This window comes from Rhodanobacter denitrificans, assembly GCF_003335105.1.
GTDB lineage: Bacteria > Pseudomonadota > Gammaproteobacteria > Xanthomonadales > Rhodanobacteraceae > Rhodanobacter > Rhodanobacter denitrificans_A.
Window position 1 is genome coordinate 389751 of the sequence record NZ_QFWQ01000005.1, and the last position, 57671, is coordinate 447421.

Annotated in this window: 46 protein-coding genes and 2 tRNA genes (1 of these 48 only partly in view); 37 read left to right on the plus strand and 11 right to left on the minus strand. The window is 64.0% G+C overall.

All coding sequences use genetic code 11. The features are described from left to right. Nucleotides 1–101: 101 nt before the first annotated feature. Nucleotides 102–175, plus strand: a tRNA-Cys gene (locus DEO45_RS09080). A gap of 265 nt (nucleotides 176–440) precedes the next feature. Then, a complete protein-coding gene (locus DEO45_RS09085; protein ID WP_114342761.1) occupies nucleotides 441–827 on the plus strand; it encodes an HU family DNA-binding protein in 387 nt (128 codons plus the stop codon). 88 nt (nucleotides 828–915) lie between these two features. Here DEO45_RS09085 and DEO45_RS09090 read toward each other — a convergent pair. From DEO45_RS09090 to DEO45_RS09110, 5 genes are all read right to left on the minus strand, one after another. Then, nucleotides 916–1002, minus strand: a tRNA-Leu gene (locus tag DEO45_RS09090). Nucleotides 1003–1077: 75 nt separating this feature from the next. Next, nucleotides 1078–2313: a TraB/GumN family protein gene (locus DEO45_RS09095; protein WP_114342764.1), complete on the minus strand. Its 1236-nt coding sequence runs from the start codon at nucleotides 2311–2313 to the stop codon at nucleotides 1078–1080. Nucleotides 2314–2391: 78 nt separating this feature from the next. Continuing rightward, nucleotides 2392–3282 carry a carbon-nitrogen hydrolase gene (locus DEO45_RS09100; protein ID WP_114342766.1) on the minus strand — a complete coding sequence of 297 codons (891 nt, stop codon included), beginning with the start codon at nucleotides 3280–3282 and terminating at the stop codon, nucleotides 2392–2394. A 50-nt stretch (nucleotides 3283–3332) separates the two neighbouring features. Continuing rightward, entirely contained in the window at nucleotides 3333–4367 is a 1035-nt protein-coding gene (locus DEO45_RS09105; protein WP_114342768.1) for an agmatine deiminase family protein, read from the minus strand. Between the two features lie 107 nt (nucleotides 4368–4474). Next, a complete protein-coding gene (locus DEO45_RS09110; RefSeq protein ID WP_114342770.1) occupies nucleotides 4475–4843 on the minus strand; it encodes a hypothetical protein in 369 nt (122 codons plus the stop codon). A gap of 204 nt (nucleotides 4844–5047) precedes the next feature. Here DEO45_RS09110 and DEO45_RS09115 point away from each other — a divergent pair, with 204 nt between their 5' ends. The 12 genes from DEO45_RS09115 (at nucleotide 5048) to zipA (ending at nucleotide 20599) form a co-directional block, all read left to right on the plus strand. After that, complete coding sequence (locus tag DEO45_RS09115; RefSeq protein WP_114342772.1) at nucleotides 5048–6976, plus strand: ABC-F family ATP-binding cassette domain-containing protein; 1929 nt, start codon at nucleotides 5048–5050, stop codon at nucleotides 6974–6976. A gap of 4 nt (nucleotides 6977–6980) precedes the next feature. Continuing rightward, nucleotides 6981–7901 (plus strand): phosphoglycerate mutase, encoded by a 921-nt coding sequence (locus DEO45_RS09120; RefSeq protein WP_114342774.1) that lies wholly within the window; start codon nucleotides 6981–6983, stop codon nucleotides 7899–7901. Continuing rightward, nucleotides 7898–9664, plus strand: a complete 1767-nt coding sequence (locus tag DEO45_RS09125; RefSeq protein ID WP_114342776.1) for a single-stranded-DNA-specific exonuclease RecJ — start codon at nucleotides 7898–7900, stop codon at nucleotides 9662–9664. The genes DEO45_RS09120 and DEO45_RS09125 overlap by 4 nt, the downstream gene beginning before the upstream one ends. A gap of 76 nt (nucleotides 9665–9740) precedes the next feature. After that, nucleotides 9741–10115 carry an STAS/SEC14 domain-containing protein gene (locus DEO45_RS09130; RefSeq protein WP_114342933.1) on the plus strand — a complete coding sequence of 125 codons (375 nt, stop codon included), beginning with the start codon at nucleotides 9741–9743 and terminating at the stop codon, nucleotides 10113–10115. Between the two features lie 345 nt (nucleotides 10116–10460). Continuing rightward, a complete protein-coding gene (gene asnB, locus DEO45_RS09135; protein ID WP_114342778.1) occupies nucleotides 10461–12128 on the plus strand; it encodes an asparagine synthase B in 1668 nt (555 codons plus the stop codon). 153 nt (nucleotides 12129–12281) lie between these two features. Beyond that, nucleotides 12282–13407 (plus strand): peptide chain release factor 2 gene (gene prfB / locus DEO45_RS09140; RefSeq protein ID WP_114342781.1). Its coding sequence is split into 2 segments (ribosomal slippage): nucleotides 12282–12356 and nucleotides 12358–13407, totalling 1125 coding nucleotides; the frame shifts between segments, so codons are not numbered across the junction. Nucleotides 13408–13449: 42 nt separating this feature from the next. After that, complete coding sequence (locus DEO45_RS09145) at nucleotides 13450–13776, plus strand: hypothetical protein (RefSeq protein WP_114342783.1); 327 nt, start codon at nucleotides 13450–13452, stop codon at nucleotides 13774–13776. Between the two features lie 105 nt (nucleotides 13777–13881). Continuing rightward, nucleotides 13882–15414 (plus strand): lysine--tRNA ligase, encoded by a 1533-nt coding sequence (lysS, locus tag DEO45_RS09150; RefSeq protein ID WP_114342786.1) that lies wholly within the window; start codon nucleotides 13882–13884, stop codon nucleotides 15412–15414. A 3-nt stretch (nucleotides 15415–15417) separates the two neighbouring features. Next, nucleotides 15418–15717, plus strand: a complete 300-nt coding sequence (locus tag DEO45_RS09155; RefSeq protein ID WP_114342788.1) for a YciI family protein — start codon at nucleotides 15418–15420, stop codon at nucleotides 15715–15717. Continuing rightward, complete coding sequence (locus tag DEO45_RS09160) at nucleotides 15714–15968, plus strand: BolA family protein (RefSeq protein WP_114342790.1); 255 nt, start codon at nucleotides 15714–15716, stop codon at nucleotides 15966–15968. The genes DEO45_RS09155 and DEO45_RS09160 overlap by 4 nt, the downstream gene beginning before the upstream one ends. 142 nt (nucleotides 15969–16110) lie before the next feature. Next, nucleotides 16111–19620 carry a chromosome segregation protein SMC gene (gene smc, locus DEO45_RS09165; RefSeq protein ID WP_114342793.1) on the plus strand — a complete coding sequence of 1170 codons (3510 nt, stop codon included), beginning with the start codon at nucleotides 16111–16113 and terminating at the stop codon, nucleotides 19618–19620. Between the two features lie 10 nt (nucleotides 19621–19630). Then, on the plus strand, nucleotides 19631–20599 hold the full coding sequence (zipA, locus tag DEO45_RS09170; RefSeq protein ID WP_114342935.1) for a cell division protein ZipA: 969 nt from the start codon (nucleotides 19631–19633) through the stop codon (nucleotides 20597–20599). A gap of 8 nt (nucleotides 20600–20607) precedes the next feature. Here zipA and msrA read toward each other — a convergent pair whose 3' ends face one another. The 3 genes from msrA to DEO45_RS09185 form a co-directional block, all read right to left on the minus strand. After that, nucleotides 20608–21117: a peptide-methionine (S)-S-oxide reductase MsrA gene (gene msrA, locus DEO45_RS09175; protein WP_114342796.1), complete on the minus strand. Its 510-nt coding sequence runs from the start codon at nucleotides 21115–21117 to the stop codon at nucleotides 20608–20610. After that, nucleotides 21114–21563: a peptide-methionine (R)-S-oxide reductase MsrB gene (gene msrB, locus DEO45_RS09180; protein ID WP_114342799.1), complete on the minus strand. Its 450-nt coding sequence runs from the start codon at nucleotides 21561–21563 to the stop codon at nucleotides 21114–21116. Before msrB ends, msrA begins: the two co-directional genes overlap by 4 nt. A 401-nt stretch (nucleotides 21564–21964) precedes the next feature. Then, nucleotides 21965–22807: a hypothetical protein gene (locus DEO45_RS09185; protein ID WP_147269693.1), complete on the minus strand. Its 843-nt coding sequence runs from the start codon at nucleotides 22805–22807 to the stop codon at nucleotides 21965–21967. Nucleotides 22808–23319: 512 nt separating this feature from the next. Here DEO45_RS09185 and DEO45_RS09190 point away from each other — a divergent pair. The 22 genes from DEO45_RS09190 (at nucleotide 23320) to DEO45_RS09295 (ending at nucleotide 51097) form a co-directional block, all read left to right on the plus strand. Next, complete coding sequence (locus tag DEO45_RS09190) at nucleotides 23320–24717, plus strand: TIGR03013 family XrtA/PEP-CTERM system glycosyltransferase (protein WP_114342803.1); 1398 nt, start codon at nucleotides 23320–23322, stop codon at nucleotides 24715–24717. An 18-nt stretch (nucleotides 24718–24735) separates the two neighbouring features. Next, a complete protein-coding gene (locus tag DEO45_RS09195) occupies nucleotides 24736–25362 on the plus strand; it encodes an XrtA/PEP-CTERM system exopolysaccharide export protein (RefSeq protein WP_223250829.1) in 627 nt (208 codons plus the stop codon). 50 nt (nucleotides 25363–25412) lie between these two features. Next, the gene (locus DEO45_RS09200) at nucleotides 25413–27011 is read left to right on the plus strand and encodes an XrtA system polysaccharide chain length determinant (protein ID WP_114342806.1); all 1599 of its coding nucleotides are present in this window, start codon (nucleotides 25413–25415) and stop codon (nucleotides 27009–27011) included. After that, on the plus strand, nucleotides 27008–27916 hold the full coding sequence (locus DEO45_RS09205; RefSeq protein WP_114342808.1) for a P-loop NTPase: 909 nt from the start codon (nucleotides 27008–27010) through the stop codon (nucleotides 27914–27916). Before DEO45_RS09200 ends, DEO45_RS09205 begins: the two co-directional genes overlap by 4 nt. Beyond that, nucleotides 27917–29467, plus strand: a complete 1551-nt coding sequence (locus DEO45_RS09210) for a TIGR03016 family PEP-CTERM system-associated outer membrane protein (RefSeq protein WP_114342810.1) — start codon at nucleotides 27917–27919, stop codon at nucleotides 29465–29467. A gap of 7 nt (nucleotides 29468–29474) precedes the next feature. After that, nucleotides 29475–30530: an AAA family ATPase gene (locus tag DEO45_RS09215; RefSeq protein WP_114342813.1), complete on the plus strand. Its 1056-nt coding sequence runs from the start codon at nucleotides 29475–29477 to the stop codon at nucleotides 30528–30530. Next, nucleotides 30527–31438: an XrtA system polysaccharide deacetylase gene (locus DEO45_RS09220; protein WP_114342815.1), complete on the plus strand. Its 912-nt coding sequence runs from the start codon at nucleotides 30527–30529 to the stop codon at nucleotides 31436–31438. The genes DEO45_RS09215 and DEO45_RS09220 overlap by 4 nt, the downstream gene beginning before the upstream one ends. Nucleotides 31439–31451: 13 nt before the next feature. Continuing rightward, nucleotides 31452–32513, plus strand: a complete 1062-nt coding sequence (locus DEO45_RS09225) for a FemAB family XrtA/PEP-CTERM system-associated protein (RefSeq protein WP_114342817.1) — start codon at nucleotides 31452–31454, stop codon at nucleotides 32511–32513. 3 nt (nucleotides 32514–32516) lie between these two features. Continuing rightward, complete coding sequence (locus tag DEO45_RS09230) at nucleotides 32517–33767, plus strand: TIGR03087 family PEP-CTERM/XrtA system glycosyltransferase (protein ID WP_114342819.1); 1251 nt, start codon at nucleotides 32517–32519, stop codon at nucleotides 33765–33767. Then, nucleotides 33758–35332 (plus strand): exosortase A, encoded by a 1575-nt coding sequence (xrtA, locus tag DEO45_RS09235; RefSeq protein ID WP_114342821.1) that lies wholly within the window; start codon nucleotides 33758–33760, stop codon nucleotides 35330–35332. The genes DEO45_RS09230 and xrtA overlap by 10 nt, the downstream gene beginning before the upstream one ends. Continuing rightward, nucleotides 35329–36519 (plus strand): TIGR03088 family PEP-CTERM/XrtA system glycosyltransferase, encoded by a 1191-nt coding sequence (locus DEO45_RS09240; protein WP_114342823.1) that lies wholly within the window; start codon nucleotides 35329–35331, stop codon nucleotides 36517–36519. Before xrtA ends, DEO45_RS09240 begins: the two co-directional genes overlap by 4 nt. A gap of 1 nt (nucleotide 36520) precedes the next feature. Then, nucleotides 36521–38470 carry an XrtA/PEP-CTERM system amidotransferase gene (locus tag DEO45_RS09245; RefSeq protein ID WP_114342825.1) on the plus strand — a complete coding sequence of 650 codons (1950 nt, stop codon included), beginning with the start codon at nucleotides 36521–36523 and terminating at the stop codon, nucleotides 38468–38470. Between the two features lie 34 nt (nucleotides 38471–38504). Continuing rightward, nucleotides 38505–39830 carry a glycosyltransferase family 4 protein gene (locus tag DEO45_RS09250; RefSeq protein WP_114342828.1) on the plus strand — a complete coding sequence of 442 codons (1326 nt, stop codon included), beginning with the start codon at nucleotides 38505–38507 and terminating at the stop codon, nucleotides 39828–39830. Nucleotides 39831–39892: 62 nt separating this feature from the next. Beyond that, the gene (locus DEO45_RS09255) at nucleotides 39893–41125 is read left to right on the plus strand and encodes a TIGR04063 family PEP-CTERM/XrtA system glycosyltransferase (RefSeq protein ID WP_189339709.1); all 1233 of its coding nucleotides are present in this window, start codon (nucleotides 39893–39895) and stop codon (nucleotides 41123–41125) included. Then, entirely contained in the window at nucleotides 41122–42327 is a 1206-nt protein-coding gene (locus tag DEO45_RS09260) for an FAD-dependent oxidoreductase (protein ID WP_114342938.1), read from the plus strand. The genes DEO45_RS09255 and DEO45_RS09260 overlap by 4 nt, the downstream gene beginning before the upstream one ends. Continuing rightward, nucleotides 42324–43439, plus strand: coding sequence for a beta-L-arabinofuranosidase domain-containing protein (locus tag DEO45_RS09265; protein WP_114342832.1), 1116 nt, complete (start codon nucleotides 42324–42326; stop codon nucleotides 43437–43439). The genes DEO45_RS09260 and DEO45_RS09265 overlap by 4 nt, the downstream gene beginning before the upstream one ends. 4 nt (nucleotides 43440–43443) lie before the next feature. After that, a complete protein-coding gene (locus tag DEO45_RS09270; RefSeq protein WP_114342834.1) occupies nucleotides 43444–44763 on the plus strand; it encodes a putative O-glycosylation ligase, exosortase A system-associated in 1320 nt (439 codons plus the stop codon). Between the two features lie 4 nt (nucleotides 44764–44767). Beyond that, entirely contained in the window at nucleotides 44768–46036 is a 1269-nt protein-coding gene (locus DEO45_RS09275) for a hypothetical protein (RefSeq protein ID WP_114342836.1), read from the plus strand. A gap of 66 nt (nucleotides 46037–46102) precedes the next feature. Then, entirely contained in the window at nucleotides 46103–46804 is a 702-nt protein-coding gene (locus DEO45_RS09280; RefSeq protein WP_223250830.1) for a class I SAM-dependent methyltransferase, read from the plus strand. Beyond that, nucleotides 46801–48282: a lipopolysaccharide biosynthesis protein gene (locus DEO45_RS09285; RefSeq protein ID WP_223250831.1), complete on the plus strand. Its 1482-nt coding sequence runs from the start codon at nucleotides 46801–46803 to the stop codon at nucleotides 48280–48282. Before DEO45_RS09280 ends, DEO45_RS09285 begins: the two co-directional genes overlap by 4 nt. Nucleotides 48283–48381: 99 nt before the next feature. Then, nucleotides 48382–49257, plus strand: coding sequence for a phosphotransferase family protein (locus DEO45_RS09290; RefSeq protein WP_189339710.1), 876 nt, complete (start codon nucleotides 48382–48384; stop codon nucleotides 49255–49257). 106 nt (nucleotides 49258–49363) lie between these two features. Then, entirely contained in the window at nucleotides 49364–51097 is a 1734-nt protein-coding gene (locus DEO45_RS09295; RefSeq protein ID WP_114342839.1) for an asparagine synthase, read from the plus strand. A gap of 116 nt (nucleotides 51098–51213) precedes the next feature. Here DEO45_RS09295 and DEO45_RS09300 read toward each other — a convergent pair whose 3' ends face one another. Next, nucleotides 51214–53271 (minus strand): acyltransferase family protein, encoded by a 2058-nt coding sequence (locus DEO45_RS09300; RefSeq protein ID WP_114342841.1) that lies wholly within the window; start codon nucleotides 53269–53271, stop codon nucleotides 51214–51216. 307 nt (nucleotides 53272–53578) lie between these two features. Here DEO45_RS09300 and DEO45_RS09305 point away from each other — a divergent pair, with 307 nt between their 5' ends. Further along, nucleotides 53579–54277 (plus strand): FkbM family methyltransferase, encoded by a 699-nt coding sequence (locus DEO45_RS09305; RefSeq protein ID WP_189339711.1) that lies wholly within the window; start codon nucleotides 53579–53581, stop codon nucleotides 54275–54277. Between the two features lie 85 nt (nucleotides 54278–54362). Here DEO45_RS09305 and DEO45_RS09310 read toward each other — a convergent pair whose 3' ends face one another. Next, entirely contained in the window at nucleotides 54363–56645 is a 2283-nt protein-coding gene (locus tag DEO45_RS09310; protein WP_223250832.1) for a hypothetical protein, read from the minus strand. Nucleotides 56646–56854: 209 nt separating this feature from the next. Continuing rightward, nucleotides 56855–57671 carry the 3' portion of a hypothetical protein gene (locus tag DEO45_RS09315; protein WP_223250833.1) on the minus strand. It continues 1430 nt past the right edge of the window, so the window shows 817 of its 2247 coding nt (coding positions 1431–2247); its start codon lies off the right edge, out of view; it ends in the stop codon at nucleotides 56855–56857.

Below are 57671 nucleotides of genomic sequence, written 5' to 3' on the forward strand. Positions count from 1 at the left end.
TCTCGTTTCCCGCTCCAGTTTTCACGCAGAACCTCGGTAAGCCGGGGTTTTGTTTTTTAGAGGCAACCTGCGATCATCATGGTCGCGATGCACCAAGCAATGGCCAGGTGGCAGAGTGGTCATGCAGCGGACTGCAAATCCGCGTACGCCGGTTCGATTCCGACCTTGGCCTCCATTGCGCAACCGGCTGCCAGCCAGCCCTCGAGACCCGCCGCCGGCGGGTTTTTTTGTGGCCGGGGAAACGCGGGCCGGCCGCGAGCGAGGCGAATGGCCGCATCCGGCACATGCACGCCGGGCAGCAGGACGGAAAATCGCACTTCGGCCCGGTTTTTTGTGGGTTTTGTCATTCAAACCCGTTGGCGGCATCACCGAATTCCCCTACATTCAGCGTGCCGCGAGGCATACGAACCATCCATCACCATTTGACGAGGGGGAAACCCATGGCAAAGACGCAGAAAGCAGCCGCCAAGAGCAAGCCGGCACCGAAGGCCAAGGCCGCTCCGGCCGCACCCAAGCCGATCAAGGAAGTCCTGAACAAGTCCAGCCTGGTGGCGCACATCACCGAAGCCAGCGGTGTGCTGGCCAAGGACGTGCGTGCGGTGCTCGCGGCGCTTGAAGGCGCGGTTGCCGGCTCGGTGCACAAGAAGGGCGCCGGCTCGTTCCAGCTGCCGGGTCTGCTGAAGATCACCGCGGTCAGCGTGCCGGCCAAGCCGAAGCGCAAGGGCATCAACCCGTTCACCAAGGAAGAGCAGTGGTTCGCGGCCAAGCCGGCGTCGACCAAGATCAAGATCCGCCCGCTGAAGAAGCTGAAGGACGCGGCAGCCTGATCCAGCCGGTTTACCCAGCGTCTGTTTTCCCGGTGCGGCGGCTCGACCGCCGCACTTTTTTGGGAAGCCGTGGACTGCAGGAGATGTATGGTGCCCGGACCCGGGATCGAACCGGGATACCCGTGAGGGTGAGGGATTTTAAGTCCCTTGCGTCTACCAGTTTCGCCATCCGGGCTGGAGGTTGGAAGCGAGCCTGCAGGCGGCGCGCATCGTAGCATGCGCCTCGCCGCCGCTCAGCCGGCGGCGCAGCTCAGAACAGGCTCTTGAAGATGTGGATGCCGGCGCTGTACTCGCCGATGATCGTGCCCACGCTGACCAGGAAGAAGTTGAGCAGGGTGCGCGCCACGCGGTTCTTCCACCAGCCGCTCCAGTGCACGATGTCGTCGCGCAGGGTGTCGAAGTCGACCACCCGCGGGCGGCGCGCCCAGGCTTCGGCCATCGCGCTGATGCCGCCGGCGGGGATGCCGGGGCGGAACGGCTTGATCGGCGCGGCGATAAAGGCGGCGACGACGCTGAGCGGGTGGCCGCCGGCAACCAGCGCACCGAGCGCGGCGAAGCCGCCGGTGAACAGCACCCATGCCATCAGCGCCTGCGTGCCCAGCGACGCGTTGCGGTGGAACGCCCAGCCGATCGCGGCGAACACCAGCAGTACCAGCCCGGCGGCCACCCATTTCGGCCAGCGTGCCTTCGGCGGCGAGACGGCAAGCTCGGCGACCTTGGTGGCGGGATCGTCCTGCTGTTCGCGCAGCAAGGTGCACAGGCCCTTGAGGTGGCCGGCGCCGATCACCACCAGTACGCGGCGGTTTTCCGCACCAGCGGAGGGACCGGCTTCCTCGCGCAGGCGCGCGGCCATGAACGCGTCGCGCTCGCCGATCAGGCTGTCGTAGAGCGGTTTCGAACTGCTGGCGAATTCGCTGAACGCGCTTTCCAGCAGGTCGCCCTGTTTCAGTTTCTCGATCTCGCTTTGTTCGATGTCGTTGCGGTCGAACACGCTGGCCAACAGGCCGCCGAGCAGGCCGAAGCGCTGCCAGAAACCCACGCTGCGCCAGGCGCGCTTGAGCGTGGTGCCGACCTCGCGGTCGATCAGCCACAGCGGCAGGCCGCGCCGTTCGGCGCCGTCCATCGCGGCCTTCATCTCGGCACCGGGCTGGATGCCGGACTGGTCAGCCAGGCGCTTCTGGAACGTGGACAGCACCAGGCTGGCGGCGACCATGCCGGCCTTGCCCTGGCGGATCACCTTGAACAGGTCCATCTGCTTGAAGGCTTCCGGGTCGCGCATGCTTTGCGCGCGGCTGTCGCACAGCTCCACCGCCACAGCGTCGAAGTGCTCGTGGTCCAGCAGCGCCTCGACCGCTTCCATGCTGCTGCGCGAGACGTGCGCGGTGCCCAGCACCACGTATTCCACGCCATCGCGCTGCACGCGCTCGATCGGCTGGCCCTGCAGGGCGGCGGGCAGGGCGGTGGCTTCGGTTTCGGGGACACTCATGCGATCAGCGGGCCAGTCGTCGTGGAGAATCCAAGCATGGGGACGACGGCCATGTGGAACAAGCGGCGGCGCAGGGTTTCAGTCACGGAAGCGCCTGAGCAGGTCGGCGTAGGCGTCGATGCGGCGATCGCGCAGGAACGGCCAGATCCGCCGCACGTGCTCGCTGCGCGCCAGGTCGACCTCGGCCAGCAGCAGCTGGCGCTGGTCGGTGCCGGCCTGGGCCAGCAACTCGCCCTGCGGGCCGGCGACGAAGCTGGAACCCCAGAACTGGATGCCGGCGCCGACGCCCGACGGGTCGGCCTCGAAGCCGGTGCGGTTGCACGACAGCAGCGGCAGGCCGTTGGCCACTGCGTGGCCGCGCTGCACGGTGATCCAGGCGTCGCGCTGGCGATCCTTCTCGGCCTGCACGTCGTTCGGGTCCCAGCCGATCGCGGTGGGGTAGAGCAGCAGTTCGGCGCCGGCCAGCGCCATCAGGCGCGCCGCTTCCGGATACCACTGGTCCCAGCACACCAGCACGCCGAGGCGACCGACCGAGGTGTCGATCGGTTCAAAACCGAGGTCGCCGGGGGTGAAGTAGAACTTTTCGTAGAACGCCGGATCGTCCGGGATGTGCATCTTGCGATAGGTGCCGGCGATCGCCGCCGAGCGGTCGAACACCACCGCGGTGTTGTGGTACAGGCCGGCGGCGCGACGCTCGAACAGAGAGGCGACCACCACCAGCTTCAACTCCTCGGCCAGCTTGCCGATGCGCGAGGTGCCCGGGCCGGGAATGCTCTCGGCCTGGTCGAAGATCTCCACCGACTCGTGCTGGCAGAAGTACGGGCCGTTGTGCAGTTCCTGCAGCAACACCAGTTCGGCACCGGCCGCGGCGGCTTCGCGCAGGCCGGCCTCGATCGCGTCGAGGTTGGCGTCGCGGCTGCCGCGGTCGGTTTCCTGCAGCAGCGCGACCTTGAGGGTCTTGCGGGTCATCGGGGTGAATCCTCGGCACAGGCCAGGCCCGATAGTCTAGCCGATGCGATTCAGGCGATCCCCGCCGGCAGCTGCATGGTGATGCAGTGCAGGCTGCCGTTCTGCCAGATCAGCGGGCGGCATGGCACCTGCACCACGACCCGGCCCGGGTGCGCGGCGCCGATGATGCGCGCGGCTTCGTCGTCGGCCTCGTCGTCATAGGCGGGCACCAGCACGGCGCCGTTGACGATCAGGTAGTTCGCGTAGGACGCGGCGAGCCGGCGGCCGTCGTCGATGATCGGCTGCGCCCACGGCAGCGGATACAGCTGGTACGGATGGCCGTCGGCAGTGCATAGCGTCGCCAGCTCGGCGGCCATGCGCTGCAGTTCGTCGTGGTGCGGGTCGCTGGCGTCGGCGCAGGCCTGGTACACAATGCGGCCGCCCGGGGCGAAGCGGGCGAGGGTGTCGATGTGCGCGTCGGTGTCGTCACCTTCGAGATAGCCGTAGTCCAGCCAAAGCACGCGGTCGGCGTGCAGCCCGTCGCGCAGGATCGCGGTCATCTCGTCGCGCGACTGTTCAGGGTGGCGCTGCACCAGGCAGCGCCAGGTGGTGAGGATGGTGCCGTCGCCGTCGCTCTCGATGCCGCCGCCTTCCAGCGCCCAGTCGATGCGCCTGTGCGCGGCATGGCCGAACACGCCGGCCTGCACCAGCCCGGCGACCAGCGCGTCGTCCTGCGCGGCACCGAACTTGCCACCCCAGCCGGTGAAGCGGAAGTCGGTCAACTGAAAGCTGGCATCGCCGCCCTTCAGCGTGATCGGGCCGGAATCGCGCAGCCAGGTATCGTCGTAGGGCAGCTCGACGAAGCGGACCTTGGCGAGGTCCACGCCGGCATCACGCAGCTGCGACTGCACGTGCGTGCGCAGCGCGGCATCCGCGACCACGATGATCAGCGGCTGGAACCGGGTCACCGCGGCGGCCAGCGCCACATAGGTGGTTTCCACCGCGGCCAGCCGCTCGGCCCAGTCGGTGCCGGCGTGCGGCCAGGCGATCAGCACCGCGGCCTGCGGTTCCCATTCCGCCGGCAGGCGCAGGGAGTGGTCGGTCATGCTGGGCGTCTCATGCGGGAACAGGGCCGCGCATTGTACGACGCGGGAACCATGCACATGAGAACGCGGCCCGCGTCGCCACGGGCCGCGTCAGTCGGAAAACCGGCTCAGTTGACGTCGGCCGGGTTGGTGTTGTTGCCGGCCGGCGTGTTGAGCACCGCGTGGATCACGTGGTTGTGCTCGAAATACACGATGAAGTTCGAGTATTCCCAGCGGTTGATCTGCGGGTGCTTCCTGCTGTCGCCGCCGCGCGGCGACAGCTTGCGCTGCGGCGCGCCCCAGGTCTTCTCTACCTGGGCCATGCTCAGCCCACGCGCGGGCAGGTTCATGCCCTTTTCCTGCTGCACGCGGTGGACCAGCAGGCTGTCGCCGTGCTGCGTCCGCGACTGGGCCGCATCGGCCGGCTGCGGCGTGGCCAGACCGGCACTTGCAGCCAGCGCGACGATCAACGGCAAACTGCTCGTGAACTTGACCATGGCTCCCCTCTCCATACAAGGCTGTATGCGGCGTCGTTGTAGCAGAACCGCCGGTACGGCGCCATGCCGACTGGCGTCGATTGCGATGGGTTCGGCATTCGCGCCTGGCACGATCCAGGCGACCGTTCCACCGAGAATAACCTCATCGCCGCTATCATGGGCGGCTGCGGGCGACGACCCGCCCGGTTCCGATCCAGGCTTTCCATGATTTCCTTCCGACATTTCGCCTTGCGCCGCGGCAGCCGCCTGCTGCTTTCCGACATCGACCTGGTGATCCAGGGTGGCTGGCGCCTCGGCGTGATCGGCCGCAACGGCTGCGGCAAGTCCAGCCTGTTCGCCGCGCTGCAGGGCACGCTGGAGGGCGACGCCGGCGAGCTGGAGATGTCGGGCAAGCTGCGGCTGGCCTCGGTGGCGCAGGAAACCCCGGCGTTGCCGGATGCAGCAATTGACTACGTGCTGGGCGGCGACGAGGAACTGGCTGCCGCGATCCGCGACGAGGTCGAGGCCGGCGAGCGCGGCGACATGGAGGCGATGGCTAAGGCGCACCACCGCATCGAGGAGCTGAACGGCTACGACGGCCGCGCCCGCGCCGGGCGCCTGCTGCACGGTCTGGGCTTTCCGCCGGAAACGCACGAGCGCGCGGTGCAGGAATTCTCCGGCGGCTGGCGCGGGCGACTGAACCTGGCGCGCGCACTGATGTGCCCGTCCGACCTGCTGCTGCTGGACGAGCCGACCAACCACCTCGACCTCGACGCCGTGCTGTGGCTGGAGGAATGGCTGCGCCGCTACCAGGGCACCTTGCTGATCATCTCGCACGACCGCGAGTTCCTCGATGGCGTGATCACCCACACGCTGCACCTCAACGACGGCAAGGCCAGGCTGTATACCGGCAACTACAGCGCGTTCGAGCGCCTGCGCGCCGAGCAGCTGCGCCAGCAGCAGATCTCGCACGAGCGCGAGCAGGCCGAGCGGGCGCACCTCCAGTCCTTCATCGACCGCTTCAAGGCCAAGGCGACCAAGGCGAAGCAGGCGCAGTCGCGAATGAAGCGGCTGGAGAAGCTGTCCGGTACCGAGGCGGTACGCGCCGAGCGGCCCTTCAGCTTCCAGTTCCCGGCGCCGGGGCGGCTGCCCGATTCGATGCTGCAACTGGAGGACATCGTCGCCGGCTACCTGGCCGATCCGTCCACGCACGGGAACGAGGCGGCGCACATCGTGTTGTCCGACGTGCGCTTCAGCATCGAGGCGGGCGAGCGCATCGGCCTGCTCGGTCCGAACGGCGCGGGCAAGTCCACCCTGGTCAAGACCCTGGTTGGCGAGCTCGAACCGTTCGGCGGCGAGCGCAAGGTACACAAGGACCTGAAGATCGGCTACTTCGCCCAGCACACGGTGGAAAGCCTGCGCGAGGGGGCGAGCCCGCTCGACCACCTGCAGGACAAGGCGCCGGGCGTGGCCACCCAGGTGATGCGCGATTTCCTCGGCACCTGGAATTTCGCCGGCGACCGCGCGTTCGAGTCGGTGGACGGCTTTTCTGGCGGCGAACGCGCGCGCCTCGCGCTGGCGCTGATTGCCTGGGACAAGCCGAACCTGCTGCTGCTCGACGAACCGACCAACCACCTCGACCTGGACATGCGCGAGGCGCTGGCCGACGCGCTGGCCGATTTCGACGGCGCGCTGGTGCTGGTCTCGCACGACCGCCACCTGCTCGGCATGGTCTGCGACAGCTTCTGGCGCGTCGCCGACGGCGAGGTGGCGACGTTCGACGGCGACCTAGACGACTACGCGCGCTGGCTGAAGACGCGTACCGCCGCGAACAAGAAAGCGGCGAAGGCCGATGCGACGCCGAAGCCGGTGGTCAAGGTCGTGGAAGTTCCGCCGGAGGAGCGCCGCCGCCAGGGCGCCGCCCAGCGCGAGAACGAGAAGGCCGCGCGCCAGCGGGTAAAGAAGATCGAGACGCGCACCGCCAGCATCGACACCGAGCTGGCCGCGCTGGAGGCACAACTGGCTGACCCGGCCACCTACAACGGCGCGACCAGCGACATGATGCGGCTGGGCCAGCGCCAGACCGAACTGCGCGGTGAGAAGGACGCGCTGGAAACCGAGTGGCTGGCATTGGTCGAACAATTGGAATCCTGAAGAAATGTCCAATTCGGAGCGATCGCTGCAACTGTGGCTGCCCTCTTTGGCGCACGTCGAGCCGACGCATCCGCTGCGTGCATGGTTGCCCCGAGCCGACCGACTGCCGGACGGCGGCGTCGGCTACCTCGGCGGCCTGGGCGAACATTTTTCCGGCGTCGACGTGGGCGTGCCGGCCGCGGCGATCACTCGCCAGTTCATCGCCGGCGATGCGGGTGGCGAGGTCTGGCTGGGGGCCGATCCGGCCTGGGTGCAGCCGGACATGAACGGCGTACGCCTGCTCGCCTGCGGCCGCATGGGTCTGGACATGGATGAAGCACGTGCGCTGGCCGAGCCGCTGCGGCCGGGGTTCGACGAGGCCGGCATGCAACTGGAGCTTTCCACGCCGGATCATTGGCACCTGCGCCTGCCGGCCGATACGCCGTTGCCCGGCTTCGCCGCGCCCGAGCAGGCGCTGGGCGAAGACCTCGCACAGCACCTGCCGCAAGGTCCGGAAGGACGCCGCTGGCGCGTGCTGCTCAACGACGTGCAAGTGCTGCTGCACCAGCATCCGCTGAACGCCGGGCGGCAGGCGCGCGGCCAGTCGCCGGTCAACAGCCTGTGGTTGTGGGGTGGCGGGCGCCTGCCGCCGCCATCGACCAGCGAACTGGCGCGCGTGGTCAGCGACGACCTGCTGCTGCGCGCTCTGGCCGCACGTGCCGGCATCGCCCAGCAGTCGCGCGCGAACGAGGCGATCGCCGGCGGCGGGGCCGGTTGGCTGATCGACCTGCAGGACCTGCCTGCGCGGGAGATTGCCACCCGTTGGTGGCCGGCACTGCTGCCGTTGCTCGAACGCCAGTCCGTCCTACTGCATTTCGCCAGCGGCGAACGCTGGCTGCACAAACCCCGGCATCGCTGGCGCCTGTGGCGCGGGGCGGGGCGTTGAGCGTGCTGCAGCTGCGGCGGCGCGAGAGCCGGGGTGCTCCCGCGGGCTGGCCGGATTCGGTGCATCCGGTGCTGCGGCAGGTCTACGCCGCGCGTGGCGTACTGGAGCCTGCCCAGGTCGAACATCGCCTGGCACGGATGCTGTCGCCGCAGCTGCTGGGCGGCATGGCGCCGGCGGTCGAGCTGCTGGTCGAGGCGATCCGCGACGACTGGTCGATCCTGATCGCCGGCGACTACGACTGCGACGGCGCCACCGGTACCGCGGTGGCGGTGCGCGGGCTGCGCCTGCTCGGTGCGAAGCGGGTGGATTACGCGATTCCGAACCGCTTCGTGCACGGCTACGGACTGAGTGCAGCGTTCGTGGCGTCGATGCAGCCCACGCCGCAACTCATCGTCACCGTCGACAATGGCGTGGCCAGCGTCGCCGGCGTGGCGGCGGCGAAGGCGCGCGGCATCAAGGTCATCGTCACCGATCATCACCTGCCGGGCGAACAGTTGCCAGCTTGCGACGCAATGGTCAATCCGAACCTCGCCGGCGACGGTTTTCCAAGCAAGGCGCTGGCTGGCGTGGGGGTAATGTTCTACCTGCTGCTGGCGCTGCGCGCGAAGTTGCACGGGCAGGGTGCGTTCGGCGCGGCAAAACCCGATTTGTCGCCGCTGCTTGACCTGGTCGCTCTGGGCACGGTGGCCGACCTGGTGCCGCTGGATTTCAACAACCGCGTGCTGGTCGAGGCGGGCCTGCAGCGCATGCGCAGCGGCCATGCCTGCGCGGGCATCACCGCCCTGGTCGAGGCCGGCAAGCGCAGCGTGGCCACGCTGTGCGCCAGCGATCTCGGCTTCGTCGTCGGGCCGCGGCTGAACGCCGCAGGACGGCTGGAGGACATGCGCCTCGGCGTGGCATGCCTGCTCACCGACGACATCGCACAGGCACGTCACCTTGCCGGGGAGCTCGACGCGATCAACCGCGAGCGGCGCGACCTGCAGGCATCGATGGTGGCCGAGGCCGAGGTGATGGCTGCCGGCCTCGGCCCAACCGACGCGGTGGGCGTGGCCCTGTTCGAGCCGTCGTGGCACGCCGGCGTGGTGGGCCTGGTGGCCTCCAAGCTGAAGGAGCGGCTGCACCGTCCGGTGATCGCGTTCGCACCCGCCGGCATTGAAGAGTGCGGCGAGGGATCGCCGCCTTTTGATTCTGGCGCACAGGAAGTGCGCACAGGTAACACCCAACTGCGTGGCTCGGCGCGCTCGATCCCCGGGTTCCACATCCGCGACGCGCTGGCCGCGATCGACGCGCGCCAGCCCGGCCTGATCGAGCGCTTCGGCGGCCATGCGATGGCCGCGGGACTGAGCCTGAAGGCCGACGACTACCCGCGCTTCGCCGCGGCCTTCGACGCGATCGCGCGCGAACTGATCGAGCCCGAGCGCCTGCAGGCAGTGCTCTACACCGACGGCGAACTGCCGCCCGGCACAACCACGCTGGCGCTGGCCCGGCAGCTGCGCGCCGCGGGGCCGTGGGGGCAAGCGTTCCCCGAACCGCTGTTCGACAACCTGTTCGAGTGCGCCGGCTGGAAGGTGATGGGCGAAGGCCACCTGCGCCTGCAACTGCGCGATCCGCGCGACGGCGCCGTGCACGACGCGGTGATGTTCAACGCGTACCACGGCCAGCCACCGCCGCCGCTGCTGCGCGCCGCCTATGAACTGACCATCAACGACTGGCAGGGACGCGAGACGCCGCGCCTGCTGCTGCGGCACATCGAGCCGGCCTGAGTCCGTTTCCCGATTCCCACCGCGTTTTCACGCGCGGGAGGCCACACTGGCGATCCCCACCCCGCGGAGAATGCCCGTGATCGCACAGATAGAAGGATTGCCGGCCGGCACGCTGGGCTTCCGCGCCCACGCCCAGGTCACGGCGGCGGATTACGAGAACACCATCGTGCCCGAGGTCGAGGCGGCGTTCGCGCTCAACCGCAAGCTGCGCCTGCTGTACGTCACCGCCGATGACTTCACCGGGTTCGACCCCGGCGCGATGTGGGACGACGCCAAGCTGGGCATGCGCCACTTCAGCGGCTGGGACCGCGTTGCGCTGGTCACCGACGTGCCCTGGCTGCGCGGCACGGCGATCGCCTTCAGCTTCGCCATACCGGCACAGTTCCGCCTGTTCCACGGCGTGGAGGTCGAGGAAGCCACCCGCTGGATCATGGCCCCGGGCGACAACTGAGGCGCACGGCCTGATGCCGTACGTACTTGCCAAGCGCCGGCGGATCTGTTCAAGTTGGGCCATGTATCCCGTCGCCTCCAGCACCCTGAACTCCACTGCGCTTTCCGCGCGGGGCTTCGTGCTGGCCGGCAACAACAATAATCGCGCGAACAATAACGCCAACCGTTGGCGGGCCCGCGCGTAGCTGCAAGTCTCCACGAAAAATACGCGACGAAGGCCCGCCCTGTGCGGGCCTTCGTCGTTTTGGCGTGCGGCACGGAAAGATCGTGCTGTTTCTGAAGAGTGCGGGCATGGATGCCCGCTTTTGACCCTCGCGATCAGGGACGAGCGCAAAGGAGACATCAGATGTGTTCGATCTTCGGAATATTCGACCTGCAGCCGGGCGACGACCTGGCGGCCTTGCGCCGTGTGGCGCTGGAGCTGTCGCAGCGCCAGCGCCATCGCGGGCCGGACTGGAGCGGGGTGTTCGTCGACGCCGGGGTGATCCTGGTGCACGAGCGGCTGGCCATCGTCGACCCGGCTAGCGGCGCGCAGCCGCTGCGCTCGCGCGACGGCGCGCTGGCGCTGGCGGTGAACGGCGAGATCTACAACCACCGCGAGCTGGCATCCGGGCTGGACTACGACTTCACCACCGGTTCGGACTGCGAGGTGATCAACGCGCTGTACCGTGCGCAGGGCAGCGACTTCGTGGGCAGGCTCAACGGCATCTTCGCGTTCGCACTGTGGGACGGCGCGGCGCAGCGCTACCTGATCGCGCGCGATCCGATCGGCGTGTGCCCGTTGTACTGGGGACACGATGCGCAGGGTCGGCTGTGCGTGGCCTCGGAGATGAAGGCGCTGGTCGGCGTGTGCGCGGACGTGGCAGCATTCCCGCCGGGCCATATGTACGACAGCGCCAGCGGCGAACTGCGGCGTTACTACGAAAAGCCGTGGCGCGACTATGCCGCCACGCGCGGCCATGACGTGGCGGCGCCGGCCTTGCGCCAGGCCTTCGAGCAGGCCGTGCATCGGCAGTTGATGACCGACGTGCCCTACGGCGTGCTGCTGTCGGGCGGCCTGGATTCCTCGCTGGTCGCCGCCTGCGCCGCGCAGTTCGCGCGCGAGCGGGTCGAGGACGACGACCGCAGCGAGGCCTGGTGGCCGCGCCTGCATTCGTTCGCGATCGGGCTGGAAGGCTCGCCCGACCTGGCCGCCGCCCAGGTCGCCGCCGATGCGCTGGGCACCGTGCACCACGGCTTCGTCTACACGTTCTGGGAGGGGCTCGATGCGCTGCCGGAGGTGATCCGCCACATCGAGACCTACGACGTGACCACCATCCGCGCCGCTACCCCGATGTACCTGCTGGCGCGGCGGATCAAGGCGATGGGCGTGAAGATGGTGCTGTCGGGGGAAGGCTCGGACGAGATCTTCGGCGGCTACCTGTACTTCCACAAGGCGCCCTCGGCCGAGGCCTTCCACGAGGAGACCGTGCGCAAGCTCGACGCGCTGCACAGCTACGACTGCCTGCGCGCCAACAAGGCGATGATGGCCTGGGGCGTGGAGGCGCGGGTGCCGTTCCTGGACCTGGAGTTCATCGACGTGGCGATGGGGCTGGACGCCGCGCGCAAGATGGCCGGCAACGGCAAGATCGAGAAGCACGTGTTGCGCGAGGCGTTCGACGGCGCCTTGCCGAAGGAAATCCTGTGGCGGCAGAAGGAGCAGTTCAGCGACGGCGTGGGTTACGGCTGGATCGACGGCCTGAAGGCGCACGCTGAGCAGGCGGTCAGCGACCGCGAGTTCGCCGCGGCGGCGGCGCGCTACCCGTTCAACACGCCGGCGACCAAGGAGGCGTATTTCTACCGGCGCATCTTCGAGCAGCATTTCCCCGGCGAAGCCTGCGCAGCCACGGTGCCCGGCGGCAAGTCGATCGCCTGTTCCTCGCCGGCCGCGCTGGCGTGGGACCCGGCGTTCGCGAACGCGGCCGACCCGTCCGGGCGGGCCGTGAGAGGCGTCCACGCCCAGGCGCTGGCGTGAATGCGGCCGGCCGATGGTAGGGCGGGCACTGCCCGCCCGCTTTTGACCGGTGATGGCTAAGAGCGGCGGGCAGTGCCCGCCCTACAACGCGGGGGCGCCTGCGGCAAACGGGTCTGTTATTCTTGTGCGCTTGCCTGCCACAATGATTTCGCCATGATCGAGACCAATCCCATCCTTGCGCAGATCGCCGACCTTCGTGGCCGCGTCGAGTCGCTTAGGGGGTATCTTTGACTACGCTACGAAAAGCGAACGTCTGGAAGAAGTAACCCGCGAACTGGAGAGTCCCACCGTGTGGGACGATCCGGCGCGCGCGCAGGAGCTGGGACGCGAGCGCGCCCGCCTGCACACGATCGTCCACGGCATCGACACGCTGACCGCCGGGCTGAATGACGCCGGTGACCTGCTGGAAATGGCGATCGCCGACGGCGACGACGACACCGCGCAATCGGTGATCGACGACCTTGCCAAGCTCGAATCGCAGGTCGGCAAGCTGGAGTTCCAGCGCATGTTCTCCGGCAAGATGGACGCGATGAACGCGTTCGTCGACATCCAGGCGGGCGCCGGCGGTACCGAGGCGCAGGACTGGGCCGAGATGCTGCTGCGCATGTACCTGCGCTGGTGCGAGAACCGCGGCTGGAAGACCGAGTTGATGGAGGTCTCCGGCGGCGACGTGGCCGGCATCAAGTCCGCCACGTTCCGCGTGGAGGGCGACTACGCCTACGGCTGGCTGAAGACCGAGATCGGCGTGCACCGGCTGGTGCGCAAGAGCCCGTTCGACTCGGACAACCGGCGACACACGAGCTTTACCTCGGTATTCGTGTCGCCGGAGGTCGATGACGACATCGAGATCGACATCAATCCGGCGGACCTGCGCACCGACGTGTACCGATCTTCCGGCGCCGGCGGCCAGCACGTCAACAAGACCGAGTCGGCGGTGCGCATCACGCACATCCCGACCAATACCGTGGTGGCCTGCCAGACTGGCCGCAGCCAGCACCAGAACCGCGACACCGCGATGAAGATGCTGGCCGCCAAGCTGTACGAGCTCGAGATCCAGAAGCGCAATGCGGAGAAGGATGCGCTGGAAGCCACCAAGTCCGACATCGGCTGGGGCAGCCAGATCCGCAACTACGTGCTGGACCAGAGCCGTATCAAGGACCTGCGCACCGGCATCGAGCGTTCCGACACCCAGAAGGTGCTCGACGGCGACCTCGACGAGTTCATCGAGGCGAGCCTGAAATCCGGCCTCGAGGCCGGCGCCAAACGCATCGACGCGTGACGCCCGACTCCTCCCGCTCCGCTCACTGACGAGGTAGCTCGCATGAACAGCAAGAAGATCTGCGCAATCCTGATCGCCTCTGCCGCGCTGGCGGCGTTCGGCGCGGCAGCACAGTCGCAGCAGGGCAGCGCCGGGCAGGGCATCAAGCAGGATGCCAAGGCGGTCGGCCATGGCGTCGCCGACGGCGCCCGCGATGTCGGCCACGCGACCAAGCATGTCGCCAAGAAGGTCGGCCACGGCGCTAAGGAAGCCGGCACCGGCATCGGCCACGGCGCGAAGAAGGCCGGCGTCGCCGTCGGTCACGGCGCTCGCGAAGGCTGGGACGCGACCAAGCACGCGGTCAAGCAGGTGTTCGGCAAGGACGGCTGACGCACGGCGGCGAGGCGGAGACACCGGCACATCAAGTCGGCAACCGCCAGATAGACGAGAAAGCGCCCGCCAACCGGCAGGAGCGCAGGCAGCATTGGAATTCCCATGAGCGAAACGACCGATACCCTCCCCATCGACGAGAACAAGCCGGACGTCAATCGACTTGTCGCCGAGCGTCGCGAGAAACTCAAGGCGCTGCGCGGGCAGGGCATCGCGTTCCCCAACGACTTCAAGGTCGACAGCTTCGCCGGCGACCTGCAGGCTGAGTTTGCCGACAAGGAGGCGCACACGGCCGAAGTCGTCGACGCGCTGGCGCGCCGCGTGAAGATGGCCGGGCGCATCGTGCTGAAGCGCGTGCAGGGCAAGGTCAGTTTCGTGCAGCTGCAGGATTTCAGCGGGCGCATCCAGCTGTTCATCCATCAGGGCACGCTGGGCGAGGCCTACGAGGCATTCAAGGGCTGGGACGCGGGCGACATCGTGGGCGCCGAGGGCGTGCTGATGCGCACCAAGACCGGCGAACTCTCCGTCCGCGTCGACCAGCTGCGCCTGCTGACCAAGAGCCTGCGTCCGCTGCCGGACAAGTTCCACGGCCTTGCCGACGTGGAGCAGCGCTATCGCCAGCGCTACGTCGACCTGATCGTCACCGAGGAGGCGCGGCGCACCTTCATGCTGCGCTCGCGGATCATCGGCTACATGCGCCAGTGGCTGGAAGCGCCGGCGCGCCGCTTCATGGAAGTGGAGACGCCGATGATGCACATCATCCCCGGCGGCGCCACGGCCAAGCCGTTCACCACCCATCACAACGCGCTGGATCTGGACCTGTACCTGCGCGTGGCGCCTGAGCTTTATCTCAAGCGCCTGGTCGTCGGCGGCTTCGACCGCGTCTACGAGATCAACCGCAACTTCCGCAACGAGGGCGTGTCGACCCGGCACAACCCCGAATTCACCATGCTGGAGCTGTACCAGGCCTACGCCACCTATCACGAGATCATGGACCTCACCGAGGCGGTGATCCGCGATACCGCGCAGGCCGTGCTGGGCACCACGCAGCTGGAATGGGACGGCGCCGCGATCGACGTCGGTCCGGCGTTCCGCCGCTGGCGCATGGAGGACGCCGTGCTGGAGCACAACCCGGAGATCCGCCGCGAGGAGCTGCGCGACCGCGAGGCGATGGCCGCGCATGCGAAGCGCCTGCACGTACAGGTGAAGCCCGGCTACGGCTGGGGCAAGCTGCTGTTGGAGATCTTCGAGAAGACCGTCGAGCACACCCTGGTCCAGCCTACCTTCATCACCGACCATCCGGTCGAGGTGTCGCCGCTGGCGCGCGAGAGCGATACCGACAAGGGCATCACCGACCGCTTCGAGCTGTTCATCAACGGCAAGGAGATCGCGAATGGCTTTTCCGAACTGAACGACCCGGAAGACCAGGCCGCGCGCTTCCAGGCCCAGGTCGATGCGAAGGACGCCGGCGACGACGAGGCGATGCATTTCGACGCGGATTACATCCGCGCGCTGGAAGTGGGCCTGCCGCCCACCGGCGGCCTCGGCATCGGCATCGACCGGCTGGTGATGCTGCTGACCGGCTCCGCCTCGATTCGCGACGTCCTGCTGTTTCCCTACATGCGCCCGGAGGCCTGAACCATGTGGTACGCGATCGTCGGCACCGACAACGTCAATTCGCTGGAAGCGCGCAAGTCCGCGCGGCCGGCACACCTGGCACGCCTGCAGCAACTGCAGGATGAAGGCCGCATGCTGCTGGCCGGACCGTTCCCGGCGATCGACGCGGAGGACCCGGGTCCGGCCGGCTTCAGCGGCAGCCTGATCGTGGCCGAGTTTTCCTCGCTGGCGGAAGCGCAGGCCTGGGCCGGTGCCGATCCGTACGTCGCCGCCGGCGTCTATCGCGAAACCACGGTCAAGCCATTCCGCAAAGTACTGCCGTGAGCTCACCGCCCGTCATCGAGCAGATCCGCGGACGCCTGCAGGCCGCCTTTGCGCCTTCCGAGTTGGAAGTGCTGGACGAGGGCCACAAGCATGCCGGCCATGCGGGGGAGGGCAAGGGCCACTTCCACGTGCGCATCGTCAGCGCCGCCTTCGCCGGCCAGTCGCCGATCAGGCGCCACCGGATGATCTACGCCGCGCTCGACGGATTGATGGACAGCGGCATCCACGCCCTGTCAATCGATGCAAAGTAAAATATCATTAAATACAATAATATAAATTGCATTGTTCAAGTAATACTACATGCAGGAATGCATTGCAGCGCCGCGCCGCGTTTGGCACAGTGCCTTGTCGCCCGACCTGCGCGGGCAAGACCGATGACCCAATGACGACCGCATGCGCCTGACCACGATCAAACTCGCCGGTTTCAAGTCCTTCGTGGACCCCACCACCCTGCACCTGCCGAGCAACATGATCGGCGTGGTCGGCCCGAACGGTTGCGGCAAATCCAACATCATCGATGCGATCCGCTGGGTGATGGGCGAGAGCGCGGCCAGCCGCCTGCGCGGCGATTCGCTGACCGACGTGATCTTCTCCGGTTCCAACACGCGCAAGCCGGTGGGGCAGGCCACGGTCGAGCTGATCTTCGACAACGCCGACGGCTCGATTCAGGGCGAGTACGGCCAGTACGCCGAGATCTCGGTGAAGCGCCAGGTCACCCGCGACGGCCAGTCCGCCTACTTCCTCAACGGCGCGCGTTGCCGCCGGCGCGACATCACCGACCTGTTCCTCGGCACCGGCCTCGGCCCGCGCAGCTACTCGATCATCGAGCAGGGCATGATCAGCCAGATCATCGAGGCGCACCCGGAAGAACTGCGCACGCACCTGGAAGAAGCTGCCGGCATCTCCAAGTACAAAGAGCGGCGCAAGGAGACCGAGAGCCGCATCAAGGCCACCCGCGAGAACCTCGACCGTGTGAAGGACGTGCGCGACGAGGTGGACAAGCAGCTCGAACACCTGAACCGCCAGGCCCGCGCCGCCGAGCGGTGGAAGGCGCTGAAGGAAGAACAGACGCGCAAGGAGGCCGAACTGCGCGCGCTGGAGTACCGCGGCCTGACGAGGCAGCATGCGGGCGAGGGCGAAGTGCTCACCGCCGCCGAGATTGAGATCGAGAAGCAGCTGGCCGGCCAGCGCCAGATCGAGGCGCAGCTGGAAAGCGTGCGCGAACGCCACACCGACGCCAGCGAGCACCTGAACGCGGTGCAGGCCGAGGTATACAAAGTCGGCGCCGAGATCGCCCGGGTCGAGCAGCAGGTGCGCTACAACAAGGAGACCGCCGAGCGCCTGCAGCGTGCCCACGGCGACGCCGAGCGCGAGCATTGCGAGCTGGCTGCGCACATCGCCACCGACCGCGAGCAGGTCGAGGCGCTGCGCCTGGCGCTGGCCGAAGGCGAGCCGAAACTCGAAGCCCTGCAGCAACTGCAGGACGACACCGCCGAAGCCCAGCGCAGCACCGAGGCGAAGCTGGCCGACTGGCAGCAGCGCTGGGACAGCCACACCCGCAACGCCGGCGAATCCAACCGTGCGGCCGAGGTGGAGCGCACCAAGCTCAACTATCTCGATCGCCAGGCGATCGACCTGTCGCGCCGGCGCGAGGCGCTGGAAGCGGAGCAGAAGGCCACTGACGTGGCCGCGCTGGACGCCGCCGGCCAGCAGCTGATCGACGAACACGACACCCAGCGCGAACGCGTCGAGACCCTGGGCAGCCTGCTCGACCAGCACAAGTCCGGCCACGAGAAGGTGCTGGAGGAAGAGCGCCAGGTGCAGTCGGCGCTGAACGAGGCGCGCCAGCAGCTGCAGGCGGCTCGCGGCCGGCACGCCTCGCTGGAGGCATTGCAGCACGCCGCTCTCGGTCAGGAGGAAAGCGCCGCCAGCGGCTGGCTGGCACGACTGGGGCTGGACCGCTCGCGTCGCCTCGGCGAATCGCTGCAGGTCGAGGCGGGTTGGGAAACCGCGGTGGAAACCGCGCTGAGCGGCTTCCTCGACAGCGTACTGGTGGACGGCTCGCATGCACTTGCCGCCGAATTTGGCGCTCTGGAGAACGCCGACGTCGCGCTGCTCGATGCCGCCGACGGCGGCGCCAACACCGCCGGCACGCTGGCCGCCCACGTGCGCGGGCCGGCGGCGGCGCTGGCGATCCTCGGCCATGTGCTGACCGCCGAGTCGCTGGGCGAGGCGCACCAGCGCGTGGCCTCGCTGTCCGCGCTGGCGCCGTACCAGTCCGTAATCACTCGCGGCGGCGAATGGCTGGGCCCGGGCTGGGCGCGGGTGCGGCGCGCGCAGGGCAGCCAGGTCGGCGTGCTGGCGCGCGAGCGCGAGCTGCGCCTGCTCACCGAGCAGATCGCCACGCTCGAAGCGCAACTGGAGGAGTCCAGCGAACGGCTCGATACGCTGCGCACCAGCAAGTTCGAGGCCGAGCGCGCGCGCGACGACGCGCAGCGCGAGCTGTACAACGCCCATCGCCGCCAGTCCGAACTGGCCGGCCAGCTGCAAAGCCATCGCGGCAAGCTGGAAACCGCCCGCGCCCGCGCCGAAAAGGTCAGCGGCGAACTGGGCGATCTCGCGGCCCAGCTCGACGAATTGCAGAACCAGACCCGCGAGGCGCGTGCGCGGCTGGACGAGTCGGTCGGCCTGATGGGCGACCAGGAAGACCAGCGCCGCGAGCTGGAGAACGAACGGCGCACGCTGCTCGAAGCGCGCGAAGAGGCGCGCATGAATGCGCGCGAGGCGGCCGAGCAGTCGCATGCGCTGGCGCTGGCGCTGGAGTCGAAACGTTCCTCGCTGGGCTCGCTGGAACAGGCGCTGGGCCGCATGGATGCCCAGCTGCGCCAGATCGAGGCGCGCCGCAACGAGATCACCGAACAGCTCGCCGCCGGCTCCGACCCGATCGCCGAACTCGAAGCCGAACGGCAGGCTTACCTGGACCAGCGCCTGCTGGTCGACAGGCAGCTGGTCGAGGCACGCCGCGCGCTGGAAGACTGCGACGTCGAATTCCGCAAGCTCGAACAGCAGCGGCACCTGGCGGAGCAGGGCCTGGCCAGCCTGCGCGAGGGCCTGTCCGAGAAGCGCCTAGCCGCCCAGGCGCTGCAACTGCGCGCCGCACAGCTGGCCGAGGCGATCGCCACATCCGGCCTGGCACTGGAAACCCTGCTGGCCGAACTGGCCGAGAATATCGACGCGAACCAGTGGCGCGCGCAGCTCAACGAGATCGGCCAGAAGATCGTGCGGCTGGAGCCGGTGAACCTGGCCGCGATCCAGGAACATGCCGAGCAGAGCGAACGCAAGACCTATCTGGACAACCAGCTCGCCGACCTCACCAGTGCGATGGAAACGCTGGAAGGCGCGATCAAGAAGATCGACCGCGAGACCCGCCAGCGCTTCAAGGAAACCTTCGACAAGGTCAACGCTGGCGTGCAGGAATTGTTCCCGCGCCTGTTCGGCGGCGGCCATGCCTACCTGGAACTGACCGGCGACGACTTGCTCAACACCGGCGTGTCGATCATGGCCCGGCCGCCGGGCAAGCGCGTGTCCAACATCACCCTGCTGTCCGGTGGCGAGAAGGCGCTCACCGCGGTGTCGCTGGTGTTCGCGATCTTCAGCCTCAATCCCGCGCCGTTCTGCCTGCTGGACGAAGTGGACGCGCCGCTGGACGAGGCGAACGTGGGGCGCTTCTCCGGCATGGTGCGCGAGATGAGCGAAAAGGTGCAGTTCATCTTCATCAGCCACAACAAGGCCACCATGGAGGCAGCCAGCCAGCTGTGCGGCGTGACCATGCGCGAACCGGGCGTGTCGCGACTGGTGCAGGTGGACCTGGCCGAAGCGGCTAAACTGGCAGGAGCTGCCTGAGGATCCCATGATGACGCTGCAACCCGTGACCGCCCTTGCCTGGAACCCCGCCGTCGGCATTCCGCTGCTGATCGTCGGCGTCATCGTGCTGGCGCTGATCTGGTTGTTCGGGCAGCCGAAGAAGGAGCAGGGCAAGCGCCGGGTCGCGCCGGGGCCGCACGCCGCCGGCGAGCGCCGCGAACCCACGCTGGGCGGACAGGACGGCGGACCGGCCGTCGACGGGCCGTTCATCGGCGATATCCCGCCACAGCAGGGCGAGCTGGACGTTGGCTTGCGCGAGGAACTCGAGCGGCTGGGTGCCACGCTCTCCGGCGAACACGCCAGGCCACCGGCGCCGGCCGCCAGGCCGAGGACACCGCCCAAGCTGGCCGATCACGTCGCCTCGATCATCGATGCCCTGCGCGCGCCGAGTTCCGGCGAGCCGGTGCCGCCGAAGGACGTTCCGCCCGTTGCGAAGCCGGCACCGCCGGCCGCTTCGCCGGCGGCCTTCTCGCCGCCGCGTTCCGACCTCGGCCGGCGCCCGCCGCAGCTGCCGGTCGAGCGCATCGTCACGCTGTTCGTGGTGGCCCGCGAAGGAGGGCGCTTCAGCGGAGCTGACCTCGTCGTCGCCGCCGAAAAGGCCGGGCTCGAATTCGGCGACATGGGCATCTACCACCGCCTGGTCGACGGCAAGCGCGAGCTGGGGCCAATCTTCAGCGTGGCCAACATGCTCAAGCCCGGCAACTTCGATCTGGCGCGGCTCGACGCCCTGCAAACGCCGGGAGTGAGCTTCTTCATGACCCTGCCGGCGCCGCTGCCCGCATTGGACGCCTGGGACGCCATGCTGCCCACGGCGCAACGCCTCGCCGAACTGTTGGACGGTCAGGTGCTCGACGAGGAGCGCAATGCACTGGGCCGCCAGGGCATCGCCCACATCCGCGACCAGCTGCGTGGCTGGGACCGCGACCATGAAGGCAAGGAAATCATCTTCGGGCGGTGACGCCCGGATCAGCCGGCCATCTGACGACGCGGCAGTTTCCAGCCCGGCCGGATGAAGTGGCAGGTGTAGCCGCCGGGGTAGCGCTCCAGGTAATCCTGGTGCTCCGGCTCGGCCTCCCAGAAATCGCCGGCCGGCGCCACTTCGGTCACCACCTTGCCGGGCCACAAGCCAGACGCATCCACGTCGGCGATGGTGTCCTCGGCGACGCGTTTCTGCGCGTCCGACGTGTAGAAGATCGCCGAGCGGTAGGAACTACCGCGATCGTTGCCCTGCCGGTTGGGCGTGGACGGGTCGTGGATCTGGAAGAAGAATTCCAGCAACGTGCGATAGCCGATCCGCGCCGGATCGAACACGATCTCGATCGCCTCGGCATGGCTGCCATGGTGGCGGTAGGTGGCATTCGGCACGTCGCCGCCGGTGTAGCCGACCCGCGTCGAAACGACACCGTCCTGGCGGCGAATCAGGTCCTGCATGCCCCAGAAGCAACCGCCGGCCAGGAGCGCACGCTCGGTCGTCATCGCACGTTCTCCACCTGGTCCAGGTAATCGCCGTAGCCTTCGGCCGCCATGTCGTCGCGGTGGACGAAGCGCAGCGAGGCCGAGTTGATGCAGTAGCGCAGGCCGCCGCGATCGGCGGGGCCGTCGGGGAAGACATGGCCAAGGTGGCTGTCGCCGTGCACCGAACGCACTTCGGTGCGGATCATGCCGTGCGTGGTGTCGCGCCGTTCGTTGACATTCGCCGACTCGATCGGTTTGGTGAAACTCGGCCAGCCACAGCCGGATTCGAACTTGTCGGAGGAGGCGAACAGCGGTTCGCCAGACACCACGTCGACATAGATGCCCGGCTCGCCGTTGTGCAGGTATTCGCCGGTTCCGGGATATTCCGTGCCGTTCTGCTGGGTCACCCGGTACTGCTCCGGGCTCAGGCGCGACAGCGCATCCGGGTTCCTGATATAGCGTGACATGTCGAACCTCCTCCCATTTTGTCTCTCATCCGATTCAACATGGCTGTCGCCGTGCCCATATCAAGTCCCCGTACCCGGGCTGATGGAAGAAGAGAGCAGTAGGGGATCGTGCACGGATACGTGCGCGTTCTGGCCGGTGCTGGCCGCGCTGATCGTACTCGGTGTCGGTCGGGACATTGACGGCACGAACGCCGTCATGCGGCGGAAGATCCTGCCACCGCTTCCCCCGAGCCTGGACTCGCGGCGGTAGCGCAGGCTTTCGCCTACCGCCGCGACATTTGCCTGCTGCTTCGTCGACCCGCATCGGAGCCGGAGCGACCCCGTATTCACCTACTTCGGCGAAGCCGGGGAAGTGGTTGCGGACCGTACGGGTGCAATGCGACGTCCCAACCTGATCCCGGTCAATGCATACCCTGCATGGATTTCGAGCTGAAGAACAGGTAGAAATTGGACGGCACCTCGACAGCCTGGCCTCGCTGTTCGGCTTGACGCAGTTTCGCGACCGAAGTGATGCCAAAGCCGCCATTCTGATCCGGCCAATCGGCCGGATCGGTCACCAGCACCGGTTCCACTTCCCACCAGATGGCGTTTTCCGTGTTCGCACGCGCATCGGCGACCACGTGGCTGTGGTTCGGCGTGGGCAGGAAGACATTCGACGCTGGCGGAGGCAGTTTGCCGAGGGCGACCAGCACCTTGCCGAGATCGACCGTGGAAGCATGCATCGTGCATGTGCCCGGCATCGAACCCGGTCCGGGACAATCGGTGAACACCAGCGGCTTGATCTTGTAGGCCTCCGGAACCGCGCCGAAAAGCTGGATCAGCGTCTTGCCGAGTGCGGGTCCGCACAGCGTGCCGGCCCTGACTCCGGTCGGGCAGGGGATGGCATCGTCGGGGTTCTGGTCGTGGTTGAGCGAAAACATCGGAACCAGCACATAGAGAATGGCCGTTTTCCTGGCGTCCTCGCCGGTCGGGTCAATCGTGGGCTGGATGCCGGCCTGGCAGATGGGCGTCTGGAATTCGCCAGGGTCCGATTGCGCCAACACGCCGTTGTGGTTCAGATCGTCGCGGGGCTGATGGACGCAGGCAAAGTTTTGCTGGTAGGTGAACTTGACCAGCTCGCCGTGCGAAAACCCCGCGGTCTGATTGGGTTTGAGCGATTGGGCGTAGGCGCCGCCGACCGCAAACAGCGCCGCAAGCACGGCCGCTGGCAAGAGCCTTGAGACTGAACGCTTGGTGGGTTTCATGGTGCCCTCCTATGGGGATCCATATGGCTGCGTACGCCCCACGCCCCGGCATCGTGAATGAAGGGATCTTGGGCATACGGGTCAGATACGAGGGCCGTCGGCCATCGGATGCACGAATGAACAAGAATTTTTGGAATGTTCGCCGCAGCTGGCGTCGGCCGGGACCATAGGCGCCCACCGCTGGCTGTCGTGAGGTACTGAAGGCGGGAGGAGTCGTCACCCGACCATTACAACGAAAAGCCATCGGCAAGGGCGGTCTGCCAAGTCGTTGTCGTCATTGCCGCGTGACAGGATTCGAACCTGCGATTTCTTGCGACGTTGGTCTTTCCATAGTCAATTTTTCAGTTTTTATTAGTTAAATCATCAACTTATAGTGTAATGGTCGTACTTGTCGAAAATGTGAATTTGATCACACTAATTATGATTTTTGTGATATAGATGCCTGCCTCGGGTTGGGGGCGTAAAGGGGTGGGGTGGCTGACAGAAGGATTCGTCAGCAAGGGAGGTGCAACATGTACCGATCGTTCCGATACGGAATCCGCTGGCAGTTGCTGCTCGTACTGGTCGAGTCTGTGCTGCTGGTTGGGTGTGTCTATGCCGCGGTGATGCTGCGTTATTGGGGGCATGGCAGCACTCAATCCGCGTTCGTCCATTCGGTGCAGTGGCGCGCGCTGCCGGTGGCGATGGTGCTGACTTTCTCAATGGCTGCGCTTGGGTTGTATCAAGTACATCTGCGCGCGAGCTGGCTGGGGCGGCTCAGCCGACAAGGCGTCGCCTTCTTGTTGGGCGGCATCGTGCTTATGGTGCTGTATTACGCGATCCCCACCTCGTATCTGGGCCGGGGGATTCTGGGCATTGCGTTGCTGCTCGGCTACCTCGTCGTGGCCCTGTGGAGAGCGCTGTTCCTGAGTTTTGTGGACGCCGACTTGTTCAAGCGCCGCGTGATGATCCTGGGTGCCGGCGAACGCGCTGCCGAGGTGATCCGCGCAATGCGCCGCAAGACCGACCAACGTGGGTTCAAGATACTGGGTTGTGCGCCCGTGGGTGCCGGTTCGGTGTCCATCGCCGCGCCTCTGCTGCTGCACCCCGACGATGCCTTGTGCGAATGGGCGACGCGGCTTGGCGTGGAGGAAATCGTGATCGGGCCGGACGATCGCCGCGGCACCTTGCCGGTGGGAGCGCTTTTGGAATGCAAGCGGAACGGCATAGCAGTGACCGAACTCGCCGATTTTTTCGAGCACGAGGCCGGCAAAATCATCATGGAACTAACCAACCCGTCGTCGTTGATATTTTCGGACGGCTTCAATATCTCCCCCGTTAGGCTCGCGATCAAGCGTGTCTTCGATTTAATCACTGCTTCGCTGGTATTACTGGTGACATGGCCGTTCATGCTGTTGACGGCCCTGGCAATTCGGCTGGAGTCGGGCCGCGGCGCGCCGATCCTGTACTACCAGGATCGAGTCGGTGAAAACGGCAAGCTCTTCCGGGTCATCAAGTTTCGCAGCATGGGCGCCGACGCCGAGCGCGATGGCGTGGCACGTTGGGCTACTGAGCACGACAACAGGGTCACCAGGGTCGGACGCTTCATCCGCAAGGCCCGGCTGGACGAGTTGCCGCAGCTCTGGAACGTGTTGCGTGGCGACATGAGCATCATCGGCCCGCGACCGGAGCGGCCGCAGTTCGTGGACAGTTTCAACAAGTGCATTCGCTACTATTCATTGCGGCATTGCCTGAGGCCGGGGCTGACCGGCTGGGCCCAACTTCGCTACCCATACGGCTCATCCAGGGAGGATGCCGAGGAAAAGCTGAAGTTCGACCTCTTCTACGTAAAAAACCATAACTTCGTATTCGATCTGGCCATCCTGGTCCAGACCTTGGAAGTGGTGTTGTTCGGGCGCGGCGCTCGCTGAAATCAAGGAGAAGGACGAGTGAAACGACTACCGCAAGACTGCATTTTCTGGCTGATGATGGTGGCTGGTTTGGTGCTGGTTGGCGGTTGCAGCACCGCACCGACTGTCGACTCTTTGGCCGCGACGAACCCGCAACCGCTGGAGCATTACATCATCGGGCCGGGTGATTCGCTGGAAATCTTCGTGCGCGACAACCCCACGCTGACCACTACCGTGCCGGTGCGTCCGGATGGACGTGTCTCGATCCCGCTGGTGCAGTCCATCGTGGCTGCCGGCAAGACTCCGGAGGAACTGGCCGGCGATCTGGAAAAGGACTTGAGCCGCTACATCCGTTCTCCGCTGGTAACCGTGATCGTCAAGGGGTTCGTGGGCGCTTACAGCCAACAGGTGCGCGTAGTCGGTCAAGCGGTGACTCCCATGGCTGTGCCTTATCGCAGCGGAATGACCATTCTCGACGTGATGATCGACGTCGGCGGCCTCACCAAATTTGCCGCTGGCAACAACGCCAAGATCATCCGTCATCTGCCCGAAGGCAGCGACCAGACCATACCGGTGCGGCTGGGTGAGCTCATGAATGGCGCGATCAAATACAACGTAGTCATGCGTCCTGGGGACGTTCTGATTATTCCCCAGTCATTGTTCTGACGCCGCGAGCCAGGTATTCGGCGCCGCCAACGACATTGGGAAAGAAACAAATGCAGACCCAGTCATTTCAGTCATTTGATTTGCATGAGTTGTTCCAGTACGCACTGCTGGAGGCTCGCGCCGCATGGCGCTATCGCTGGCATGCGCTGATTGTCGCGTGGTGCGTGATGATCCTGGGGGCGCTGCTGGTTTTCAGCCTCCCAAACAAGTATGAAGCCGACGCGCAGGTATATGCCGACACCGATGCGTTGACGAATCCGCTGTTGAACGGGGTCGCAATGCAGCCTGACGTCCGTGAGCGACTGCAGGTCATCACCCATACCATGCTCTCGCGCCCCAATCTCGAGGCCGTGGCGGACAAAACCGGTTTGGCTCTGCGCGCGACCACCCCGGCGGACAAGGACGCGCTGTTGCTGAGCCTCGGCGCCGCCGTCCAGATCAAGGACGCCAACACGAAGAACCTCTACAACATCAGCTACGCCGACTCCGACCGGCAAATGGCGCAGGCGGTGGTGCAGGCGTTTCTGCAGATCCTGATGAACGATACCGTGGGCGCGAATACCGCCTCAGCCACGACGGCGCAAAATTTTCTGGAGCAACAGGTCCAGGACTACGGCAAGCGGCTGACCGAGGCGGAGAAGAAACTCGCGGATTTCCAGAAAGCCAATGTTGGCTACATTCCCAGCCAGGGCGGCAGCAGTTATTTCATGCGCCTGCAGGCCGCTGAGGCGAAGTTGCAGACATTGCAAGCCCAGTACGATACGGCCGTCGCCGGCCGCGCGACCATCCAGCAGCAAATGCGTGCGATGGCGGCCGGATCTGCTGCCTCCTCGGGAATCGATCCGCGCACCCAGGAAGTGGACAAGCAGATTGCAGCTTATCAGCAGCAGCTCAACACGCTGCTCCTGAGTTACACCGATGCGTATCCCGATGTGACGGCCACACGACGCATGATCGCGCAGCTTCAGGAGCGGCGCGCAGCCCTGAAAAAAAATGTCGCGAGCAGCTCGATGATGAGCATGGCCTCCGACAATCCGGTTTATCAGGGAATGCAGGAATCCATGTACACCGCACAGGTGAGCATCCAGACGTTGGCGATGCAGATCGGCCTGCAGAAACGGCAGATCGCCGAACTCAAGGACCAGGGGGACAAGATCGCCGATGTGCAAGCCACGTTGCAGCAATTGACGCGCAACTACGATGTCACCAAGAAACAATATGACCAATTGCTGGAGCGTTCGAACACGGCCCAGCTGTCCCAGGACGCAGCGCAAAGTGGCAACAATCTGAAATTCCGCGTGGTCAACCCGCCCATCGTTCCGTTGCTACCGGAGAGCCCGCATCGCAGCCTGCTGTTGCTCCTGGTGTTCGGTCTGGCCATAGCCATCGGCAGCGGATACGCATATCTCCTGCACAAGATAACGCCGGTATTTGTGAGTCTCTGGGATTTGCAGGCTTCCGGTGATTACCCGCTGCTGGGCACCGTCAGTTTGATTGTCTCGCGGGGGCGTTGCCAGGAACTGCGCCGAAGCACGATGGGGTTCTGGGCCGGGGCCTGTCTGCTGCTGATGATGCTGGTGCTGGGGTTTGCCTTTGACGGGCACATGACCCGTCTGATGCAGCATTTCCTTATGAGGGGTGTCGCATGAGCATCGTTGAGAAAGCTGTCGAAAAACTCAAGAACTTGCCGACGGAGCTGGCAGTACCGCCACCGGTGGAAACAGCGCCACTACACATGGCATCCACGGTCGAGCGTTTCCAGGAGCGGACGCGCGTGGTGGATCAGCCGGTTGAATCCGCGCCGCTGTGGCACGTGGAGCCAGCTGTGCTCAAGCGCACGGGCATACTCCCCGCCGACGACGCGGCGGGCGCGCGGCTTGCGGACGAACTGCGCCTTATCAAGCGGACGTTGCTGGACAATGCGATTGGAAAAGGTGCCGAAACACCTGCCCGTGGAAGGCGCATCATGGTGGCCAGCGCGGAGGCGGGCGAGGGCAAAAGCTTTGTCGCAATGAATCTCGCCCTGAGTTTGGCGCGCGAGACGGATTTCGAGGTACTGCTGGTTGACGGCGATATACCGAAATCCGACATCACGCGCATTCTCGGTCTCGGCGAGCAGCCCGGTCTGATGGATGTGCTGGCTGACGAACAGCGCGCTCCCGCCGAAGTCATCGTACGTACCGATGTGCCGAACCTGCTGGTGGTACCGGCAGGGAAACGTCATCCGCTTGCCGCAGAATTGTTCCGCAGCCGCCGCATGGAGTACGTGCTCGACGAATTTGGCGGCCGTGATCGGCGACGTCTGATGGTGTTTGACTCTTCGCCGCTACTGGCAACCTCGGAGTCCCAGGTGCTGGCTTCCCACATGGGTCAGGTTGTCATGGTGGTGGCCGCAGGCCGAACTCATCGGCAGGCGGTCAATTCAGCGCTGCAAAGCCTGGATGACTTCCAATATGTTGGCCTGGTTCTCAACATGAGCAGCCTGCCTGCGCGCGCGAATTACTACAGTCGCCCCCATGGTCATTATCTCCGGGTCCTCAACGGGGAAGCCTGAATGCGCGCGCTGTCGACGTCCGCTGTCTTGTCGTCGATCGTCCTGGGTGGCTGGCTGACCGGTGTCGCCGCCCAGAGCGTGAATGTCCGTGCGCGCAATTCGCTGAGTTCGGCCCCGGATGAACAAGCCACAGGCGCCGAGGATGAGTCAGTCGGCGTCGGCGTCATCCCGCAGCCGAGTATCGACTCTCCAGGGACAGTCTTGGGTGTCACCCTCGGTGAGCTCTACACCGACAACCTGAGGCTTGCGGCCTCGGCCAAACCAAAACAAACGGGCTGGATTACCGAGATCCAGCCGTTCTTCAAGGGGGCATGGGATAGCCCCCGGTTTTCCGGCGTACTTGATTACACCATGACGGGTTATCTATACGCAGGACAATCGCGCTCCGATCAGTTGGCTCACGATCTCAGGGCTGGCGGGACATTCGTCATTCTTCCGCAGCACTTTTTCCTCGACGGTACCGCATTGTACGGACGCGAGGTCATCAACAATGAACTGCCGGCCGGGTCTGGCACGTTTTTCCTGAACAACAACCTCGCCAACGTCGCCAGAGGCACGCTCAGCCCGTACTGGATCCAGGACTTTGACAACGTCGGCACGATGACGCTGCGTTACACCCTGGGACGAGTGGTCTACAACCACCATGGCATCCCGGGACAGAATGGTGCTCTGTTGAATGGGATTCCCGATAACACGAGCAACGCGTTGCAGTTCGGCCTGGTGAGTCCTGAATACCAAACCTGGGGCTGGAATCTGGGATATTCCGATCAGCGTTTCACGCCAGACTACGGTCGAAGTACCGAGTATGCCGTAGCCAAGCTGGGAGCCGCGTGGCAAATCAGCAACGATACCAAGTTGCTGGCCGATGCCGGCAAGGAAAACCGGTTCCTGTCGGACGGCACGTCCCGGAAGCTTGGCGCCGTATTCTGGGACGTCGGATTCGATTGGTCGGATATCCGGGATGATTTCAAGTTTCTGGTCGGACACCGGTTCTACGGGCGCAGTTACCAGTTTTCATGGACGCGCACAGCGGCGTTGCTGACAACCACGATGAGTTATGTGGAACAGCCAACCGACCTCAACCAGCAATTACTGGAACAAAACCCCGGAGCGATTACCGTTCCCGGCGGGATTTACTACCTTCCATCGCTCAGGAACCTCCGGACTTATCTGATGAAGCGCGCTGCAGCCTCGGCAAGCTACACCATGCCGAGAGGCAGTCTGCGCATGGCCCTATACGATGAGCGCCGTACCTATTTCCTCCTGGATAACCGCGACGAGAGAGTGGCTAATGCGAATCTCGACTGGCTGTTCGATATTGGCGCATCCACCACGCTTACCACGACACTCGGTTGGCAGCGGTATAAATTTCAGGACGGCCAGATAAACCACAATCATTATGCGCAGCTGACTCTCGTTCACCAGGTGAGTCCGAACAACTTCGGTAGTCTTCGGCTGCGCCGCGACTCGCGCAACGTGCAGTCCGGCGCGCCGGAAGCACACGGTTATCGGGTGAACGTGCTCTTCGTGCAATGGACCCATTTGTTCTGAGGTCGACATGTATCAGGCGTTTTACAAACTTCGCGGCAAGCCTTTTCAGCTGACCCCGGACCCAGCAATGCTGTTTCCCAGCAAGGGTCACCGGCGTGCCATGTCTTACCTGCTCTACGGGCTCGAGCAGGGCGAGGGCTTCGTGATGATTACCGGGGCAGTTGGCACGGGCAAGACGTTGCTCATCAAGAAGCTGTTCGAAGAACTCGCACATCACAACATTGCCATGGCCAGTATCGCCTCCGCCAATCTCGACGGTGAGGACATATTGCCGGCCGTGGCTTCAGCGTTTGCCCTGCCTTACGAGGGGCGCGGCAAGGAGTCCTTGCTGCAGGATGTAAAACGCCATCTGATGGCGTTGCGTGATCGCCATTCGCACGCGCTGCTGGTGGTGGACGAGGCGCAAACACTTACCTCGGCGGCGCTGGAGATGCTGCGCATATTGACGAATTTCGAGGTCAACGGCCACGCGCTGTTGCAGGTTTTTCTCATCGGTCAGGCCGAACTGCAGCGGACCATCGTCACCAATCGCATGGAACAGTTGCGTCAGCGCATCATTGCCTCGCACAAGCTCGAGCCGATGGGGGTTGAGGAAAGCCGCGAATATATCCTGCATCGCTTGCGCGCAGTCGGCTGGAACAACGATCCGGAACTGGCACCGGGAATTTTTGCGGGGGTATACCTGGCCAGCTGCGGTATCCCGCGGAAGGTCAATCTCATCATGGACCGATTGCTTTTGCACGGATATCTGGAGGAGATGCACGACCTGAACCAGGCAGCGCTGACCGTCGTGCTCGACGAAATTCATGAGGAGATGGCCGACGTACCGCAGACGCTGGAAGCGCCTGCATTCCCTCAGGGCCTGGATCCATCGCCCCCCGAGCGGGAAGCCGAGCTTGCGGTGCTGGACATCAAGCAACGCAACAACACCATGTTGCAGCTGATGCACGAAAACATCCAACTCAGGGAGCTGCTGAAGTCCAGGTCGTCGCCAACATCCGCAACCAACGACGCGGTGGTCGCCAATATCCGTCGTGGACGTTCCAGGCGGAAACGCAAATGAACAAGCTGCCACCGCCACCTGAGCCCCTCGTCAACGCCATGACAGTCGACGTCGAGGACTATTTCCAGGTTGCGGCCTTCGAAAAGTGCATCCGACGCGAGGATTGGCCGCGCTGGCCGATCCGCGTGGAGGACAATACCCGGCGCGTACTGGAGCTTTTCGCTGGCCACGGCGTGCATGCGACCTTTTTCGTGCTTGGCTGGGTGGCAGAACGCTTCCCCGTATTGGTGCGCGATATCAGCGCTGGTGGCCATGAAATCGCAAGCCACGGTTTTGGCCACGAGCGCCTGACCAATCTGAGCCGCAGCGAGTTCCGCGACGGCATTACCCGCACCAAATGCCTGCTGGAGGATTTGACCGGCACCGCGGTGGTCGGCTACCGGGCACCCAGTTATTCCATCGGCCCCGGAACACTTTGGGCCCATGAGGAATTGCGCGAAGCCGGGTACCGCTACAGTTCCAGCATCGTGCCGATTCACCATGACTTGTATGGCATGCCGGGGGCGCCGCGCTTTGCGTTTTTCACCGAACGTTTCGGCCTGCTCGAAATACCGGTGACCACCGTGCGCCGATGGGGACGCAACTGGCCTTGCGGTGGTGGCGGTTATTTCCGTCTGCTGCCCTATGCGCTGTTCAGGCGCGGCCTGCGTCGCGTCAACCGGGGAGAACAATCCTCGGGCGTGTTCTATTTCCATCCATGGGAAATAGATCCGCAGCAGCCACGGGTACCCGGTGTGACGCTCAAGAACCGGCTGCGGCACTCCCTGAACCTGACGCGCACGGCGCCCCGGCTCGATCGATTGATGCGCGATTTCCGGTTCGATCGCATGGACCGTGTGTTTTCCGTCGATGCCTATGCCGACTATCCGGTGGTGGCGTTGCAGGCCGCCGAACTCCGTGTGAACTGAGGGGAAACAGGACATGCTGGACCAAGCGGATGGCGGTCGTTGTGCCGATACTTGCGCCATCAAGCGCCTGGGAAGTGATGACGAGGATCGCTGGGACGTCTTTGCCAGGGACGCGCCGCAGGCCACGTTTTTTCACCGCGCGGCCTGGCGCGGCATCATCGAGCAGGGGCTCGGCCACCGCTGTCACTATTTGTACGCGCAGCGGAATGGAGTCATCACCGGGATTCTGCCGCTCGCGGAAATACGCAGCCGGCTGTTCGGCCACGCACTGATTTCGACGCCATTTTGCGTATATGGCGGCGTGGTAGCGAGCGACCCGGACAGTGCATCGCAGCTCGCGCAGGCTGCGACCACTCTCGCCGACGAGTTGCATGTGGATTATCTCGAATTGCGTGATCGCGAGTTGCGCCACAGGACCTGGCCGGTCAAGGATCTGTACGTCAGCTTCCGCAAGGCGATTGATCCGGACCATGACAGGAATTTGAAGGCGATCCCGCGCAAGCAGCGCGCCATGGTTCGCAAAGGCATAGCCGCGGGTCTGCAGGCGCACCACGGGGGCGGCATTGCCGAGTTTTACCGGGTGTACGCCGAGAGTGTGCGCAATCTGGGTACGCCCGTGTTGCCACGCAACTATTACATGCGGCTGCAGCGGATGTTCGGCGAGGATTGCGAGATTACTGTGGTCACCCAGGAAGGGCAGCCGGTGGCCGCCGTCATGAGCTTCTATTTCCGCGATGAAGTGCATCCGTATTACGGTGGCAGCGTGGCGCGCGGCCGCGATCTGGCGGCCAACGATTTCATGTACTGGTCGGTGATGCAGCGCGCGTCGGAGCGCGGCGCACGGCTTTTCGATTTCGGTCGCAGCAAGCAGGACAGCGGCTCGTATCACTTCAAGAAACACTGGGGCTTCGAGCCCCGGCCGCTGCACTATGCCTATCACCTGGTACGCGCCAGGACGGTTCCCAACATCAGCCCTGCCAACGACAAGTACAGCCTGTTCATCAAGGCCTGGCAGCATCTGCCGCTGCCGGTCAGTTGCGCGCTGGGGCCATGGCTTGCGCGGAATCTCGGTTAGCGCATGCGCTCGGTACTATTCCTCTGCCATCGTCTCCCCTGGCCTCCCAGCAAGGGCGACAAGATCCGTTCGTACCACGTGTTGCGGCGGCTCGCGGAGCACTATCGCGTATATCTCGGCGCGTTCGTGGACGATCCAGCTGACTGGCAGTACCTTGAGTCGGTCGAGACCTTGTGCGCCGAGGTCTGCGTTCGACCCTTGCCGCGCTGGTCTGTGCGCTGGCGGGCGCTGGCGTCGTTGATGCGGGGCGAAGCACTCACCGTAGGGGTGTACCGCGACCGTGTAATGCGGCGCTGGATCGAAGGACTCCTGGCCGAACGCAAGCTGGACCTGGCCTTGTGCTATTCGTCCGGCGTGGCGCCGTTCGTCATGGCTCAGCCGCAACTGCGGCGAGTCATGGATTTCGTGGATGTGGACTCCGACAAATGGCGCCAGTATGCACAGGCCCATCATGGCCTGACACGCATGATCTACCGGCGGGAAGCGCGTCGACTGGCGGACTTCGAGCGCACGGTTGCTGCACAATTCGACGCCAGTGTGCTCGTCTCGGAAGCTGAGGCGGCGTTCTTTCGACAGCAGGTGCCGGCGACAGCCGGAAAGGTACACGGCATCCCCAATGGCGTGGACTGCGAATATTGGGATCCGCAACGCGCCTGTGCCAATCCCTATCAGCCAGGGGAACGGGCAGTAGTGTTTGTAGGTGCGATGGATTACCGCGCCAACGTGCATGCCGCGCAATGGTTCGCGCGCGAAGTGTGGCCGCGAATTTACGCCCAGTGCCGGGATGCACGCTTTTACATCGTGGGAAGCAGGCCGACAGCGGCGGTTCGGGCGCTGGGTCAGCTCGCGGGCATTACAGTCATGGGGCGCGTGGAAGACGTGCGGCCATATCTGGCGCACGCCCATGCCGTGGCTGCACCGTTGCGTATTGCCCGAGGCATTCAGAACAAGGTGCTGGAAGCGCTGGCCATGGAAAAGGTGCTGCTGGCAACACCGGAGGCCTGGGAGGGCATCGAGGATTTCGCGGGTCGCCAAGGCTGCATCAGCGATTCGCCGGAGGTCATGGCGGCCGAAGCCGTGCATTGGCTGGACACGCCGCAACTCGCACGCGCACCGGCGGCCCGCGCGATGGTTCTGTCGCGCTACGGCTGGAAGCGCAATCTCGACACCTATGAACGTGTGCTGGGTAATGCGCAGCCCGGCGCAGCCTCCATCCGTGCTGTGGGCACTGCCGGGTTGGGAGCATGTTCGTGAATGGGGTATTGGACGCCAACGCCGATGTTTCCACGGACGCTTCCGGCTGGACCGTTGCGGCAGCCGCGTTCGGTGTCGGAGTGGTCGTGTTGCTGGTCTGCTACTGGCAGACGGTGCAGTCGCTGGTGTGGGTCTGGGATCACGACGGAAACTATCAGTACGCTTTTCTGATTTTCCCGTTGAGTGTTTGGGTAGCATTTTGCCTGCGCCAACGGCTGCGGGCGCGCCCACCCGCGCCGAGCGTTTGGGGCGCGGCTGCGGTGGCCGCGTTGGTGTTTGTCTGGTATGCCGGCCAGCTGCTCGATGTCAATCTGGTGCAGCATTTCGCGCTGGTGTCCCTGTTTCCTGCGCTGGTGATGGCGTGCTGGGGCTGGCGCGCGCTGTGGGTGCTGGCGTTCCCACTCGGCTATCTGGTGATATTTGCGGTTCCCTGGGGCGATGGACTGGTAGGCCCGTTGCAGGACATCACTGCGCATTTCGCGGTGCGCGCGCTGGAATTGACCGGCACCCCGGTGCTGCTCAACGGTCGGGAGATCCTCACGGCCTCGGCGGTGTGGATGGTGGCGGATGCATGCAGCGGCGTGAAGTTCTTCATCGCCTGCAGCGCCCTCGGCTGTCTGTTTGCGTACCTGATGTACCAGCGCTGGCGCAAGCGGTTGCTGTTCGTGGTGCTGGCAGCCGTGGTGCCGATCATTGCGAACGGTCTGCGGGTGTATTTCACCATACTGATCGGTGACACCTGGGGGCTGAAGTACGCTACCGGCCTGGATCACGTGATTTTCGGCTGGCAGTTCTTCGGCACGGTGCTGGTGCTGTTGCTGCTGAGCGGGTGGTTTTTCCGCGACCCTCTCGTGGCGGGCGTGCCGCCCCCGGCAAATAACACCATGCCCACTGGCGCGCGCATGGTGGTCTGGCCAGTGGTGATCGCGTTGTTGATTGCCGGCCCCGTAATGGCCGCCGGAGTTTCATCACCAGCGCCGGCAGATGACTTGCACTTGACCGCACCCACTGTCGCAGGTTGGCGCGGCCCGCAGACTGCGGCAGACGAATGGCGACCTGCATTCAACAGCGCCGCGGGGCGGGTAAAGGCGTTTTATCGATCAAACGCCAGCGGTGAAGTGGTCGAGCTGTTTCATGCCATCTACACCGGCGCGCCGCGCCGCGGGCATACGTTGATTACCTACGAGAACAAGCTGTACGACCCGGCGCAGGCGCAAATTCTGAGCAGCGCCAGCCAACAGCTCCGGCTCACCGATGGCCGAAGCCTGGCCGCGGGAGAATTGCGGCTGAGTGGTGCGGCGGGGTCGCGCCTCGTGTGGTACTGGTATTGCGTGGATCGCCGCTGTACCCGCTCAAAGATGCTCACCAAGTTGCTGCAGGCGTGGGAGGTGCTGCGCGGAGATGTGTCGCAATCGTCGGTGTGGGCTTTGTCAGCGCCGGTTGGCTACGCCGGTGTCGATCAGGCGCGGGCGAATTTGCGTGCGTTCGCGCAAGCACTTCCGGTGCCAGGCGTCGCGGAACGACGCGTCCAGAGGGAACACCTCACTCCCGGGGACGAGCCGTGAACGACAAACCGCTGATCGTGCACGTGCTCTACCGGCTGGATACCGGTGGCATGGAGCGCATCGTCGTATCGCTGATCAACGCGACCTGTGATCGCTACCGGCACGCCGTGATTGCGCTGAGCGGTTTTGGGGTTCTGAGAGGAGAGATAGAAAATACCGTTACGGCGTGCGTGTCGCTTGAGAAGAAACCGGGCAAGGACTGGCCGTGCTACTTGCGACTCTGGCGCGCCTTGCGAGCGTTGAATCCGGACCTGGTACAGACTTACAACATCGGCACCCTGGATTTCGCACCGATCGTGAAAATGGCCGGCGTGAGCCGCCTGGTCCACGCCGAACACGGACGCGATGCGACAGATCCGGAAGGCGAGAACCCCAGATACCTCCGGCTGCGACGTTGGATGGCACCATTCATCGATCGGTACGTTGCGGTTTCTCCCGACTTGCAAAAGTGGCTCACGGAACGCGCGGGCATTCGACGATCCAAGGTGGCGTATATCGCCAATGGAGTTGATGCCGCGATGTTCAGTGTGCCACGCGTGGCGTCGGAGCCACGCCGGCAACTGGGCGGTTTCGCGCCTCCGGGCACCGTGGTTGTCGGCAATATTGCACGTCTCGACAAGGTAAAGGATCAAGCCGGTTTGCTCCTGGCGTTCAAGTTCCTTCGTGAAAAGGCAGGACATGCCGATTGCCGCTTGATCATTGTCGGTGAGGGGCCACAACGGGAGGTGCTGGAACGGCAGATCGTTCAGCTCGGCCTGGTGGAGACGGTGCGCCTGCTCGGCAACCGCGATGATGTGGCGGAGCTGCTGGCAGAGTGCGATGTGTTCGCCTTGTCGTCCATCGCCGAAGGCATGCCCGTCACGTTGCTGGAAGCGATGGCCGCCGGACTTCCGGTGGTTGCAACCGACGTCGGGGGCGTGGCCCTGGTGGTGGAGGCCGGTGTGACCGGTACGCTGGTGCTGGCGGGCGATCCGCCTGCCATGGCTGAAGCGCTGCGCGCCTATGTCGAAGACGCAACGCTGCGTCGTCAACATGGCGCTGCGGGATGCGCCCGCGTCGCCGCGCAATTCAGCTTGAATGCCATGGCGACCGCGTATGCAACATTGTACGACGGGCTGCTGGGCGCACTGGCGAGTGCCGCGCCGGCACGCGCATTGTCCGGCCTGGCTGAGCGCAAGGAGAACTGAGATGTGCGGTCTGGCCGGAATCGTTTCCTCTCATCATGGCTACCTGGATGAACGGATTCTGCTGGCCATGCGGGATGTGCAGCGTCATCGCGGGCCAGACGAGGCGGGTATCTATGCAGGCGAAGGGGTCGGGCTGGGCCACCGCCGCCTGTCCATCATCGACCTGGCCCACGGCCAGCAACCCATGGTGGATGACAAAGCCGGCCTGGCGCTGATCTACAACGGTGAGCTGTACAACTTCGGGTCGCTCAGGGCCGAACTTGAAGCACTGGGGATCTTGTTCACCAGCGACAGCGACACCGAGGTCCTGTTGCGGGCCTGGCAGCAATGGGGTGAAGCGTGTTTGCCGCGCCTGGTCGGCATGTTTGCGTTCGCCGTGTGGGACATGCGTGCGCGGCGCGTCTTTCTGGTTCGCGACCAGCTCGGCATCAAGCCGCTCTACTACGGCTTCACAAGCTCCGGCGACCTGGTGTTTGCTTCCGAGCTCAAGGGGTTGCTGGCACATCCAGGCGTGGAGCGCCAGCTCGATCCGCAGGCGCTGGAGGACTACCTGGCGCTCGGCTACGTGCCGGATCCAAAAAGCATCTATCGCGGGATTTCCAAGCTGCCACCAGGCCATTGGCTGACCTGGCGTGCCGGCGAGTCCGCGCCGACCGCCCGACAGTACTGGGATGTCCCATTCAAACTTGACACCCAACTGGCCGAAGGCGAGGCGTCCGCAAAACTGCGGATGCTGCTGGACGAAGCGGTGGCGAGCCAGATGATCGCCGACGTGCCGCTTGGGGCATTCCTGTCCGGTGGCGTGGATTCCAGCGCCGTGGTGGCGAGCATGAGCCGGGTGTCGGCGCAACCCGTGCGCACCTGCTCGATCGGTTTCGGGCATGGCGGTTTCGACGAAACCGTCTATGCGCGGCAGGTTGCCCGGCACCTGCATACGCAACACTACGAGCAGCGAGTCGACGCTGACGATTGCACGCTCCTCGACACGCTGGCGGCGGTTTACGATGAACCGTTCTCCGACAGCTCGGCGCTCCCCACTTACCGCGTGTGCGAGTTGGCGCGGACCCAGGTGACGGTCGCGCTGTCCGGCGATGGTGGCGACGAAAATTTTGCGGGCTACCGCCGTTACCGCCTGCATGCGTGGGAAAGCGGCTTGCGCGCGCGCTTGCCGCAGTCGTTGCGCAAGCCGGTGTTCGGATTATTGGGGAGCATCTATCCCAAGGCCGACTGGGCACCGCGCCCACTGCGTGCCAGGACCACGCTGCAAGCCCTTGCCCGCGACAATGTTGAAGCCTATTTCCACAGCGTCAGCACCACGTCGGCGGCGATGCGCCAGCGACTCTACAGTGCGCGCTTCAAGCGCGAACTCCAGGGTTACAGCGCGCTCTCGGTGTTTCGTTCCCACGCGAACCATGCGCCCACTGATGATCCGCTGCTGCTGGCGCAATACCTGGACCTCAAGACCTGGCTGCCTGGCGACATCCTGACCAAGGTGGATCGCGCCAGCATGGCGCACAGCCTCGAAGTCCGCGTGCCTCTGCTCGATCATCGCCTGGTCGAATGGGCATCCACTTTGCCGCCAACGTTGAAGCTCAGGGGAAGCACCGGCAAGTACATCCTCAAGAAAGCGCTCGAGCCCGATTTGCCCCGCGACGTGCTCTATCGGACCAAGATGGGTTTCAGTGTGCCCATGTCGGCATGGTTGCGGGGGCCGCTCGCGAAGCGCGCTCGCGAGGCATTGCTCACTGGCGCAGTTGCCGAGTGCGGATATTTCGAGCCGTCCATGCTTGATCGGCTGGTGCGCGAGCATGCAGCCGGCCGCTACGATCACAGCGCAACACTGTGGAGCCTGCTGATGCTCGATGCCTTCCTGCGGCACGTGCAAGAGCCAGCTGCCGCCGCCCCCGGCATTCCGGCGGCCGCGGTCCTGGCCGCCGGAATGCCGTCATGATTTACTGCATCCTGCTGCTGCCGGAGGCCATACCATGACCACGGTGTCGGTCCACATTGCTGCTGGCCAGGTTATGCCGACAGCGACAAAGCCGTTCGAGGCGTTGCCGCATGGCATTGAGGCCGAGAGATGCATTGCGGCAGGTGGCGAAAAAAGGATCCGTCTGCTGGTCTTCACCAGTCTGTATCCGAATGCCGCGCAGCCGCGCCATGGCTTGTTCGTCGAGGAGAGGTTGCGCCACCTCGTGGATTCGGGGCGGGTTGCCGCGACTGTGGTAGCGCCGGTGCCATGGTTTCCGTTCCGAAGCCCCATGTTCGGCGGCTATTCCACGTTTGCCGCCGTGCCCGAGGCCGAAGAGCGTTACAGCATCAGGATTTTGCATCCACGCTATCCGGTGATACCCAAGCTGGGCATGAACATCGCGCCGTTCCTCATGTATCGCGCACTGCTGCCGGTGCTGCGGAAACTGCGAACCGCAGGCACCGACTTCGATCTGATCGATGCACACTACTTTTATCCCGATGGCGTGGCTGCTGCACGCCTGGGCGCAGCCTTGGGCAGACCTGTGGTGGTCACCGCCCGTGGTACCGATGTCACATGGATACCGCGCTACGGCCGCTGCAGACGACAAATCCAGCGGGCTGCGGAGAGCGCGGCTGCCATCGTGACCGTTTCGCAGGCACTGAAGGACACATTGGCGGCGCTGGGCGTGAATCCCGGGAAGATTACGGTCTTGCGCAACGGGGTGGATCTGGAGCGCTTCGGACCCCGCGACCGCACTGCGATACGCGCCGGGCTGGGTCTGCAGGGCCCCGTCTGGTTGACGGTGGGTAATCTGGTCGAATTGAAGGGCGTGGACATCGCCGTCGAGGCGCTTGCGCGGGTGCCGGATACCACACTGTTGATCGCCGGCACCGGACCGGAAGAGCACAAGTTGCGCCGACTGGTGGAAAGGCTCGGCCTGGTCGCGCGCGTGCGCTTCCTCGGCGCGGTTTCCCAGGCCGAGCTATGCAGCTACTACAACGCTGCGGACGCCCTGGTGCTCGCATCAAGCCGCGAGGGCATGCCCAACGTCGTGCTGGAGGCCATGGCTTGCGGCACACCGGTGGTTGCCACCCCGGTCGGGGGCGTACCGGAACTGATCACCGCTCCCGAGGCAGGAGCGCTGATGCGCGAGCGCAGTCCGGAGGCCCTGGTACGCGCGTGGACCACGTTGCAGGAGGGCAAGCCGGACCGCGCTGCGACGCGGAAATTCGCCGGGCGCCTGGGGTGGCAGTCGGTGATCGGGGCACAGTGCGCGCTCTATGCACGCGTGCAGTCCGCTCGTGCTGCAGGGGCAGGGATGGGGTCCGTGCCATGAACGGAATGCCGAGTGTCACGCGACTGCCCGACGGTTCCCGCACGCTAGCTGCCGACCGACCGTTGCGCATCCTGCATGTGCTCGATCATTCGCTGCCCCTGCATAGCGGCTATACGTTTCGGACACTCGCCATCCTGGACCAGCAGCGGGCGCTTGGCTGGGAAACGATGCAACTGACCGGCCCCAAGCAGGGCAGCGGCCGGCAGCGTGAGGAACATGTCGACGACTGGATTTTCCACCGGACGCCGCCGGCGTCCGGACTCGCGGCGAAGCTGCCGCTGTTCCAATATCGCTATTTGATGAAGGCGCTGCAGACCAGGCTTGCCGAAGTGGTGGCCAATGTGCAGCCCGACATCATCCACGCGCACTCGCCGGTGCTGAACGCGTTCCCCGCACTCGCAGTTGGCCGGGCCGCCCGCATTCCGGTGGTGTATGAGGTTCGGGCATTCTGGGAAGACGCGGCAGTCGACCAGGGAACGGCGCGCGAGTGGGGCGCCAGGTATCGCTTGACGCGCGCCATGGAATCGCGTGCCCTGCAGCAGGCAGACGCCGTGACCACGATCTGTGACGGCTTGCGCAGCGACATGTTGAAGCGCGGCATTCCAGCCGACAAGATCACCGTGATTCCCAACGCCGTGGATCTGTCCCTGTTTCGTTTCACCGACACGGCGGATACGGAGTTGTTGCGGAAATATGGACTGACGCCCGGACACACGCTGGGGTTCGCTGGCTCGTTCTACGCCTATGAAGGGCTCGACGCCTTGCTCCGCGCGATGCCGTTGGTGCTCAGCGAGGTACCGCAGGCGCGCCTTCTATTGCTGGGTGGCGGGCCGCAGGAAGCCGAGCTGCGAGCACTGGCTTCCCGGCTTGGCCTGGAGGGCGCCGTGCATTTCGCAGGGCGCGTGCCGCACAATGAAATGAACCGCTATTACAGCGCAATGGATGTCATGGTCTATCCACGGGTTTCGCGGCGCCTGACGGAATTGGTGACACCGCTGAAACCGCTCGAGGCGATGGCCATGGGCAAGCTGGTGGTGGCTTCGAATGTGGGCGGCCACCGGGAGCTCATCCGCGACGGCCGCAATGGCCATCTTTTTCCCGCCGGATCGGTCGAGGCACTCGCGCAGTGTCTGATCCGGTTGCTGAAAACCCCCGCGACCTGGAGCGAGGCGATAGCCGAGGGGCGGAAATTCGTCGAGCGCGAACGCACGTGGACGGCGAGCGTGGCCCGCTATCGTGCTGTCTATGCCGATGCACTCGGCCGTCACCGGTGCAGCCGGTGGGAGGGCGCATGACCATTGCCACGCCTGCGGTGGTGCTGGGTGCCGGAGTCAACGGCCTGGGCGTGGCGCGCAGCCTGGCGCGCGCGCGGGTGTCGGTATGGCTGTTGGATGCCGACGCGCGCCGTCCGGAAATGCACACTCGTATGGCGAGGCCCCTGCAGGTGCGTGCACTGCATGGTGAAACGCTGGTCGAGGAACTTGTTCGTCTGGGTGCGGCGCAGTTTTCCGGTATACGCCCGGTGTTGCTCCTGACCCAGGAGGAAAGCGTCAAGGCCGTCTCACAGCAGCGCGATAGGCTGTCCGCGCTGTACCGGTTCAGCCTGCCGTCCAGCGACGTCGTGGATGCCTTGCTGCACAAACAGGGGTTTCAGCGCCGGGCCGAACAACTCGGCAGTCCCATTCCATCGCTGGTGCATGTTCGCACGCGCGCGGATCTGCCTGCGCTCGAGAACCTGCATTATCCGGTGGTGATCAAACCCGGCGAACGGAATGCGGAATACAGCCGACAGTTCAAGAAGGCTTACCGCGTGGAGAACGCCGCGGAAGCTATTGAGCTGGTCCGCCGCATCCTGCCGGTGATGGCGGACGTGGTGGTGCAGGAGTGGATCGAGGGCCCGGACTCCAGTATTTATTTTTGTCTGCAATGCCTCGACCGGCAGGGACAGGTTGTGGGGTCATTCACCGGTCGCAAAATCCGCTCCTGGCCGCCGCAGGTGGGCGGTACGGCCAGTTGCGTGGCTGCACCGGAAGTCCATGCGGAACTTTCCGCCATGACCACGCGATTCTTTCAGGCCGTGGGCGTGATCGGCTTGGCCAGCATGGAATACAAGCGCGACATGCGTAGCGGCGAATTCCGAATGGTGGAGCCGACGATCGGTCGTACCGATTACCAGGAAGAAGTCGCGACCTTGAATGGGGTCAATCTGCCTTATGCGGCCTGGTGTTCCGAGCTGGGTCTGCCGTTTCCGGTTCCCACCGCAACCATGCGGCCAGCCGTATGGCGGGTACGCTCCGAGGACATGCAGTCCGCAGCCGCCCAGGACCAGCGGCTCACGCAAGGTTATCCGCACGGTGGCCGCGTGGCCGATGCCCTGTGCCGGTGGCACGATCCCATGCCGTGTCTGCTGCAACGCCTGCAGCACGTCCGGCGTGCTCTGCACAGCCGAACTTCGAAGATGATGCCGGGATCGCCGGTGGTCCGGAGCAAATCATGAGCATGGTAGCCAGACTCCTGCCTGGACGATGGGCGCGCCCCCCAGCGGATGCACGCCGTGGATTGCATGCAGCCGCCGAATGGCTGGCGCGCGCCCAGGACGCCACCGGCTGCGGCGGTGTCAGCGCCTATTACGATGCGGCGAAAGGGCAGTGGGCTGGTGCCTACCCGGAAACCACCGGCTACATCATTCCGACTTTCCTGCGCTATGCGGATTTCTCCGGCAGAAGTGAATATCGCGAACGGGCGCTGCGTATGGCAGCGTGGGAGTCCGACCTCCAGCTTCCGGACGGCGGCGTTCGCGCCGGCACGATGGACGCAACGCAGATCGTGCCGACCGTCTTCAACACCGGACAGGTAGTGTTTGGCTGGCTGTCCGCCTGGCAACTAACGCAGGACATGCGTTTCCGTGACTCGGCGGTGCGAGCGGCCGATTGGCTGGTGGCCGCGCAGGATCCAGATGGTGCGTGGCGGCGCTTCGGTTCGCCGTTTTCCACCCATGCCGTGAATACCTACAACACGCGTGTGGCCTTCGCGCTGGCCAAGGCCAGTCGCGCCTTGCAAGAGCCGCGCTATCTGGATGCAGCTGTGCGCAATGTGCAGTGGGCACTTGTCCAGATGCGTCCCAATGGGTGGTTGGAGAACAACGATCTGGAAGACAACGATCGGCCGCTTACGCACACCATCGCGTATGCCACGCGCGGCATCCTGGAAGTCGGTTTGATGGCTGGCAACAGCACCTTCGTGGATACGGCCGCGCGCGTAGCGCGAGCCGTAGCGCAAACCCAGCGTCGCGACGGGGCTTTGCCCGGCCGGCTGGATTCTTCGTGGCAGGCAGCGAGCCGGTGGACCTGTGTGACCGGCAATGCGCAAATGGCCATCATCTGGCAACGCCTGGTGACGGCAACCGGCGATAACTCCTGGAAACCGGTGGCGGAACGCGCCAATCGCTTCAGCCTGTCGATCCAGGACGTGACGTCCGCCGATGGGGCAGTGCGCGGTGGCATGCCGGGTTCGCACCCGCGATCAGGTGGTTACATGAAGAACCGCTATCCCAACTGGGCGGCCAAATTCTTCATGGATGCGCTCATGCTGCAACTGGACGCGGGCTAGCGCCATGCGCGATATCGCCCTCGCCCTGCTCATCTTCGGAATGCTTCCCTGGATTCTGATGCGTCCCTATGTGGGGCTGCTCGTATGGTCCTGGCTCGGCTACATGAACCCGCATCGCCTGTGCTACGGCTTTGCCGTCAGCTTCCCATGGGTGCAATTGATTGCCATCGCCACGCTCGCAAGCTGGCTGTTCAGCAGGGAAAGCAAGAGGATTCCATGGTCGACGATCAGCGTGCTTCTGGTGGTGTTCCTGTTTTGGACGGGACTGACCACATTGCAGGCAGTGGTGCCGGATTCGGCATGGGCGACGTGGCAGGAGTTCGCCAAGGTTCTGGTTATGGTGTTTGTCACCTTGATCCTGGTCAACAACCGCGAGCGCATGCATTGGCTCGTATGGATGATGGTGGTTTCACTGGGCTTTTATGGTGTCAAGGGAGGGCTGTTCACGATACTCAGAGGTGGGGTCAATCATGTGCTTGGACCTCCCAACAGTTTCATTGCCGACAACAATGCCCTGGCACTCGCCCTGTGCATGACGCTGCCGTTCATGCGTTATTTGCAGCTGCATTCTTCGTGGAAATTCGTTCGCCTCGGCTTGGCCTTGGGCATGCTGCTTACCGGTGTTGCGATACTGGGAACGTATTCGCGCGGTGGCCTGATCGGTTTGGCCGTCGTCGCCGGTGCCCTGTTCTTGAAGAGTCGTCGCCGGCTGGCCGTTGTTTTGGTCGTCATCGCGGTGGGCGCCGTCGCCTACCATTTCATGCCACCCGAATGGACGGCCCGCATGGGAACCCTGCAGCAGGCCAGGGAGACCAGCTCGGGCGAGTCGCGCATACAGTCATGGCTATTCTCGGCCAACGTTGCCATCCATCACCCTTTGCTTGGCGGCGGCTTCAACGTATATGAAAGCACTTCGATGTGGGAACGCTACGGTCCGGAGGACGCGATCCCGCGGGCGGTACACAGCATCTATTTCCGGGTTCTGGGGGAACAGGCTTTTCCGGGGCTGGCCATATTTCTGGCCTTGCTGTTCGTGAGTTGGAGAAACTGTAGTCGGGTGCGAAAACGCACCCGCGATATGCCTGACATGCGATGGGCTTTTGATATGGCTTCCATGCTGCAAGTCTCCCTGGTGGCTTTCATGGCAGCCGGCGCGTTCCTGCCGATGAGTTACTTCGACTTGAGTTACCAACTGATGGCGCTTTCCGCGGTGTTGGCGGCTTTCTGCGCGCAACAGGTCCAGGACAGTCAATCGCTCAAAGTGCGAACACCGAAAGGGTGGGCCGAGCATGCCCGGAAACTACCCAACGCGATCCAGGACTGATGACATGGGACGTGCCGTCCTGATGATTGCCTTTCACTTCCCACCGGCTGCGATGGGTAGTGGGAATCTGCGCACGCTGGGTTTTGCGCGCTATCTGCCGGCGTCTGGCTGGGATCCCATCGTGTTGTCGGCGCAGGCACTGGCCTACCCGCGCACCGCACCGATCACCGTTGACGCCATTCCACAAGGCTGTGTGGTGCAGCGCGCGTTGGCGTTCGACGCCCGGCGCCATTTCGGTATTGGCGGCAGATACCCGGGGTTTCTGGCACAGCCCGATCGCTGGGCTTCCTGGTGGCCGGCAGCAGTGGGGCAGGGGCTGCGCATCATCCGTCGCCATCGGGTGCGCGCAATCTGGTCCACCTATCCGATCATGACCGCTCATTGCATTGCGCGGACCTTGAGCGGCATCACCGGGCTGCCGTGGATTGCGGATTTTCGGGACCCGGTAGCCAGCTCGGTTGAAGCCGCAAACCCGTACTCTGTTGCCTCACAGCAGCGATGGGAACAGCGTGTTTTGCAGGATGCAACGCGTGTCGTGTTCACCACGCCCGGAGCCCTGCGCACCTATGCAGGGCGCTATCCCGCAGCGCACGCCGAGGGCCGCCTTGCAGTAATCGAAAACGGTTACGATGAAGTCGCGTTCGCAGGGCTTCCCGATCCACCGTCGAAGGCGGGGCGACCCCTGGTGTTGGTGCACAGCGGCCTGTTGTATGCGGATGGCCGCAATCCAGCCCCGTTCCTTGCGGCACTTGCCCGCCTGCAGGCCGCCGGTACGCTGGGTGCTGCCGATCTCCGCGTGGTGTTGCGAGCCAGTGGGTCGGAAGCAACGTATGCGCGCGAAATCGAGCGACTGGAACTCGGGGAGATGGTGACGCTGGCGCCCCCGTTTTCCAATCGGGAAGCACTCGAGGAACAGGCCCGGGCTGACGCACTGTTGTTGTTCCAGGGGGATCGCTTCGACCGCCAGATCCCCGCGAAATTATACGAGTACCTGCGCATGGGGCGGCCGATCTTCGCGCTGGTGGGCGAACACGGAGACACGGCTGCGGTACTTCGCAGCATGGGCAGTGCAGAGCTGGTGCCGATCGATGACGTTGACGCGATCGCCACCCGGCTGCCGGCATTTATCCGTGCGCTTCGTGACGGCCAGGCGCCCGTGGCGGCCGTTGCAACCGTGGCTGGTTACGCAAGAAGCGCGGGGGCGGCGCGGCTTGCAGGCATGCTGGATGGCGTTGCCGCTGCGACGGGACACGCCATTCGTGAGTCTGGTTGAGGTAATCAGCAATACCGTCTCAAACTTGAAACCACCATCAATCCGCGAAATCTCTTGAGGCGCAAAATGATGAACTGGAATCCTGACGAGCATTACAAGAGCCGCAAGGTTGCAAGCGAGTACGACCGCAAGCGGTTTGCGAGTATTCCAGGACGGGTATTCAATCATCTGGAAAAACGCGCCATCACCAAATGCTTTGCCAGCCTGCCCAAGGGCTGCATCATCGCCGACGCGCCATGCGGGACCGGAAGGCTGGCCGAACCGCTACTGGCCGCCGGGTACCGGGTGCATGGTCTGGACATTTCCGACGAAATGCTGGAAATGGCAAGGCAGCGCTTGCTCCGTTTCCCGGATCGCTTCGCCTGCGAGGTCGTGGACGTCAAGGCATCGCGGCCGAGCGAACCGCTGTATGACGCTGCACTGTGCGCCAGGGTCCTGATGCATTTTCCGCTCGATCAACAGATCGAATTCCTAACGGGAGTCGCCAAGCTGAGCCGCTCGATCGTGGTCATCAACCACAGCCTCGATTCAAGCTACCAGCGGTTCCGGCGGCGCGTGAAGCACTGGTTGGGCAATCAGGCATCAGCGAACCACCCCGTCAGCAACGCCGAGATCAAGGTTCTGCTGCAGCAATCGGGCTTGCGCGAGATGCAGCGTTACCGCCTGGTCTCGCTGGTCAGCGAGGCAATCTATATCGTTGCGGAGCGGATCGCGCCGGCTCCGGCACCGGCACAGGCGAAGCCGCAAACGGCAGCGGCTGTATCGTGACAACAAATGGCGGGAGGCCCAAGTACAGTGTACGCAAGGCGCTGTCGCTGTCTTTCATCCAGACCTTTATAAGTCTGGTATTTACTTTCGGTGGGGTCGTCATCGTCAGCCACCTGCTGACACCTGCGGAGATCGGCATTTATTCCATTGCGGCAGGACTGGTGGCACTGATCCAGATGCTGCGCGACTTTGGGGTCAGCGAATTCCTGATCCAGGAGGAGAAGCTCGACAATCAAAAGATCCGGACCGTCTTTACGATCAACCTGTTGATTGCATGGTCGCTGGGTCTCGCGTTGTTCGCGTTCAGCGGAGCCGCCGGCAGGTTTTACGGCAATTCCGGCGTGTCCGACGTGCTGCAGGTGGTCAGTATCGTGTTCGTGCTGCTGCCGTTTGGCGCCATAAGCCAGACGCTGATGAAGCGCGAGCTCGAGTTTGGGAAGCTGCTCAGGATCCGCCTGAGCGAGAACGTCATACGCAGTTGCACCACGGTCGGGTTGGCGTACGCCGGTTTCAGCTACATGAGCATGGCCTGGTCTTCGGTGGTCGGCATCGTGGTGATGGTGGCCGGTTGTGCCGTGTGGGGTTGGCAGTACCGAGTCACGGGTCTCAGCCTGCTGCACTGGAGGCGCGTACTGGGTTTCGGATCCAACCGGACCATCGCCGACATTGCACGGCAGGTGGGCGATCAGTCCGCGAATCTCGTGATTGGTCGCATGTTGGGCATGGCTGCTGCCGGCCTTTATTCGCGCGGCTACGGCATCGTCAACATGTACGGCAGCACCTTCGTGGGCGCCATCAACGGCGTCGCGTTCCCGGCGTTTGCGCGCGAGCATCGCGAAACCGGCGCCGCCCCGCAGCTTTTCCTGAGGTCGCTCGTCTATCTCACCGGAATCAGTTGGCCGTTCTTCGCCGCCGGCATACTGCTGGCATTCCCGCTCATCCGCGTCCTGTTCGGTAGCCAATGGGATGCGGCGGTGCCGCTGATGCGCTGGCTGTGTGCGGCTGCCATCGTGGGTACCTTGACGTACCAATGCAACCAGTTTCTGGTGGCATTGGGCCACGTGGGCGCGGTGACGCTCATCGAAGTGAAATACCAGTTGGTGCGGATTGGCGTAACGATCGTGGCGGCCTTCTACAGCGTCGCAGCCGTCGCAGCGGTGCAGGTGCTGGTATATGTCGTTGCCACAGTTCTCTATTACCGGCGGCTGCGCAGCTACGAACCGCTATCCATGGGCAAATGCGCGAGAGCGCTGATTCCGAGCATGGCGGTGACGATGACCACCTGCATCGGGCCAGCCGTGGTGGCATCCTGGCCCGGCCTGATCCAGCAACACATGATTCCCGCCCTTTGCGGTGCCGTGGCCGCGGGCTGCGCAGGCTGGCTGGTCGGCGCAAGAATCGTTCGGCATCCGTTTCTGGAGGAATTCCGGCGCGCCGCATCGCGTTTTCCAAGATGCAACCGTGTCCTGTTCGGCTAGGCCATGTCAGGGCTCGACATACCAGAAGTACTCAACACGCAGTTCGCATGCACACAGTGCCATGCCAATGCCGGGTGGGTGCGGACGGCCAGACCGACGATGCGCCAGAACTCCAGTATCCATCGGTTGCAATGCGCGCAATGCGGCGCGCGAATCGTGGCCAAGGCCAGCCGCGGCAGAACCGCTGACTCGGATGACTGCGCCGAGCTACGCGAGGAGTACGAAACCCTGCGCGTGCTTCAACCTGCATTCGCTGGCTGCGCACGCTACGGGACGCTGGAGCCGTTGGGCTTTCTTGCGATCGCCAACCATGGCGTCATGATCACTGGGTTGTTCCCGGGCGAAGAGCTCGAGCGCCATGCCCGCAAGCAGACCGCTACGGGAGTGTACGCAACGTTCCGGTCTGCAGGAGTTTGGCTGCGCAAGCTGCATGGAGCGGGCGCTGACGGCGACGTCAGGCAAGGGCTCGAAGTGGGAAAGCGGATTGACTACTTGAAGGCAACCTACGGCAGCGCATTCGCTGCAGACCGCAAGCTGCGTTCCGCGTGCGAGCTGTTTGTGCGCGTCGGCCGCGATGCCGACACGCTTGCCATTGGTGGAGTACGGATCCACGGCGATTTCAAGCCAGGAAACATGTTGTGCAGCGCCACACGGTATGTGGGCCTGGACATTCAGCGGGCGACTACGGGCGCGGCCGTCTACGATCTTGCGCCCTTTGTGAATCACCTCTGGCTCGCAAATCTGGGCGGCATCGGCGCCCGTGCACGTCGCCGCCATGAGCTGGCGGAGACCGCCTTCCTCGCCGGTTTTGGCGACGCGATCGACATGCGCACGCTACGCTGGGCGCAGCTTTATTTTTCACTATGTTATTGGGGCGCATACCGCCAGCGCGGAGCGCTTGACGCCGTCATTGCTCATTGGAAAATGTTGCCCTTGGTGGAAAAGACCGCAGCACAGCTTCGCGCACTCACCTGATAGACCACAGGTCACGAGCGAGCCCGGCATCGCGGAGTAGGGGCCGCAGTCGCGCTGGGGTGGGAAACACGCTCGGATTCCCTTTCTGCCTCAAGCGAGGTAACAGATGCTCAACGCGCTGTACGTATCGGTTACTGGCGCCAGCCCGGAGGGCGTGCGTCGCGCATCGGGCTCCATGCAGCAACAAGGGTTTGCCGCGGGGCCACACCTGGACTGGAACGGGAGCGCCTTGGTCACCTGGGCGTCGCCCTCTCAGCTTGAAGTGGAAAACCTCGAACTCCATACGCCGCTCGGCGACGCGTATTGCGTGGGACCGCTGTGGTACGGCGGCAAATTTGGCAAGGCAGCGCTGGGATTGCTGATCGAAGACAGCAGCGCCGGCAGGCAGATCGACGAGGCTTCGCTGCGCGGAAACTTCGTGCTGTTTCTGCGCACCGCGCACCAATGTCTGGTGCTGAACGATGGCCTCGGTCTTGTCCGGTTGTACACGAGTCCCGATGGGTTGTTTCACAGCACCAGTTGGCTCGCGACCTGCGCCTACGCCGGCCGCGTCGGGTTGAATGCGGCGGCTGCGGTTGAGTACGTGCTGTTGGGGGCCTCGCACTCCGATGAGACCGTCGCGGACGGTGTCACCACGCTCCAGCTTGGCAGCGGGCTGGACCTGATCCGAAACGTCCGGTACGAGCGCACGCGCGCGTGGGACAGCAGTGTGGCGCCAATCTCTGCCACCCTTGACGCGGCGGTGGAACAAGTCGCAGAGCACCTCGCAACCGTGTTCGCGGAAACGACGGCAGCATTCCCATCGCACACGCGTGCAGCGATTTCCGGTGGATTCGACTCGCGCCTCATCCTGGCCGGTTTGCTGGCGGCGGGGAATCGACCGGAGCTGTTTGTGTACGGCAAAGAGACGTCTGTAGATGTCTCGATTGCCCGCGCCGTCGCGGGCAGCGTCGATATCCCGCTGGATGTGATCGATAAAAGCGCGCTGGACGCGCAGCTGGCGCCACCCGGTCTCCAACGTATCGTCGCCAATTCGCTGTTCTTCGACGGACTTCCGAATGATGGCGTGTACGACTCGGGCGTCGACCAGCAAACGCGCCTCGACCAGACTGCAGGCGGTCGTCTGGGCCTGAACGGCGGCGGCGGTGAAATCTTCCGCAATTATTTCCATCTCCCCGACCGCCGCTTCAGCGCCATGGATCTCGTGCGCACCTTCTATCGTGGCTTCGACCGGAGGGTCCTCCGGCAGCCTGGTGCCCTGTCGGCCTATGAAAACCGTATGGCGACAGCGATTGCCCGCGCGGTGGGCGGGTCCAGCGACAACCTCACCCAACCTGTCGAACGCAGCCGGATAGAACTCGCCTACCCGCTATTTCGTTGCCATCACTGGATGGCGGTGAACAACAGTGTAGCCGTACGCCATGGGTACTATATGACCCCATTGGCGGACCCGGTGGCAGTTGCACTGGCCTGGCGCCTGCCACTGGCGTGGAAAGACGCCGGGCGGCTGGAAGCCCGCCTGATCGATGCCTTGCACTCCGGCGTGGCTCGCCAGATGTCGGAGTACGGTTTCCGGTTCAGTGATGGCCCGCCTGCCAGGATGCGATTCCACGCATGGATGAGCCGCTCGCGGCCGGTATTCGCACGACCATTCATCAACGCTGCGGGGCGCTGTCTGCGCAGGAGCGCAGTCGCACCGACATGGCTGGCGTACTGCCGCGCGGTGCTACCCGGTGAATGGTGCATGGACCGGCTGCTGGATTTGCAGCGCTTGCCCAGCAACCAGGCCCTGGCACGGGCGCTGGCAGTGGAGGTCGTATGGCGAAAGCTGCTTCTTTAGGCCACACCTCGCCACAATCAACGCGTCAGGCCCGCTCGCGGTGTGCACCCATCCGGGATGGTGCCGCGGCGCCGATCCCCCACTGACACAAGTCGCGGGCTGCAGTCATGCCCATACTAATTACCCAGGCCGCCGTGGCTCAGTATTGCGTGCATATGTGCCGCAAACATCGGGTAGACCTGCAGCGCGCCCGCCGCACTCAGGTGATCCAGGTCGTAGTAGAGAAACTCATGCTGCGTTGCCCACGGGCATATATCGGCATTGCACAGTGCGTTGCTGACCTCCAGCACCGACGCCAGTGGATACTGCGAGGCGACCGATTTGAGTATTGAATTGGCTTTCGCTTGCTGCTGCTCATCTCCAGGTCGCGTCACCGCACCGGCGTTCAGCCGCTGGTCCGACGGGTTTACGGCAAACCGGATGGCCGCCTTGGGGACCGGGGTGAGTTGATGGGGATTGTCCCCCATGAGCACCACCGGGATACCCAGCTTCTGATAAAAACCAAGCGTTTCGCTCAACGCGGTACGCAACGCCTGCTCGCCAGTGATCGAGCGTTGGATGTGAATCTTTCCCGCACCGAGATAACTCGTCCACGCTTCGATCATTATGACGGCCTTCGGCCGCTCTTCACTGGCGAAACGGGTCGCTTTCCTGCCCAACTCGTGACATGCATTCGAATAATCGGTATGGACGATGACGTCTGCCAATGGCAGGCAACTTCCGATGGACGAAAAAACAATCTTCGTGTTGCTGGCCTTGCCGTACTTGTCCAGGGTCGGGGTCATGGCCCGCGCATGGCTGTCGCCATAAGCAAGCATTACGTTTTTGGAGTGTATGTCGCCAATCTCGCAGTACCATTTTTCGGGCAGGTACGCGTCATCGCCTTGTTTCTGCAAAAACGTCATTTTGGTCTGGGGGTTGAAGCAGTCACGGGAGTTGGCAAGGGCATCCATTTGCATGGATTTGACATACTGCTCGGCCTTGGCGGAAACAAAACTTGCTGGCCTGTCCGGCACTCCTGCGGCCACATGAACAGCCAGGCCCGCCACACCCAATGTCGCAACCGCTACTGTGAGGCCAATCGTGGTAAATCCTCTCCGACTCCTGCGGACCGGGCCCTCGAAGTAGCGGTAGGTCAGCCACGCCAGCAGAATCGACACCACCACCAGCACAAGCCTGGATACGTGGCGAAACGTCGGGTTGTTGTCGCCAAAGACGATGACCACCAGTGAGAGCAACGCCCAATGCCAGAGATACAGGGGGTAACTGATCAGCCCCACCCACACCGCCGGGCGCCAACTCAGCAGGCGACCGTTCAAGAACGTGTTCGGCCCCGCATTGACGATCAACGCGGTCCCGAGCACGGGAAGCAACACCCAGAAACCCGGGAATGCACTGGTGGGCCCGATGAGCGCAAGCCCTGCGACGATGAGAGTCATCCCTCCCCAGGATTGCACGGAGCGCCAATCGGACAACCATGGCGTGCCGTGCAGGTGCCCTACCGCAAGCCACGCCCCTACCATCAGCTCCCAAGTGCGGGAGAGGGGGGAATAGAACGCTTGCGTGGCATGGCCGCTGAAGACCAGCGATACATTCAGCACAAAGGTCACTGCCGCGATCAGGGCTATGGACTTCAGCAGCGGCCAGCGCCGGCGGGTAATGATCCACAGAAGCAGCGGCCACGCAATGTAGAACTGCTCCTCTACCGACAAACTCCACAGGTGCAACAGGGTCTTTTCGATCGATGCGCGGTCGAAATAGCCGGCTTCAATCCATAGGACAAAGTTCTCCACATAACCGGCGCCTGCCGCAACGTACTTTCCAAGACGCTCGTATTCCGAGGAAAACAGCACCAGCCAACCAATGACCAGGCAGGCAATCAACACAAGGATGAGCGAGGGAAAGATCCGGCGTATGCGGCGTTGGTAGAAGTCCGACAGCAGACCACGAAAGGTCGGGAACTCGTTTCCCTCGATGGCCTTGACCAGGATTCCCGTAATCAGGTAACCACTGATGACGAAGAAGATGTCGACGCCGATGAAACCACCCGGAAAGTTCGCTGGCGAATAGTGGTAGGCAACTACCGCCAATACCGCCAGCGCACGCATGCCGTCGATGTCCGGTCGATAAAACCCCTTGGGGTGCACGCGGTTGAAGATGTCTCGGATGGCCATCGACCGACCTTTGCGGAGAGAGTGTCGAATTGCAATGGGCGCATTCAATCGGAAACGCTATTCGCGCGCAGCGCTACACGACATCGCGGGTGAGAGTTGAGTTGTGCGAAGCGGATCCGATCGTTGACCAGCACCGCGGCATACCAGGCAATCCAGCATTCCATCTTCAGGCTTCCAGGTTCTGGTAGAGTCGCGCTGGCGCATCATCATCGCATCACGCGTGGCGTATAAGCACCAGACGTGCCAGGCAAGTGAATCAGGCGAGACGTCATAAGGTGAATCGATGGGCATCAGACGGATATCACGCATGGCCATGGAGCGCATCATCGCGCGCTTCGGCTATGAGCTGAAGATTGTCGGCTCCCCCCCGTCCGGATACTCCAGTTTTCTCCGTCGCATGGCGGAAGCCGGGGTAAGGCCGCAAACCGTGTTTGATATAGGAGTGGGAAACGGTACGCCCTGGCTCTATGCGGCGTTTCCACAAGCCCATTTCGTGTTGATCGAGCCACAAACGGAGTTTGAGCCGGTGCTGCGCGAGATCTGTGGGCGCATTGACGCCGAGTATCATCTGGTAGGGGTCGGCAGCAAGGAGCAATACCTGCCGATTTATCGCTTGTCGAGCAGTCCTACCGGATCGTCGTTCTTGCCGCCGAATGCAGACACTGAACAGCGGTGGGGAGCGTCCGAAAAGTCTGGCGAGATACACGTCGTTCCACTGGATGCCTATCGTGATAAGCCAGGTCCGTTTTTCGTGAAAATCGATACGGAAGGCTTCGAACTCGAGGTGTTGCGTGGCGCCGTAAAGGTACTGGAACAAACCGATGTGGTTCTCATGGAGGTCGCGATCGCGAAACGGCAGGAAGGGGAGCCGGATTTGATCGAGATCGGGACGTTCATGAAGGACCATGGTTTTCGCTTGATTGATTTTCCCGTACTTACCCAGCAGGCAAGGGGCGGTCCACTTCTTTATGTAGATGTCGCGTTCGCGCGGGCCAAGCAGTTGTGATTCGAACCGGCGGCTGATGAGGGCCGGCATCCATGCAAATCTCAGGCTGCAGCAAGCAGGGGCGCAGCGCAGGGGAGGGCGGCAGTCAGTGCGTCGAGGAGCGCGGAAGGATCGCGAAGTTGGGGTAGTTGTTGTAGGCGGTCATGCCGTTGGGTTTCACGCTGCGCGATTCAAACAGGCTCCACGCCTCGTGCGCGCCGGGCAGGCCGCTGTCGGCCGCCGACGCCAAGCCAATCTGCAGGTTCGCAGGGAAGCCCGTACTTGAATGGGGATAGCCCACCATTTTATTTGCTTGCCACGGCTGCTTCTCCAGCTTGCCGATCTCCGCGATCATCGCCGGCGAATTACAGTCCAGCCCAACCAGATTCGGAAACGTCGCCGCGTACACGGCCGGATAGTTGGTTAACCAGTTGCCGTTGGCGTCCTTCACCACAAAGTTGTAGGCCGAAGCCTCCAGCCAGCAAAAGCCGCGCGTCGGATCGGATTGCCAACCCGTCATGATGCCGATCTCAAACTTGGCCAGCCAGTTGCGGAACTCCGTCGCGCCCGCAAAACCCAGCTCCGCCGCATGCCCCGCCGACCAGGTAAGGAAGCTGTGCATCCACGGCGCCATGCCTTTCTCCCCCGTCCGCTGCTTCTGCTCCTTTACCACGGGATAGGTGGCGCCGCTGTCCATCATCGCCAGCGGATTGGCATTCGGGTTGTTGGTGTACTTCCGGTTCCAGTCCGCCAGCGAGTTTTCGACATCGGCGTTGAACTCGGCCTTCAAGGGATGGTGATCGGGCAGCAACCATGCCGCGTTCGCCATCTCACGCAGTACCCACGCCTTGCCCCGTGTCTGGGCGTGACTCTCATCGATCAGGCCTTTCGAGAGCCCGCGATAAACCGGGTTTGACCAGATCTCGTTATGTGAAGCGCCGAACGCGAGTTCCGACATGTAGTAGTAGTCACCTGTCACCATGTACGGCACGTAGGACTCCGCTGGTTGGTGCGCGTTGTCCCACAACGTCGGGCTTCCCGTTCCGTAAGACCCCGCGTTGCACCCCGTCACCACCGCGTTGTTCACGCAGTTCGGCAGCAGGTCGCGCCGGTAGGCAGCAATCTTCGCCTGGTTGGCCGCAGGTCCTGTCATCGGCTGCTGCGCGACGCCTTGCGCATAGGCCCAGGCCGCGGTCGTGATGTTGGGGTGCTGCTGGATGCTGACGGGCCAGCCGGTTGCCGCATCCCGGTAATGAATGTCGTACGCACCCAGCGCATCGGTGTTGGCCAGCATCCAGTTGTAGGCCCGCACATCCGGATCGATGATGTACACGCTGGTCCAGCGCGGCAGCGGACCGATCGCCGCCTGTGCGCCAGCCATATGCATCTTCTGAGTCTGATCACAGTGGTCCAGGGGCGCGCAGGTCTGGCGCAAGCTGGCCAGAAATTTCTCGTCGGGCTTCAATGGCATGTAGCGCGACACCGCCTTGCTAGCCTGGAGGTACTCCGGGTCCTGCTGCAGATACACACCGGGTTTGGCATCGTTCCACCACAACACCTGATGCCAGCGCGTATACGCGTACTGCGTCAGCGCGGGGCTGGTATAGCTCGCACTCCCCGACGTCAGGATCGCCGTGTACTGCGGCTGTGCCTGTGGCGAAAACGCATCGGAGTTCTCGACAATGATGTCGGTGCGTACTCGCCCGATACTGTCTGACGTCATGCCTGCATACGCGCGGACTGCAAAGTAGATCCGTAGACTGAGGCTGGCGGTGCCATCGGAAGCCGTCGCCGGACCGTTCACCACCCACTCGCTCGCCAGCGGACCCGACAACCACACATTGCAGTGGCGACTCCATGGCCTGCATTGTTTCGCTGTGTCAGCTGCCTGCAACGCTGCACGCGCGCTGGCCGTGTAGACCTTGCCGCCGATGTGGATCGATGCCGTGGCGTCATAACCCGTCGCCAGCAATTGCGCCGGGGTAACGGGTGCTGCCGATGCGGCCGTCCCGGTCGAAAGCACCAGTGGCAATTTCGTTCCGGCCGCCAGTGCAGGCACGTTCAACGTCAGTACCGCATGGCGCAAGCTGCCATCCGGGTTGGTCGCCTTCGAATCCACCTGCAGCGCGACTGGCTGGCCGCCCAAGGTGGCTGTCAGTGACGTTCCGCCTGGCACGTCGCCGCCCTTGAAGACCTGGCCAAAGGTGACGGGAACGTTGATCTGCCTCTGCGTGGCCAGGCTGTAGACGTTGTCGGTGACGACGGTAGCCGCGTGCGCCGCCGTTCCGAGCACCAGTATCCCGACCACGCATAGCGTGCTCGCGACGAAGTGGCAAAGCGCATCCAGCACGTCGTCCAAGCTGGATTGGCTGCGAAGATCCGTTGCCATCTGCCAACCTCCGTACCGTCCAATCGCCAAGATGCATGCGCAGTGGCGTACTGGACTCATACCGGAGCCTGGACGCACCGTGGATGCCGGACACACGCGGGTCGCGTCAGATGCTACACCCTGAATGTGCCAAGCCGGGGATGTCCCCGGCCTGGCTACAGGCATCACCCACTTCGTGACGGCCGACTACTTGGCGGCGTCGTGACTGGTTATGGGGTCGTGCCCGGCGGCGGCATGGGCATCGTTGGCGACGCTGTGCTTGTAGCGGCTTGGACGGACCGCGGGACGACGGCGAAGTTGGGATAGTTGTTATAGGCAGTCGTTCCGCTCGGTTTCACGCTGCGCGATTCAAACAGACTCCACGCTTGAAGAGCGTTGGGCACGGCACCGTCGGCAGCGGCAGCCAACCCAATCTGCAGGTTGGCCGGATAGCCCGTAGCGGAATACGCATAGCCATGCATCTTGCCCGCCTGCCACGGTTGGCCTTCGAGGGTTCCCATCGCGGTTACCATCGCCGGCGAATTGCAGGCCAACCCAATCAGGCTCGGAAACGTTGCCGCATACATGGCGCTGTACGACGGCAGGTAGGATTGCCCAGTGGGGTCGGTAACCACCAGCGTGTAGGCCGAAGCTTCCAGCCAGCAATACCCTCGCGTGGAATTGGATTGCCAGTCGGTCATCAAGCCAACCTCGAATCTGGCCAGCCAATCACGCAGTTCCGCAGCCCCCCCGAAGCCCAACTCCGCGGCGTGACCCGCCGACCAGGTGAAGAAGTTGTGCATCCACGGCGCCATGGCGTTCCTGGTACCGCCGTTCATGCTGTAACTGTGACCGCTATTCACCAGGCCCAGCGGGCTGGCGCCTGGATTGTTCGTGTACTTGTGATTCCAGTCCGCCAGTGAGTTATTGACGCTCGCGTTGAACTCGGCCTTCAGCGGGTAGCTATCGGGCAACAACCATGCCGCATCGGCCATCTGGCGCAGTACCCAGGCTTTGCCGCGCACCTGGCTGTAGCTGTCATCAATC

What these genes read in the sequence shown, in the direction of transcription:
- DEO45_RS09085 (WP_114342761.1), top strand. Translation starts at nt 441, where the DNA reads ATGGCAAAGACGCAGAAAGCAGCCGCCAAGAGCAAGCCGGCACCGAAG.
- DEO45_RS09095 (WP_114342764.1), bottom strand. Translation starts at nt 2,313, where the DNA reads ATGAGTGTCCCCGAAACCGAAGCCACCGCCCTGCCCGCCGCCCTGCAG.
- DEO45_RS09100 (WP_114342766.1), bottom strand. Translation starts at nt 3,282, where the DNA reads ATGACCCGCAAGACCCTCAAGGTCGCGCTGCTGCAGGAAACCGACCGC.
- DEO45_RS09105 (WP_114342768.1), bottom strand. Translation starts at nt 4,367, where the DNA reads ATGACCGACCACTCCCTGCGCCTGCCGGCGGAATGGGAACCGCAGGCC.
- DEO45_RS09110 (WP_114342770.1), bottom strand. Translation starts at nt 4,843, where the DNA reads ATGGTCAAGTTCACGAGCAGTTTGCCGTTGATCGTCGCGCTGGCTGCA.
- DEO45_RS09115 (WP_114342772.1), top strand. Translation starts at nt 5,048, where the DNA reads ATGATTTCCTTCCGACATTTCGCCTTGCGCCGCGGCAGCCGCCTGCTG.
- DEO45_RS09120 (WP_114342774.1), top strand. Translation starts at nt 6,981, where the DNA reads ATGTCCAATTCGGAGCGATCGCTGCAACTGTGGCTGCCCTCTTTGGCG.
- asnB (WP_114342778.1), top strand. Translation starts at nt 10,461, where the DNA reads ATGTGTTCGATCTTCGGAATATTCGACCTGCAGCCGGGCGACGACCTG.
- DEO45_RS09145 (WP_114342783.1), top strand. Translation starts at nt 13,450, where the DNA reads ATGAACAGCAAGAAGATCTGCGCAATCCTGATCGCCTCTGCCGCGCTG.
- lysS (WP_114342786.1), top strand. Translation starts at nt 13,882, where the DNA reads ATGAGCGAAACGACCGATACCCTCCCCATCGACGAGAACAAGCCGGAC.
- DEO45_RS09155 (WP_114342788.1), top strand. Translation starts at nt 15,418, where the DNA reads ATGTGGTACGCGATCGTCGGCACCGACAACGTCAATTCGCTGGAAGCG.
- smc (WP_114342793.1), top strand. Translation starts at nt 16,111, where the DNA reads ATGCGCCTGACCACGATCAAACTCGCCGGTTTCAAGTCCTTCGTGGAC.
- zipA (WP_114342935.1), top strand. Translation starts at nt 19,631, where the DNA reads ATGACGCTGCAACCCGTGACCGCCCTTGCCTGGAACCCCGCCGTCGGC.
- msrA (WP_114342796.1), bottom strand. Translation starts at nt 21,117, where the DNA reads ATGACGACCGAGCGTGCGCTCCTGGCCGGCGGTTGCTTCTGGGGCATG.
- msrB (WP_114342799.1), bottom strand. Translation starts at nt 21,563, where the DNA reads ATGTCACGCTATATCAGGAACCCGGATGCGCTGTCGCGCCTGAGCCCG.
- DEO45_RS09185 (WP_147269693.1), bottom strand. Translation starts at nt 22,807, where the DNA reads ATGAAACCCACCAAGCGTTCAGTCTCAAGGCTCTTGCCAGCGGCCGTG.
- DEO45_RS09190 (WP_114342803.1), top strand. Translation starts at nt 23,320, where the DNA reads ATGTACCGATCGTTCCGATACGGAATCCGCTGGCAGTTGCTGCTCGTA.
- DEO45_RS09200 (WP_114342806.1), top strand. Translation starts at nt 25,413, where the DNA reads ATGCAGACCCAGTCATTTCAGTCATTTGATTTGCATGAGTTGTTCCAG.
- DEO45_RS09205 (WP_114342808.1), top strand. Translation starts at nt 27,008, where the DNA reads ATGAGCATCGTTGAGAAAGCTGTCGAAAAACTCAAGAACTTGCCGACG.
- DEO45_RS09210 (WP_114342810.1), top strand. Translation starts at nt 27,917, where the DNA reads ATGCGCGCGCTGTCGACGTCCGCTGTCTTGTCGTCGATCGTCCTGGGT.
- DEO45_RS09215 (WP_114342813.1), top strand. Translation starts at nt 29,475, where the DNA reads ATGTATCAGGCGTTTTACAAACTTCGCGGCAAGCCTTTTCAGCTGACC.
- DEO45_RS09220 (WP_114342815.1), top strand. Translation starts at nt 30,527, where the DNA reads ATGAACAAGCTGCCACCGCCACCTGAGCCCCTCGTCAACGCCATGACA.
- DEO45_RS09225 (WP_114342817.1), top strand. Translation starts at nt 31,452, where the DNA reads ATGCTGGACCAAGCGGATGGCGGTCGTTGTGCCGATACTTGCGCCATC.
- DEO45_RS09230 (WP_114342819.1), top strand. Translation starts at nt 32,517, where the DNA reads ATGCGCTCGGTACTATTCCTCTGCCATCGTCTCCCCTGGCCTCCCAGC.
- xrtA (WP_114342821.1), top strand. Translation starts at nt 33,758, where the DNA reads ATGTTCGTGAATGGGGTATTGGACGCCAACGCCGATGTTTCCACGGAC.
- DEO45_RS09245 (WP_114342825.1), top strand. Translation starts at nt 36,521, where the DNA reads ATGTGCGGTCTGGCCGGAATCGTTTCCTCTCATCATGGCTACCTGGAT.
- DEO45_RS09250 (WP_114342828.1), top strand. Translation starts at nt 38,505, where the DNA reads ATGACCACGGTGTCGGTCCACATTGCTGCTGGCCAGGTTATGCCGACA.
- DEO45_RS09260 (WP_114342938.1), top strand. Translation starts at nt 41,122, where the DNA reads ATGACCATTGCCACGCCTGCGGTGGTGCTGGGTGCCGGAGTCAACGGC.
- DEO45_RS09265 (WP_114342832.1), top strand. Translation starts at nt 42,324, where the DNA reads ATGAGCATGGTAGCCAGACTCCTGCCTGGACGATGGGCGCGCCCCCCA.
- DEO45_RS09270 (WP_114342834.1), top strand. Translation starts at nt 43,444, where the DNA reads ATGCGCGATATCGCCCTCGCCCTGCTCATCTTCGGAATGCTTCCCTGG.
- DEO45_RS09275 (WP_114342836.1), top strand. Translation starts at nt 44,768, where the DNA reads ATGGGACGTGCCGTCCTGATGATTGCCTTTCACTTCCCACCGGCTGCG.
- DEO45_RS09280 (WP_223250830.1), top strand. Translation starts at nt 46,103, where the DNA reads ATGATGAACTGGAATCCTGACGAGCATTACAAGAGCCGCAAGGTTGCA.
- DEO45_RS09290 (WP_189339710.1), top strand. Translation starts at nt 48,382, where the DNA reads ATGCGCCAGAACTCCAGTATCCATCGGTTGCAATGCGCGCAATGCGGC.
- DEO45_RS09295 (WP_114342839.1), top strand. Translation starts at nt 49,364, where the DNA reads ATGCTCAACGCGCTGTACGTATCGGTTACTGGCGCCAGCCCGGAGGGC.
- DEO45_RS09300 (WP_114342841.1), bottom strand. Translation starts at nt 53,271, where the DNA reads ATGGCCATCCGAGACATCTTCAACCGCGTGCACCCCAAGGGGTTTTAT.
- DEO45_RS09305 (WP_189339711.1), top strand. Translation starts at nt 53,579, where the DNA reads ATGGCCATGGAGCGCATCATCGCGCGCTTCGGCTATGAGCTGAAGATT.
- DEO45_RS09310 (WP_223250832.1), bottom strand. Translation starts at nt 56,645, where the DNA reads ATGGCAACGGATCTTCGCAGCCAATCCAGCTTGGACGACGTGCTGGAT.